The organism is Citrobacter sp. Cb080, from assembly GCF_030334745.1.
In the GTDB taxonomy this organism is placed as follows: domain Bacteria; phylum Pseudomonadota; class Gammaproteobacteria; order Enterobacterales; family Enterobacteriaceae; genus Citrobacter; species Citrobacter braakii.
The window spans coordinates 57672-115342 of the sequence record NZ_JAOWDG010000054.1; the positions used below are offsets into that span (position 1 = coordinate 57672).

General features: G+C 51.8%; 51 protein-coding genes and 5 pseudogenes. 29 read left to right on the plus strand and 27 right to left on the minus strand.

The window, feature by feature from the left end:
• Positions 1–188 precede the first annotated feature (188 nt).
• Positions 189–650, plus strand: coding sequence for a YbaK/EbsC family protein (locus OGV38_RS09540; protein WP_016151593.1), 462 nt, complete (start codon positions 189–191; stop codon positions 648–650).
• A 54-nt stretch (positions 651–704) separates the two neighbouring features.
• Here OGV38_RS09540 and bglJ read toward each other — a convergent pair whose 3' ends face one another.
• Both bglJ and OGV38_RS09550 read right to left on the minus strand, forming a co-directional pair.
• Complete coding sequence (bglJ, locus tag OGV38_RS09545; RefSeq protein ID WP_181629261.1) at positions 705–1382, minus strand: DNA-binding transcriptional activator BglJ; 678 nt, start codon at positions 1380–1382, stop codon at positions 705–707.
• A complete protein-coding gene (locus tag OGV38_RS09550) occupies positions 1343–2068 on the minus strand; it encodes a helix-turn-helix transcriptional regulator (RefSeq protein WP_016151591.1) in 726 nt (241 codons plus the stop codon). Before OGV38_RS09550 ends, bglJ begins: the two co-directional genes overlap by 40 nt.
• A 458-nt stretch (positions 2069–2526) precedes the next feature.
• Between OGV38_RS09550 and OGV38_RS09555 the strand changes: the two genes are divergently transcribed.
• The 6 genes from OGV38_RS09555 to opgB all read left to right on the plus strand — a co-directional run bounded on the left by OGV38_RS09555 (position 2527) and on the right by opgB (position 8253).
• The gene (locus tag OGV38_RS09555) at positions 2527–3303 is read left to right on the plus strand and encodes a threonine/serine exporter family protein (RefSeq protein ID WP_016155624.1); all 777 of its coding nucleotides are present in this window, start codon (positions 2527–2529) and stop codon (positions 3301–3303) included.
• Complete coding sequence (locus OGV38_RS09560; RefSeq protein WP_016151589.1) at positions 3294–3767, plus strand: threonine/serine exporter; 474 nt, start codon at positions 3294–3296, stop codon at positions 3765–3767. The genes OGV38_RS09555 and OGV38_RS09560 overlap by 10 nt, the downstream gene beginning before the upstream one ends.
• 123 nt (positions 3768–3890) lie before the next feature.
• Positions 3891–4430, plus strand: coding sequence for a primosomal protein DnaT (dnaT, locus tag OGV38_RS09565; protein ID WP_016151588.1), 540 nt, complete (start codon positions 3891–3893; stop codon positions 4428–4430).
• Between the two features lie 2 nt (positions 4431–4432).
• The gene (dnaC, locus tag OGV38_RS09570) at positions 4433–5170 is read left to right on the plus strand and encodes a replicative helicase loader DnaC (protein ID WP_286473230.1); all 738 of its coding nucleotides are present in this window, start codon (positions 4433–4435) and stop codon (positions 5168–5170) included.
• 70 nt (positions 5171–5240) lie between these two features.
• Complete coding sequence (locus OGV38_RS09575) at positions 5241–5732, plus strand: YjjA family protein (RefSeq protein WP_137352594.1); 492 nt, start codon at positions 5241–5243, stop codon at positions 5730–5732.
• 229 nt (positions 5733–5961) lie between these two features.
• A complete protein-coding gene (gene opgB / locus OGV38_RS09580) occupies positions 5962–8253 on the plus strand; it encodes a phosphatidylglycerol--membrane-oligosaccharide glycerophosphotransferase (RefSeq protein ID WP_103928885.1) in 2292 nt (763 codons plus the stop codon).
• Positions 8254–8358: 105 nt separating this feature from the next.
• On the opposite strand, the gene OGV38_RS09585 is transcribed toward opgB, so the two are convergent.
• Positions 8359–9804 carry a tagaturonate reductase gene (locus OGV38_RS09585; protein WP_269518469.1) on the minus strand — a complete coding sequence of 482 codons (1446 nt, stop codon included), beginning with the start codon at positions 9802–9804 and terminating at the stop codon, positions 8359–8361.
• Positions 9805–9817: 13 nt separating this feature from the next.
• Positions 9818–10840, minus strand: coding sequence for a zinc-binding alcohol dehydrogenase family protein (locus OGV38_RS09590; protein ID WP_269518467.1), 1023 nt, complete (start codon positions 10838–10840; stop codon positions 9818–9820).
• Positions 10841–10977: 137 nt separating this feature from the next.
• Here OGV38_RS09590 and OGV38_RS09595 point away from each other — a divergent pair, with 137 nt between their 5' ends.
• The 3 genes and pseudogenes from OGV38_RS09595 (at position 10978) to OGV38_RS09605 (ending at position 14033) form a co-directional block, all read left to right on the plus strand.
• The gene (locus OGV38_RS09595; protein WP_269518465.1) at positions 10978–11892 is read left to right on the plus strand and encodes a GntR family transcriptional regulator; all 915 of its coding nucleotides are present in this window, start codon (positions 10978–10980) and stop codon (positions 11890–11892) included.
• Positions 11893–12103: 211 nt separating this feature from the next.
• Positions 12104–13465: pseudogene (locus OGV38_RS09600) on the plus strand (MFS transporter).
• Positions 13466–13517: 52 nt separating this feature from the next.
• Positions 13518–14033 (plus strand): GNAT family N-acetyltransferase, encoded by a 516-nt coding sequence (locus OGV38_RS09605; protein WP_049040420.1) that lies wholly within the window; start codon positions 13518–13520, stop codon positions 14031–14033.
• A gap of 39 nt (positions 14034–14072) precedes the next feature.
• Here the strand turns inward: OGV38_RS09605 and tsr are convergent.
• Positions 14073–15733, minus strand: a pseudogene (gene tsr / locus OGV38_RS09610) (methyl-accepting chemotaxis protein).
• A 191-nt stretch (positions 15734–15924) separates the two neighbouring features.
• Between tsr and OGV38_RS09615 the strand changes: the two are divergent.
• From OGV38_RS09615 to OGV38_RS09635, 5 genes are all read left to right on the plus strand, one after another.
• Positions 15925–16467, plus strand: a complete 543-nt coding sequence (locus OGV38_RS09615) for a hypothetical protein (RefSeq protein ID WP_016151578.1) — start codon at positions 15925–15927, stop codon at positions 16465–16467.
• Between the two features lie 289 nt (positions 16468–16756).
• Complete coding sequence (gene btsT, locus OGV38_RS09620; RefSeq protein WP_003830033.1) at positions 16757–18907, plus strand: pyruvate/proton symporter BtsT; 2151 nt, start codon at positions 16757–16759, stop codon at positions 18905–18907.
• A 49-nt stretch (positions 18908–18956) separates the two neighbouring features.
• Entirely contained in the window at positions 18957–19151 is a 195-nt protein-coding gene (locus OGV38_RS09625; RefSeq protein WP_003830038.1) for a YbdD/YjiX family protein, read from the plus strand.
• A gap of 12 nt (positions 19152–19163) precedes the next feature.
• A complete protein-coding gene (yjiA, locus tag OGV38_RS09630) occupies positions 19164–20120 on the plus strand; it encodes a GTPase (RefSeq protein ID WP_049040419.1) in 957 nt (318 codons plus the stop codon).
• A 186-nt stretch (positions 20121–20306) separates the two neighbouring features.
• Positions 20307–22154, plus strand: a complete 1848-nt coding sequence (locus tag OGV38_RS09635; protein WP_101700343.1) for a UvrD-helicase domain-containing protein — start codon at positions 20307–20309, stop codon at positions 22152–22154.
• A 307-nt stretch (positions 22155–22461) separates the two neighbouring features.
• On the opposite strand, the gene OGV38_RS09640 is transcribed toward OGV38_RS09635, so the two are convergent.
• Together OGV38_RS09640 and OGV38_RS09645 are read right to left on the minus strand one after the other, a co-directional pair.
• Positions 22462–22764: a BrnA antitoxin family protein gene (locus tag OGV38_RS09640; protein WP_286473233.1), complete on the minus strand. Its 303-nt coding sequence runs from the start codon at positions 22762–22764 to the stop codon at positions 22462–22464.
• Positions 22751–23038 carry a BrnT family toxin gene (locus OGV38_RS09645; protein WP_016155613.1) on the minus strand — a complete coding sequence of 96 codons (288 nt, stop codon included), beginning with the start codon at positions 23036–23038 and terminating at the stop codon, positions 22751–22753. Before OGV38_RS09645 ends, OGV38_RS09640 begins: the two co-directional genes overlap by 14 nt.
• Positions 23039–23272: 234 nt before the next feature.
• On the opposite strand from OGV38_RS09645, the gene OGV38_RS09650 reads away from it, so the two are divergent.
• The 3 genes and pseudogenes from OGV38_RS09650 (at position 23273) to symE (ending at position 24928) form a co-directional block, all read left to right on the plus strand.
• Positions 23273–24439 carry a restriction endonuclease gene (locus tag OGV38_RS09650; RefSeq protein WP_019078303.1) on the plus strand — a complete coding sequence of 389 codons (1167 nt, stop codon included), beginning with the start codon at positions 23273–23275 and terminating at the stop codon, positions 24437–24439.
• Positions 24440–24534: 95 nt separating this feature from the next.
• Positions 24535–24681, plus strand: a pseudogene (locus OGV38_RS09655) (type I restriction endonuclease); the annotation flags it as partial.
• Positions 24611–24928: an endoribonuclease SymE gene (symE, locus tag OGV38_RS09660; RefSeq protein ID WP_502874071.1), complete on the plus strand. Its 318-nt coding sequence runs from the start codon at positions 24611–24613 to the stop codon at positions 24926–24928. The pseudogene OGV38_RS09655 and the gene symE, both read left to right, overlap by 71 nt.
• Positions 24929–25022: 94 nt before the next feature.
• On the opposite strand, the gene tssD is transcribed toward symE, so the two are convergent.
• The 6 genes and pseudogenes from tssD to OGV38_RS09690 form a co-directional block, all read right to left on the minus strand.
• On the minus strand, positions 25023–25514 hold the full coding sequence (gene tssD, locus OGV38_RS09665) for a type VI secretion system tube protein TssD (RefSeq protein WP_016151575.1): 492 nt from the start codon (positions 25512–25514) through the stop codon (positions 25023–25025).
• Positions 25515–26021 carry a hypothetical protein gene (locus OGV38_RS09670; RefSeq protein ID WP_286473235.1) on the minus strand — a complete coding sequence of 169 codons (507 nt, stop codon included), beginning with the start codon at positions 26019–26021 and terminating at the stop codon, positions 25515–25517.
• The gene (locus OGV38_RS09675) at positions 26021–26452 is read right to left on the minus strand and encodes a tlde1 domain-containing protein (RefSeq protein ID WP_233896696.1); all 432 of its coding nucleotides are present in this window, start codon (positions 26450–26452) and stop codon (positions 26021–26023) included. The genes OGV38_RS09670 and OGV38_RS09675 overlap by 1 nt, the downstream gene beginning before the upstream one ends.
• A 151-nt stretch (positions 26453–26603) precedes the next feature.
• Positions 26604–26780, minus strand: a pseudogene (locus OGV38_RS09680) (hypothetical protein); the annotation flags it as partial.
• Between the two features lie 5 nt (positions 26781–26785).
• A complete protein-coding gene (locus OGV38_RS09685; RefSeq protein WP_049269958.1) occupies positions 26786–27250 on the minus strand; it encodes a MarR family transcriptional regulator in 465 nt (154 codons plus the stop codon).
• A gap of 146 nt (positions 27251–27396) precedes the next feature.
• Complete coding sequence (locus tag OGV38_RS09690; protein WP_016155606.1) at positions 27397–27561, minus strand: DUF1127 domain-containing protein; 165 nt, start codon at positions 27559–27561, stop codon at positions 27397–27399.
• Between the two features lie 177 nt (positions 27562–27738).
• Here OGV38_RS09690 and OGV38_RS09695 point away from each other — a divergent pair, with 177 nt between their 5' ends.
• On the plus strand, positions 27739–29151 hold the full coding sequence (locus tag OGV38_RS09695; RefSeq protein WP_286473236.1) for an aminotransferase-like domain-containing protein: 1413 nt from the start codon (positions 27739–27741) through the stop codon (positions 29149–29151).
• Between the two features lie 51 nt (positions 29152–29202).
• Here OGV38_RS09695 and OGV38_RS09700 read toward each other — a convergent pair.
• Positions 29203–30141: pseudogene (locus tag OGV38_RS09700) on the minus strand (Rpn family recombination-promoting nuclease/putative transposase).
• 230 nt (positions 30142–30371) lie between these two features.
• Here OGV38_RS09700 and OGV38_RS09705 point away from each other — a divergent pair.
• The 3 genes from OGV38_RS09705 (at position 30372) to mdtM (ending at position 33451) form a co-directional block, all read left to right on the plus strand.
• Entirely contained in the window at positions 30372–31187 is an 816-nt protein-coding gene (locus OGV38_RS09705) for a helix-turn-helix transcriptional regulator (protein ID WP_019078299.1), read from the plus strand.
• Between the two features lie 48 nt (positions 31188–31235).
• The gene (locus OGV38_RS09710) at positions 31236–31886 is read left to right on the plus strand and encodes a LysE family translocator (protein ID WP_019078298.1); all 651 of its coding nucleotides are present in this window, start codon (positions 31236–31238) and stop codon (positions 31884–31886) included.
• A gap of 323 nt (positions 31887–32209) precedes the next feature.
• The gene (mdtM, locus tag OGV38_RS09715; RefSeq protein WP_046275093.1) at positions 32210–33451 is read left to right on the plus strand and encodes a multidrug efflux MFS transporter MdtM; all 1242 of its coding nucleotides are present in this window, start codon (positions 32210–32212) and stop codon (positions 33449–33451) included.
• A gap of 92 nt (positions 33452–33543) precedes the next feature.
• Here the strand turns inward: mdtM and metC are convergent, their stop codons facing one another.
• Together metC and OGV38_RS09725 are read right to left on the minus strand one after the other, a co-directional pair.
• Positions 33544–34734 (minus strand): cystathionine beta-lyase, encoded by a 1191-nt coding sequence (metC, locus tag OGV38_RS09720; RefSeq protein WP_016155600.1) that lies wholly within the window; start codon positions 34732–34734, stop codon positions 33544–33546.
• 30 nt (positions 34735–34764) lie between these two features.
• Positions 34765–35997 carry a dicarboxylate/amino acid:cation symporter gene (locus OGV38_RS09725; protein WP_003019196.1) on the minus strand — a complete coding sequence of 411 codons (1233 nt, stop codon included), beginning with the start codon at positions 35995–35997 and terminating at the stop codon, positions 34765–34767.
• A gap of 219 nt (positions 35998–36216) precedes the next feature.
• Between OGV38_RS09725 and OGV38_RS09730 the strand changes: the two genes are divergently transcribed.
• From OGV38_RS09730 to OGV38_RS09745, 4 genes are all read left to right on the plus strand, one after another.
• Positions 36217–37143: a LysR family transcriptional regulator gene (locus OGV38_RS09730; RefSeq protein WP_016151563.1), complete on the plus strand. Its 927-nt coding sequence runs from the start codon at positions 36217–36219 to the stop codon at positions 37141–37143.
• 75 nt (positions 37144–37218) lie between these two features.
• Positions 37219–38499, plus strand: a complete 1281-nt coding sequence (locus OGV38_RS09735) for a DUF445 domain-containing protein (RefSeq protein ID WP_286473237.1) — start codon at positions 37219–37221, stop codon at positions 38497–38499.
• 97 nt (positions 38500–38596) lie between these two features.
• A complete protein-coding gene (locus OGV38_RS09740) occupies positions 38597–39784 on the plus strand; it encodes an MFS transporter (protein ID WP_269518443.1) in 1188 nt (395 codons plus the stop codon).
• Between the two features lie 190 nt (positions 39785–39974).
• A complete protein-coding gene (locus OGV38_RS09745) occupies positions 39975–40376 on the plus strand; it encodes a hypothetical protein (RefSeq protein ID WP_269518442.1) in 402 nt (133 codons plus the stop codon).
• Positions 40377–40437: 61 nt separating this feature from the next.
• On the opposite strand, the gene OGV38_RS09750 is transcribed toward OGV38_RS09745, so the two are convergent.
• The 5 genes from OGV38_RS09750 to uxuA all read right to left on the minus strand — a co-directional run bounded on the left by OGV38_RS09750 (position 40438) and on the right by uxuA (position 46242).
• Entirely contained in the window at positions 40438–41475 is a 1038-nt protein-coding gene (locus tag OGV38_RS09750) for a porin (RefSeq protein WP_269518441.1), read from the minus strand.
• A gap of 176 nt (positions 41476–41651) precedes the next feature.
• Complete coding sequence (locus OGV38_RS09755; protein WP_016151558.1) at positions 41652–41861, minus strand: hypothetical protein; 210 nt, start codon at positions 41859–41861, stop codon at positions 41652–41654.
• Between the two features lie 647 nt (positions 41862–42508).
• A complete protein-coding gene (gene uxuR / locus OGV38_RS09760) occupies positions 42509–43282 on the minus strand; it encodes a Uxu operon transcriptional regulator (RefSeq protein ID WP_065554582.1) in 774 nt (257 codons plus the stop codon).
• Between the two features lie 221 nt (positions 43283–43503).
• The gene (locus tag OGV38_RS09765) at positions 43504–44979 is read right to left on the minus strand and encodes a fructuronate reductase (protein ID WP_016151556.1); all 1476 of its coding nucleotides are present in this window, start codon (positions 44977–44979) and stop codon (positions 43504–43506) included.
• A 78-nt stretch (positions 44980–45057) separates the two neighbouring features.
• Complete coding sequence (gene uxuA, locus OGV38_RS09770) at positions 45058–46242, minus strand: mannonate dehydratase (RefSeq protein WP_047414556.1); 1185 nt, start codon at positions 46240–46242, stop codon at positions 45058–45060.
• Positions 46243–46502: 260 nt separating this feature from the next.
• Between uxuA and gntP the strand changes: the two genes are divergently transcribed.
• The gene (gntP, locus tag OGV38_RS09775; protein WP_016155594.1) at positions 46503–47846 is read left to right on the plus strand and encodes a gluconate permease GntP; all 1344 of its coding nucleotides are present in this window, start codon (positions 46503–46505) and stop codon (positions 47844–47846) included.
• A 48-nt stretch (positions 47847–47894) separates the two neighbouring features.
• Here the strand turns inward: gntP and OGV38_RS09780 are convergent, their stop codons facing one another.
• The 3 genes from OGV38_RS09780 to OGV38_RS09790 are packed head-to-tail and all read right to left on the minus strand — an operon-like array spanning position 47895 to position 50737.
• Positions 47895–48587, minus strand: coding sequence for a LutC/YkgG family protein (locus tag OGV38_RS09780; RefSeq protein WP_269518436.1), 693 nt, complete (start codon positions 48585–48587; stop codon positions 47895–47897).
• Positions 48580–50007 (minus strand): LutB/LldF family L-lactate oxidation iron-sulfur protein, encoded by a 1428-nt coding sequence (locus OGV38_RS09785; protein ID WP_286473238.1) that lies wholly within the window; start codon positions 50005–50007, stop codon positions 48580–48582. The genes OGV38_RS09780 and OGV38_RS09785 overlap by 8 nt, the downstream gene beginning before the upstream one ends.
• A 10-nt stretch (positions 50008–50017) precedes the next feature.
• The gene (locus tag OGV38_RS09790) at positions 50018–50737 is read right to left on the minus strand and encodes a (Fe-S)-binding protein (protein ID WP_016151551.1); all 720 of its coding nucleotides are present in this window, start codon (positions 50735–50737) and stop codon (positions 50018–50020) included.
• A 580-nt stretch (positions 50738–51317) separates the two neighbouring features.
• On the opposite strand from OGV38_RS09790, the gene OGV38_RS09795 reads away from it, so the two are divergent.
• A complete protein-coding gene (locus tag OGV38_RS09795; protein ID WP_286473240.1) occupies positions 51318–52871 on the plus strand; it encodes an L-lactate permease in 1554 nt (517 codons plus the stop codon).
• A 48-nt stretch (positions 52872–52919) separates the two neighbouring features.
• Positions 52920–53126, plus strand: a complete 207-nt coding sequence (locus OGV38_RS09800) for a hypothetical protein (RefSeq protein ID WP_176443277.1) — start codon at positions 52920–52922, stop codon at positions 53124–53126.
• 216 nt (positions 53127–53342) lie between these two features.
• On the opposite strand, the gene pdxY is transcribed toward OGV38_RS09800, so the two are convergent.
• From pdxY to OGV38_RS09815, 3 genes are all read right to left on the minus strand, one after another.
• Positions 53343–54200: a pyridoxal kinase PdxY gene (gene pdxY / locus OGV38_RS09805; RefSeq protein WP_269518433.1), complete on the minus strand. Its 858-nt coding sequence runs from the start codon at positions 54198–54200 to the stop codon at positions 53343–53345.
• An 11-nt stretch (positions 54201–54211) separates the two neighbouring features.
• Complete coding sequence (locus OGV38_RS09810) at positions 54212–55477, minus strand: aromatic amino acid transporter (RefSeq protein ID WP_016151548.1); 1266 nt, start codon at positions 55475–55477, stop codon at positions 54212–54214.
• Between the two features lie 188 nt (positions 55478–55665).
• A complete protein-coding gene (locus OGV38_RS09815; RefSeq protein ID WP_016155590.1) occupies positions 55666–57036 on the minus strand; it encodes a tyrosine phenol-lyase in 1371 nt (456 codons plus the stop codon).
• Positions 57037–57671: the final 635 nt, after the last annotated feature.

The window sequence follows — 57671 nt, forward strand, 5'->3', positions numbered from 1 at the left end:
AATCGCCATTTGAGCATTCTGCAACCGGTTACTGTAACCGGTTTCTTTGATTGTGAAGACGATCGAAAAACTGCCAATGTTGCCATGTTGTTACATTAAAATATTTACAGCGAGCTTGCCCCTATGACAAATTACGCCATGCGGTTTTCTGCTGGATGGAGCTGCCTGTAGGCGATTTGGAGAGAAGAATGAGTTTGCAATCTGTACGCCAATTTTTAGCGCAATATGCACCAGATATTGAGATTATCGAATTAGATCAGAGCACAGCTACCGTCGATCTGGCAGCGAAAGCCCATAACGTCGAACCTGGCCAGATCGCGAAAACGCTTTCGCTGAAGGTCAAGAACGACATTATTCTGGTCGTCGCCAAAGGTGATGCCCGACTGGATAACAAAAAGCTAAAGAGCACTTTCGGTGCCAAAGCCCGGATGTTGAGTAGCGATGAAGTGGTTAACGCGACGGGCCATCCCGTTGGCGGTGTTTGCCCTTTCGGACTGGAAACGCCGATTTCGGTGTACTGCGACGTTTCGTTGAAGCATTACGCTGAAGTGCTTCCCGCCGCAGGCGCCATCCACAGCGCCGTTCGTATCACGCCAGAAAGGATGGCTGAGCTGACTTCCGCCACCTGGGTGGATGTGTGTCAGGGATGATTCACGTTCCGCGCCGATAACGAAACCCGGCACGAAACGATCTAACATTACTCGCTAAGAAGCCGCCTGTAGAAAAGGTGCAGGTTCACCTGCACGCAGGTACAGCAGGATATCTGCAGCATCCAGCAGTCCGGCATCTGAGCTCACGCCCAGCTTGGACATCACATTAAATTTATGTGCCCGAATGGTTTTAATATTCCGCTCTAACTGAGCAGCTATCTGCGGCATTGAATAGCCATTCGACATAAAGCGCAGTATTTCTCGTTCTGTTGGACTGAGCATACGGCTTTGATTGATATACCAATGGTTTTTAAAACCTTCGGTTCCCCGGTTGGGGCCGTTCAATACCGTAAATAACGCGTCCTGCAGTACCGTTAATGAAGAAGATTTGCTCACAACGCCATCTAACGGCAACGGTGACAAAGAGCCGATTAATCGCGCTTCAGCGTCATCATCAGCAATAACCACCCGGCGAATACGCGGAAAATTTACCGCCAGTTCCGTCAGATAAGCTAACCCGGCCCTGCGATCGGTTCTGATTGCAGAGAGGGAGAAAATAACCGCCGAAAACGACGTTTTTAACATCACCTGACTAAATGCAGGCTGGCTCGAAAAGATATGAAGTTCGTATTGATTATCCGGCATGGTATTAAACAGGCTCTTAATACCGACGCTACTCATCGCGCACTTCTCTACCAGCGCAACGTTTCTTTTGATGCTTCGGCTTTCCATTCCGTGGTTTCTCCATAAACTGAAGGTAAATTCAATTCTCGCGATCCTTGAGAACTGTTTATCCAGGCGTACATTTCTGCATTGCTATGTATCGACAAGCGACGCATAGCGCTGTTCTTTTGGGCGCTGATCGTTTTATTGCTTTTCTTCAGCAATGTCGCAATCTGATTAATTCCCCAACCTTTTCCCAGGAGTCTCAGCACTTTCCTCTCCGAGAGGGTAAGTACAATTGAGCGGGCGCTATGGTCTGCTAATTCTGGCATCACGGGCGGAGAGAGCAGCGACTTGCTAATTCTCTCGGCACGGCTATTTCCTGCGTGAATAACATTCACCAAACTTTCAATCGTCTCGGCATCAGATAACAGCGAACTGACAGGACACATCAGCAATTCAATGGCCAGCGGATAAAAAACACGAGAAACGAGAAATACCCAGTGAATATCGCGGTATTGAGATAATAAAGAATAATACTGTTCGCAGACTGAACGTGGATGATTACAGTCTCCGGATAAATCAGCAATCACCAAATCGGCACAACGCAGCTGCAGCAACGTCAATTCTTCGACGGAGCGGCAGTAGGTAAGTTCATAATCAGCGAACTGCCCCTGCATTACACCTTTAAGTCCGGTTTGTACGATCGGTAATTTACTAATAATAATTGCGTTTTTGCAGCGTCCTGGCAACATATCTCCTCCACACTCACCAGTCCGTATTCGCACTTATTAAAAATCCCCTGATAAATTAAAAGTATTAATTAACAGGAAACCCTAAACAATAGACGAGGTGAATTGTTTATCCTTGGCTTTTATTTATAAACAAAGTTATACCGCTACAATCCCAGTAGCATCAAACTATTGAACCATCATGCCAATAATTACTCATGAATACACTCTTTGTACAATTAAAAGAACTACAATAGATCGTTAGCGTTGCTTACGTATTTTCCATCCTGATAAATAACATTACATTTTCATAAGCGCTGTCTTTATTGATAAGCAAGTGAGGTGTGCAAACGCATCAGACGTACGATCTGCATCTTTTTTCGACGCAAAGATTGATCTTAGCCAGAGCCAACAGGATCATGCTTCATGATAAAAAGAAGACATCCGCCACGCAAAGAGATCCTTTTCAGTCAGAGCGAGTCATGCAAACAGAGCAGTCGTCACAGCGAACGGTTACACGGTTATGTATTCAATGCGGTCTTTTTTTACTTCAGCATGGGGCAGAAAGTGCGCTGGTTGACGAGCTATCCACCCGCCTCGGGCTGGCGCTTGGCATGGATAGCGTAGAAAGCGCTATCTCCTCTAACGCCATCGTCCTGACCACCATTAAAGACGGGCAGTGCCTGACTTCAACGCGAAAAAATCAGGATCGCGGAATTAACATGCACGTCGTGACGGAGGTGCAGCACATCGTTATTCTGGCGGAACACAAACTGCTGGATGTTAAAGGCGTTGAGAAACGCTTTAGCCAGATTAAACCGCTGCGCTATCCAAGATGGTTGGTCGCCTTTATGGTCGGCTTGTCCTGCGCCTGCTTTTGTAAACTCAATAATGGCGGATGGGATGGCGCGGTGATCACCTTTTTCGCCAGTATGGTGGCAATGTATATTCGCCAGATTCTGGCGTCCCGGCATTTGCACCCGCAAATCAACTTCTGCATTACTGCGTTTGTGGCAACCTCGATTTCTGGTCTGCTGCTGACGTTGCCGACGTTTAACCACACTCCAACCATCGCCATGGCCGCCAGCGTGCTGCTGTTGGTTCCGGGTTTTCCGTTGATCAACTCCGTCGCGGATATGTTTAAGGGACACATTAATACTGGGCTCGCTCGCTGGGCTATTGCCAGTCTGCTGACGCTGGCGACCTGCATTGGCGTAGTCATGTCGATGACCTTATGGGGGCTGCGCGGATGGGCGTGATCGATTTCATTTTGGCGCTAATGCAGGACATGATCCTGTCGGCGATTCCGGCGCTTGGTTTTGCCATGGTATTTAACGTACCACATCGGGCGCTCCCCTGGTGCGCGTTACTCGGCGCACTCGGCCACGGTTCACGAATGGTGATGATGAGCGCTGGATTTAATATCGAATGGTCAACTTTTATGGCGTCGCTACTGGTGGGCTGCATTGGGATCCAGTGGTCACGCTGGTATCTGGCGCACCCGAAAGTCTTCACCGTTGCGGCAGTAATCCCCATGTTCCCTGGGATCTCGGCCTATACCGCCATGATCTCGGCGGTAAAAATCGGCCATTTTGGCTACAGCGAAGCGCTGATGATCACGCTGTTGACCAATTTCCTGAAAGCCTCATCGATTGTCGGAGCGCTCTCTATCGGGCTATCCGTACCGGGATTATGGCTGTATCGCAAACGCCCGCGTGTTTAGCGGCACGCTTTGTTAGCTCCTCGCAGAGAGGGGAATCGCCCCCTCATCTGCTGCTCTCCTTCTTCTCTGTGTTACTATAAAAGCAGTCCCCTTCTCGGTTGTTGTTCAGTATTGAGAAACATTATGCCCAGCAAAATTTTGACGCCGGACGTCACTAGCATTGACGCCTTACTACACGATCACCATACGGTGCTGGCCAGGTCTGCGGGCGGTGCCGTAGCCGTATTCGCCAACAACGCGCCAGCATTTTACGCGGTGACGCCTGCACGACTGGCCGAGTTGTTGGCGCTTGAAGAGAAGCTGTCACGCCCGGGAAGCGATGTGACGCTGGATGCACAATTTTATGAAGAGCCGCAAACCGCTCCTGTTGTCGTGCCAATGGGGAAATTTGCGATGTACGCTGACTGGCAGCCCGATGCCGACTTTCAGCGCCAGGCCGCCCTGTGGGGCGTGGCGTTAAGAGAACCGGTCACCGCCGAGGAACTGGCCTCATTTGTCGCCTACTGGCAGGCCGAAGGCAAAGTCTTTCACCATATTCAGTGGCAGCAAAAACTGGCACGCAGCATCCAGATTGGCCGGGCCAGCAATGGCGGAATGCCGAAGCGCGATGTGAACAGTGTCAGCGAGCCTGACAACCATATTCCACCGGGTTTTAGAGGATAACGATGAAAAACGTTGGCGACCTGATGAAACGTCTGCAAAAAATGATGCCGGCTAATGTCGAGCCAGCCTTTAAAACGGGCGAGGAGCTGCTGGCATGGCAAAAAGAGCAAGGTGAAATTCGCGCCGCAGCGCTGGCCCGTGAAAACCGGGCTATGAAAATGCAGCGCACATTCAACCGTTCCGGTATTCGTCCACTGCATCAGAACTGTTCGTTCGATAACTATCGGGTGGAATGCGAAGGTCAGATGAACGCCCTGAGCAAAGCTCGCCAGTACGTTGAAGAGTTTGACGGCAACATCGCCAGCTTTATTTTCTCTGGCAAGCCCGGCACCGGCAAAAACCATCTGGCCGCCGCTATCTGCAACGAACTGCTGCTGCGCGGCAAATCGGTGCTGATTATCACCGTTGCGGACATTATGTCAGCCATGAAAGATACCTTCAGCAACCGTGAAACCAGCGAAGAACAGCTACTCAACGATCTCAGTAATGTCGATTTGCTGGTGATCGACGAAATCGGCGTGCAGACCGAATCCCGCTATGAAAAGGTGATCATCAACCAGATCGTCGATCGCCGCTCGTCTTCAAAACGCCCGACCGGTATGTTGACCAACAGCAATATGGATGAAATGAACAAACTGCTGGGCGAGCGGGTAATGGACCGTATGCGCCTTGGCAACAGCCTGTGGGTGATTTTTAACTGGGAAAGCTACCGTAATCGGGTAACCGGTAAAGAGTATTAACGTATTAGGACCACTCCTAAGACTGCCGGCGCTATACTGCGCTGAAAAGGCATAACACGAGTTGCATATAATGATGAAAACAACCAAACGTCTGCTGTGCGGTGCGCTTGCCGCCAGCACGCTCATCTCGACCAGCGTTTTCGCCGCCTCCTGGCAGGATTCGCTCTCCAGCGCGGCCAGCGAACTGAGCAAACAAAGCTCCGGCTCGCAGGGCGGCTCGTCACTCTCTTCCCTGACCAGTCTACTGAATGGCAGCAATCAGTCGCTGACCTCCAGCAGCATGAATAACGCCGCCGGGATCCTGGAATATTGCGCGAAACAGAAACTGGCCTCGGTCACCGACACGCAAAACGTCAAAAACCAGGTGCTGGATAAACTGGGCCTCAGTGCTCCGGAGCAGAAACAAGACACCAACTATATGGACGGCATTCAGGGGCTGCTCAACGCCAAAGATGGTCAACAACTGGACCTGAACACAATTGGCAACAGCTCGCTGGCGAAGCAGGTAAAAACCAAGGCCTGCGATCTGGTGTTAAAACAGGGTATGAACTTCATTTCCTGACGCACGACATGCCGCGTATATCCTGCGCGGCATCAACCTGCTCCCCATAAAATTCACACGTCAAATAATCAGTAAATCCCCGCAAAAAACACGCATATCTAAACCAATTCTGAATAACAACGTAATTTAATGTCACTACAATTGCAGCAATGCAACATCGCTATTACATTGTGCTTTCCCCAAATCATTAGCCTGCCAGGCGTTTGCCCGGTTTACTGAGGATCGATCGTTGTCAGAACTCATCTCCATCACTCTGTTTCTCGCTTCAGTGCTGATTTACGCCTGGAAAGCGGGTCGCAATACCTGGTGGTTTGCTGCCACGTTAACGGTGCTGGGGATTTTTATTGTCTTGAATATCACGCTGTATGCCAGTGACTATTTCACCGGCGACGGTATCAATGACGCGGTTCTGTACACGCTGACCAACAGCCTGACCGGCGCGGGAATTGGAAAATATATCTTACCTGGTGTCGGGATTGCGCTGGTCCTGACGACCGTTTTTGTCGCTCTCGGCTGGATTCTGCGCCGCCGTCGCCATCATCCGCATCATGTGGGTTACAGTCTGCTGGCCCTGCTGCTGGCGCTGGCCTCCGTAGATGCCAGCCCGGCGTTTCACCAGATAACCGAACTGGTAAAGTCGCAGTCGCGCGATGGCGATCCGGATTTCCCAACCTATTATAAAGAGCCGTCAAAAACGATTCCCAACCCGAAGCTGAACCTGGTTTATATCTATGGCGAAAGCCTCGAGCGCACCTATTTTAACAACGACGCGTTCCCGGATCTGACCCCGGAACTCGGTGCGTTGAAAAACGAAGGTCTGGATTTCAGCAATACCATGCAACTGCCGGGTACCGATTACACCATCGCTGGCATGGTCGCCTCCCAGTGCGGTATTCCGCTGTTTGCGCCGTTTGAAGGCAACGCCTCGGCGTCGGTCTCCAGCTTCTTCCCCAACAATATCTGTCTGGGCGATATCCTGAAAAACTCCGGCTATCAAAACTACTTTGTGCAGGGAGCCAACCTGCGCTTTGCCGGCAAAGACGTGTTCCTGAAATCTCACGGTTTTGATCATCTCTACGGTGCGGAAGAGTTAAAAAGCGTGGTTGCGGACCCGGCCTATCGCAACGACTGGGGCTTCTACGACGATACCGTGCTGGATGAAGCGTGGAAAAAATTCGAAGAGCTTTCGCGTTCAGGCCAGCGCTTTTCACTGTTTACGCTGACCGTGGATACCCATCATCCAGATGGATTTATCTCACGTAGCTGCAACCGTAAACGTTATGACATTGACGGGAAGGCCAACCAATCCTTCAGCGCGGTCAGCTGCAGCCAGGAAAACATTGCCGAATTTATCAATAAGATTAAAGCCTCACCGTGGTTCAAAGATACCGTTATCGTGGTTTCTTCCGATCATCTGGCGATGAACAACACCGCATGGAAGTATCTGAACAAGCAGGATCGCAACAACCTGTTCTTCGTGCTGCGCGGCGACCAGCCACAGCAGGACACGCTGGCGGTGAAGCGTAACACGATGGATAACGGGGCAACGGTACTGGATATTCTCGGTGGCGATAACTTTATCGGTCTTGGCCGCAGCAGTTTGTCGAGCGAATCCGTGTCTGAAGTGTTCCTGAACATCAAAGAAAAAATGCTGGCGTGGAAGCCCGATATCATCCGCCTGTGGAATTTCCCGAAAGAGATGAAAGAGTTCACCGTCGACCAGGACAAAAACATGATCTCTTTCTCCGGCAGCCATTTCCGCCTGCCGTTGTTGCTGCGCGTATCGGACAAACGCGTCGAGCCGCTGCCGGAAAGCGAATACTCGGCCCCGCTGCGCTTCCAACTGGCAGATTTCGCGCCGCGAGATAACTTTGTCTGGGTTGATCGCTGCTACAAAATGGCGCAGCTATGGGCCCCGGAGTTGGCGCTCTCCACCGACTGGTGCGTATCGCAAGGCCAGTTAGGCGGACAGCAAATCGTGCAGCACGTCGACAAAGCCAAATGGAAAAGTAAAACCGTGTTTAAAGACACGGTGATCGACATGGAGCGCTACAAAGGTAACGTTGATACGCTGAAAATTGTCGATAACGACATTCGCTACAAAGCCGACAGCTTCGTCTTCAACGTGGCGGGCGCGCCGGAAGAGGTTAAACAGTTTAGCGGCATATCACGCCCCGAATCCTGGGGACGCTGGTCCAATGCGCAGCTCAGCAAAGAGGTGACCATCGAGTACAAGGCCCCGCTGCCGAAGAAATTCGATCTGGTCATCACCGCGAAAGCCTTTGGCGACAACGCCAATCGTCCTATTCCCGTGCGCGTTGGCCACGAGGAACAGACGCTGGTGTTAGGCCATGATGTCACTACCACTACCTTGCATTTTGATAACCCGGCGGATGCCGATACGCTGGTGATTGTCCCGCCCGATCCGGTCGCCACCAACGAGGGCAATATTCTCGGCCACTCGCCGCGTAAGCTGGGGATCGGGATGGTTGAAATCAAAGTGGTCGCTCAGGGCTCATAACATGAAATGGCTGATGGCGCTTCGCTTATCAGCCTTACAGCTAGCCGCATTTATTGTCTGAAAAAAAACAGCGCCCAACACCACACCGGGCGCTGCATGGCAACCTTATTCCAGACTTTTCACTGCCTGGCGCATACCCTGCACCAGAATCATTTCCAGGTTTGCCGTCACCTGCCCGGCAAGCCCGGGCAGCAACGTCAAATCTTCACCCCAGTGCGCCGCATCGCCGAGCACAGTATCCACCAGTTCACGCAGCGTTAAATCTTTGCCAACTCGCGGCCACAGACTGGCATACAGGCTAACCCACTGCTCATCATCCTGTATCGGATAGCGTTCTCCCTCCCGCTCTGCGCGATAAAACGCCAGCAGCGCCGCGAGGGCGAACGTTAACCGCACGGGCCAGCGCCCATTTTGCTGGCCCGCCAGCAGTTGCGGCAAAATTCGGGTACGGAATTTGGTCATCCCGTTAAGCGCAATGGAAAGCAACTGGTGACGAATGTAGGGGTTTTGAAAACGCCCGCTCACCGCGTCGGCAAATTCACGCAGTTCATCCGCCGGGAGATCCAATACCGGTATAATTTCCTCGCTAATCGCCCGCTCGATAAAGTGACGGACATCGGCATCCTGCATCGCTTCGCCGACGGTCTCCAGGCCACACAGCCAGGCCACCGGCACCAACGCCGTATGCGCGCCATTGAGAATGGCGACCTTACGCTCTTTGTACGGTTTAATATCGCTCACTACCCGAATGTTCAGCGGGCACTGCGCCAGCTTCAGCTCCTCGGCCAGCCATTGCGGCCCCTGAATCACAAACAGGTAAAAATGCTCCGCGGTATCGAGAAACGCATCGTGATAGCCAAGCGTAGCTTCCAGCGCGGCGGCTTCTTCTCGCGGGTAGCCGGTGACAATGCGGTCGACCAGCGTGGAACAGAAGGTGTTTGCCGTCGCCACCCAGTCGGCAAACGCCGGGGGAAGCTGCCAGTCCTGCGCATACTGCAGTACCAGCGTTTTGAGCGCCTCACCGTTATAGTCGATAAGCTCGCACGGGATAATGACCCACCCCTTATCCACCGCGCCCTCAAAATGATTAAAACGTTCCAGCAGCAGACGCGTCAGTTTAGCCGGAAAGCTTACCGGCGGTGCATCATCGACCCGGTCTGCCGCGTGATAGCTAATTCCGGCTTCGGTGGTATTCGAAAACACAAAGCGAATATCCGCATTGTGGGCAAGCACCAGATACGCCGCGAAGTCCTGATACGGATTGATTTCGTTATTCACCGAACGGATAAGCCGCGCCTCGCTCACCGCTTCGCCCTGCGCGTTTAGACCGCGAATAAGCGTGGTATACAGCCCGTCCTGGGTATTCAGCGACGGTGGAAAATCGGTATTGATCGGGCGAACGATAGTCACGCCAGCGTTCAGAAAGGTTTGCTCGTTGAGGATATCCAGTTGCCAGTCGATAAACGCTCGCAGGAAATTCCCTTCACCAAACTGGAGCACGCGCGTTGGGTAGCTTGCCCCCGGAAAATCACGTCGATTCAATGTCTTCATCGCATTTCCCCTCTCAGAACGTGATCACGCCTTTAATCAGCCCACGGTTGTTAATCACATCCCGTTCGTAGATTTCTGCCAGTGTGGCAAACGCGTAACGGTGCGTGAGCATCATGTCGGCGGTCAGTTTGCCTTCCGACATCAGGCGGCCCACTTTGGCGAAATCTTCCGGTGTGGCGTTGCGACTGCCCATCATGGTGGTCTCTTTCTTGTGGAACTCAGGATCGGAGAACTGCAAATCGCCTTTGAATAGCCCAACGAAAACAATGCTGCCGCCATGGCGAATCAAATTCACCGTGTTGTTCATCGCATGCTGATTGCCCGTGGCATCAATGACCTTTTGCGCCAGCGAACCGCCAAACTGGTCACGCAGTTGCGCATCAAAATCTTCAGCAGACGGATCGATAACCGGGAGCCCCAACCGGGAAACCACATGCTCCCGGCGAGCCGGACTGGTATCGGCGACCACCACCTGTGCGCCATCGGCTTTGGCAATCGCCGCCGCGCCCAGACCAATCGGACCGGCACCAACCACCAGCACCTGCTCACCCGGAGCCACCGCCGCCCGGCGTACCGCATGCGCGCTAATGGCATAAGGCTCAATCAGCGCCGCCGCCTGCGGATCAATTCCCTGCGCATCCAACAGGTTGGTGACCGGTACGGACAGGTATTCGCTGAAGCCGCCATCCTGATGCACGCCAATCACCGAAATCTTCTCGCAGCAGTTAGTGCGCCCGCTCAGACAGGCCGGACACTGCTGGCAGGCCACGTAAGGAATAACCGCCACCTGCTGACCATTTTTCAGATTCTGTATATTTTTGCCCAGCCCGACAATTTCCCCACATATTTCATGCCCCAGTACACGTGGATAGCTGAAAAATGGCTGATTGCCACCCCAGGCATGAATATCGGTACCGCAAATCCCGACTGATTTAATTTTTATTAATGCTTCACCCTCACCCGGAATAGGTATTTCACGCTCTTTCCAGACTAATTTTTTAGGTTCCTGGCAAATCAACGTATTCATCGTAGACATGATTCTGCTCTCCTGTTTTTTTGTTGCCTCAGATATCAACGAAAATAAAAAAGCCGGAGAAAGCAGAAACACAATCTGTGAATCCCAGCGCATAAAAATGTTTTAAATCGGGTTTTAATACGCAAAAAGGAGAAGCCATGAGCCGTTCGCAGAACTTACGTCACAATGTGATTAACCAGATGATTGACGATATGGCGCGTGGCCATATCCCTTCCCCCCTCCCGTCGCAGAGCGCGCTGGCGGAGATGTACAACATCAGCCGCACCACCGTGCGCCATATGCTGAGCCACTTAGGCGAGTGCGGCGTGCTGACCCAGGTCGGCAGCCACTATGTCATCGTACGTAAACCCGACCATGACGACGGTTTTGCCTGTACAACCGCCTCCATGACTGAGCAAAACCGGATTTTTGAGCAGGCTTTTTTCACCATGATCAACCAGCGTCAGCTACGCGCAGGGGAGAGTTTCTCCGAACTACAGCTTGCCAGAGCTGCGGGGGTCAGCCCGGTGGTGGTGAGAGAATATCTTTTAAAATTCGAACGTTACAATCTGATCAAAAACGAAAAACGCGGCCATTGGAGCATGAAGCAGTTCGATCAGGCCTATGCGGAACAGCTGTTTGAACTCAGAGAGATGCTGGAAACCCATTCCCTGCAGCATTTTCTCAATCTGCCCGACGATGACCCGCGCTGGTTGCTGGCTAAAACACTGCTTGAGCGCCACCGGGTCCTGCGCGACAGCATCGGCAGCAGCTTTCGTATGTTCTCGCAGTTAGACCGTGAGTTTCATGCTTTACTGCTCTCCGCAGCAGATAATATATTTTTTAATCAATCACTTGAAATCATCTCCGTGATTTTCCATTTTCATTATCAGTGGGATGAAAGCGACCTCAAGCAGCGCAATATCATTGCCATTGATGAGCATATGACCATCCTCAGCGCACTGATTTGCCGCAGCGACCTGGATGCCACCCTGGCGCTCTGTAACCATTTGAATTCAGCCAAACAATCGATGATTCGCTCCATCAACCAAAGCCATAGCGCCGCTCATTAAGTACCGATAAAAAACAGCAAACCATTACCGGGAGCACGATTTTATAAAAATAAAAACGCCGGAAAAATACCGCTTGCCTATGCTCACACTAAGTCGACTGCATTAAAAACTTTTGTGAGCGGTGATGAGCAAATTGATTTATCACTGGTATTTTTCAATACTGCACAGCCCGGCTGTGTGAAAATAAATTATTGAGGTTCAGGAGTCCGGCGTGGAAAAAAATAATATTACCCTCGACCCGAGTTCTTCGTTTGGCACGTCGTCATCTGCGGATATTAACGTTCCGCCTGAGGGCATGGTGCAACGCAGTAGCCGAATAAAACGTATTCAGACCACAGCAATGATTTTATAATTTTTTGCTGCGGTGATTAATTATCTCGACCGCAGTTCACTGTCGGTCGCCAACTTAACGATTCGTGAAGAACTGGGGCTGAGCGCCACGCAAATCGGCGTACTGCTGTCAGTGTTTTCTCTCGCTTACGGTATTGCACAGCTGCCCTGCGGCCCGCTGCTGGATCGCAAAGGTCCGCGCATTATGCTGGGGCTGGGGATGTTCTTCTGGTCGCTGTTTCAGGCGATGTCAGGCATGGTTCACAGCTTCACTCAGTTTGTGCTTGTGCGTATCGGGATGGGGATCGGCGAAGCGCCTATGAACCCGTGCGGCGTAAAGGTCATCAACGACTGGTTTAACATCAAAGAGCGCGGTCGCCCGATGGGATTATTCAACGCCGCTTCCACCATCGGTGTTGCCATTAGCCCGCCGATTCTGGCTGCCATGATGCTGGTGATGGGCTGGCGTTGGATGTTTATTACCATCGGCGTGCTGGGTATTTTCCTCGCCATCGGCTGGTACATGCTGTATCGCAACCGCGAGCAGATTGCGCTGAGCGCTACTGAACAAGCGTATCTGAACGCCGGTAGCGTCAATGCCCGCCGCGATCCGCTGAGCTTTGCCGAATGGCGCAGCCTGTTCCGCAACCGCACTATGTGGGGCATGATGCTGGGCTTTAGCGGCATCAACTACACCGCGTGGTTATATCTGGCGTGGCTGCCAGGCTACCTGCAAACCTCCTACAACCTGGATTTAAAAAGCACCGGATTAATGGCGGCGATCCCATTCCTGTTTGGCGCAGCCGGCATGTTAATTAACGGTTTTGTCACCGACTGGCTGGTGAAAGGCGGTATGGCACCGATTAAGAGCCGTAAGATTTGTATTATCGCCGGGATGTTCTGTTCTGCGGCCTTCACTTTCATCGTGCCGCAGGCCACAACGTCGATGGCCGCCGTCTTACTGATCGGTATGGCGCTGTTCTGTATCCACTTCGCCGGCACCTCGTGCTGGGGCCTGATCCACGTAGCCGTCGCCTCACGCATGACCGCCTCCGTGGGCAGTATCCAGAACTTTGCCAGCTTTATCTGCGCGTCGTTTGCACCAATCGTCACCGGATTTATTGTTGATACCACCAACTCTTTCCGTCTGGCGCTGATCATTTGTGGCTGCGTCACCATGGTGGGAGCCCTCGCCTACATCTTCCTGGTGCGCCAACCCATCAGCGATCCGCGTAAAGATTAATCCTCATGATGCCCGATAACACCGCGCTTATCGGGCATGTTATGCTCGACAAATGAACATCACCTTACGCTCCACCACTCTGGCAGAAACTGCCGCTCTTCCCGCCATCGAACGATCTGCGGGGCAACGTTTTTTACTCATCCCCGAACTGGCGTGGATTGCTGACGACCAGACTATATCGGCTGACCAGCATCGGGCATTTGCCGCTGCTGGCATGAGCTGGCTGGCGCAGGTCGACGAGCATCCGGTCGGTTTTTTAGTTGCCGAAACGCTGGGGTCATCGCTGTTTATTGCTGAACTTTCACTGCATCTGGAGTGGCAGGGAAAAGGTATTGGTCGCAGATTGATTGGCTATGTTGCCGAACAGGCGCGCGAGAAAGGTTATACATCGCTCACGCTGACCACCTTTCGCGATGTGCCGTGGAATGCGCCATTATACGCACGACTGGGGTTTGAAATGCTGGCTGACGAGACGCTTCCTGCACTGCTGCGCCAGAAAAGAGAAGACGAAGCGGCGCACGGGCAGACGTACGAACTACGCTGCGCCATGCGCCTGATGCTGCGTTAATTGCCCACGGCCGGCTACGCCTTATCGGGCATTACCAACTTAGAACGTTTCCCAGTTATCCCCGGCATCCGTTACCGCAGCTTTACGCGGCTGGACCGTTGAAACTGGTTTAGCAGCAGCAACGTCACGCGCGCGCTGTTGGTCATGCTGAATACGGAACACGGCAACGGCCTGGGTCAGACGGCTGGCCTGCTCTTCCAGCGCCGCAGCGGCGGCGGCGGATTCTTCCACCAGCGAGGCGTTCTGCTGTGTCACACGATCCATCTCAGCAACGGCCAGACCGACCTGGTCGATACCGCGGCTCTGTTCATCAGAAGCAGAGGCGATTTCACCCATGATATCGGTCGCGCGGGTTACCGCATTGACGATCTCATCCATGGTTTCACCAGCGCTTTCTACCAGCGTTGAACCCACATCCACACGGCTGACCGAGTCTTCAATCAGGCTCTTGATCTCGCGCGCGGCCTGCGCACTACGCTGGGCCAGGTTACGAACTTCACCCGCAACCACTGCAAAACCACGGCCCTGCTCGCCCGCACGCGCAGCTTCTACCGCGGCGTTGAGCGCCAGAATGTTGGTCTGGAAGGCAATGCCGTCGATGACGCTGATAATGTCGGCGATTTTCTGCGAACTGGAAGCGATGTCGCGCATGGTTTGCACCACGTTATCCACCACTTTGCCGCCTTTTTGCGCGGTTTCAGAAGCGCTTAGGGCCAGATGGCTGGCCTGACGCGCGTTTTCGGCGTTCTGCTTCACGGTCGCCGTCAGCTGTTCCATGCTGGCTGCGGTTTCTTCCAGAGATGCAGCCTGCTGCTCGGTACGCGAGGAGAGATCGTTGTTGCCCATCGCAATCTCGCTGGCCCCGCTGTAAATCGCGTTGGCACCGTTACGCACATCACCCACGGTGTTCATCAGCTCACCCTGCATGTGACGCAGACTTTCCGCCAGTTGGCCAATCTCGTTGGAACCTTCCACCTCAATACGCTTCACCAGGTCGCCGCTGGCGATATGACGAATGCTGTCGATCAGACGGTTCATTGGGGAGATAAGAGTCAGTTTGATGCCGAACCAGACCGCAATAATTGCCGCCAGTACGGTAATCAGTACACAGACCAATACCCACATCGCCTGGCTGTAAGAGCTGTTGTTATCTGCCACTGCTATGTCATACAGGCGATCATTCTGCTGCATGTAGTTGATGTATGTCTTCTCAAAACCATCCTGATAGCTTTGCGTGGGTTGATCAAAGAACGCATTGATCTTCCCGTCACCCAGTAACTGGATCAGCTCCGCCAGCGCGCCGTGATAGATGTCATAGGTTCGGTTGATCTCCTGGAACGCGGCTTCACTTTGACGCGGATCGCGCGGGAGCGACTCGTAAATCGCCCAGTTTTTTCCGTCAGTTTCAGCGCCGTGCTGGCTACCTGCATCAGCTCAGCAACGGTCGCACCGCTGCCGATATTGCTCTGATCCATCATGTAGCGAATACCCGCCCGGTTCAGGGTATTACGCGTTTGCAGCAGCTCAACCCAGGTGGCGTTCAGCGCAGACTGCTGCTGGCGAATGGTTTGCAGAACGGTAAAGTTCTCTTTGTCATTCTTAAGTGAGTTAAAAAACAAGCCGCCGGAGGCGAGCTGTAAAAGGCCAAATAGCGCCAATACCAGCAGTAAGCTGGTAACAATCTTCATTCGTTTTAACATGTTTTCTCTTTCCGCTAGACAGATACTCTGGTTTTCGGCCTGGAAAGAGAAAACTTTATGGTGTCAGCAATTGCCACAGAATTATCGTTTTCACATTAAATCCCGCTCCCTATGACAAATTACGCAAAAAATTTGTCGTTCTGTTGCGCCTTAGGTGTAGGATTCCCGTTTTTTAAGAAAAGGATGCTTCTATGTTGAATCGCGATTTTGATCACCTATCCACTCTCGCACACCACTTTTTTGAACGTGAAGATGTTCGTCAAAAGCTCAATATCATCGATCAGTACAACATCTCCGGTTGGGAAGTGTGGATGCAAATAGAATTTGCCAATCTGTTGGCTTCGACGGGTCATGAATGGTGGCGTGAACAGACCCTCGCTTGCGATCTGCGGAAAAATCCACAGCGTTTGTCTGTGCGTGCAGATTTCTTATTGCGGAAAAAAGGATGGACGCAGGACAGCTACATTGCGCTTGAGCTCAAGCAGAACCAGGATCCGACAAGCTGCGTCAGAAATATGATTGCGGATTTGGTTAAAAGCGCAAAAATCAAACGTTCGGAATTAGAGCTGCGTAGCTTCTGGACGCTAGGGGTAACACCCCGCATAGACAAAGAGCGCCTCGATGAACTGATTGACTATTATCTGGATGAAAAATATTACCTGACTAAATCACGTAAGAAACATGTGTTGCTTAAAGACATCGAACAAACGCCTTACTGTTATATCGTGATCTAAGTATCTCAGTGAGATGCTTCGTCAGTTGGAAAACACGGCATGTAGATGGGCGAACGCTATAATGCCGTGATCTCAATCACATAAATTCCCCCACTCTCCCCCATTGCTTACCGCTCACTGACACTTGGGACCGCTTAAGCTGACATACAACCGCTCACTTATTTACCTTACTTTACGCGCGTATTTCTCTGGCAAGATCCCCCCAACATAGCAGTCAATTTACCTCCTCAAACACAAGATCAAACCCACGCGGCTTCGGCCAATTATTAATTAGATACCAGGTTTTACTATGGATACGAAAAAGATATTCAAGCACATACCCTGGGTGATTCTCGGAATCATCGGTGCATTCTGCCTCTCGGTAGTGGCATTACGTCGGGGTGAGCACATCAGTGCCCTGTGGATCGTGGTCGCCTCAGTTTCTGTTTATCTGGTGGCCTATCGTTACTACAGTCTGTACATCGCCCAAAAGGTGATGAAACTTGACCCGACGCGTGCCACGCCGGCGGTCATCAACAATGACGGTCTGAACTACGTTCCAACCAACCGTAACGTATTGTTTGGCCACCACTTTGCCGCTATCGCAGGTGCAGGTCCGCTGGTTGGGCCGGTACTGGCCGCGCAGATGGGCTATCTGCCCGGTACGCTGTGGCTGCTGGCGGGTGTCGTGCTGGCCGGTGCGGTGCAGGACTTCATGGTGCTGTTTATCTCTTCACGCCGTAACGGCGCATCTCTGGGTGAGATGATCAAAGAAGAGATGGGCCCAATCCCGGGAACCATTGCGCTGTTCGGCTGCTTCTTAATTATGATCATCATCCTTGCGGTACTGGCGCTGATCGTGGTGAAAGCGCTGGCTGAAAGCCCGTGGGGTGTGTTCACCGTCTGCTCAACCGTACCTATCGCGCTATTCATGGGGATCTACATGCGATTCCTGCGACCGGGTCGTGTGGGCGAAGTGTCGGTGATTGGTATTGTGCTGCTGGTTGCGTCTATCTACTTCGGCGGCGTGATTGCTCACGACCCGTACTGGGGCCCGGCGCTGACCTTTAAAGACACCACCATTACCTTTACCCTGATCGGCTACGCGTTTATCTCTGCGCTGCTGCCGGTATGGCTGATCCTCGCGCCGCGCGACTATCTGGCTACCTTCCTGAAAATCGGCGTTATCGTCGGTCTGGCGGTGGGGATTGTTATCCTCAACCCGGAACTGAAAATGCCGGCGATGACTCAGTACGTTGATGGTACTGGCCCGCTGTGGAAAGGCGCTCTGTTCCCGTTCCTGTTCATCACCATCGCGTGTGGTGCGGTCTCTGGCTTCCACGCGCTGATCGCTTCTGGTACCACACCGAAGCTGCTGGCCTGTGAAACCGACGCGCGCTTTATCGGTTACGGCGCCATGCTGATGGAATCCTTCGTGGCGATTATGGCGCTGGTTGCCGCGTCCATCATCGAACCGGGTCTGTACTTCGCAATGAACACCCCGCCAGCAGGCCTTGGCATCACCATGCCGAACCTGCATGAAATGAGCGGCGAGAACGCCCCGCTGATTATGGCGCAGTTGAAAGACGTAACCGCACATGCGGCGGCGACCGTCAGCTCCTGGGGCTTCGTCATTTCGCCTGAGCAGATCCTGCAGACCGCGAAAGACATCGGTGAACCGTCCGTTCTGAACCGCGCAGGTGGCGCGCCGACGCTGGCCGTTGGTATCGCTCACGTGTTCCACAAAGTGCTGCCAATGGCTGATATGGGCTTCTGGTACCACTTCGGTATTCTGTTTGAAGCACTGTTCATCCTGACCGCACTGGATGCCGGTACCCGTTCTGGCCGCTTTATGCTGCAGGATTTACTGGGGAACTTCGTTCCGTTCCTGAAGAAAACCGACTCTCTGGTTGCGGGTATCATCGGTACTGCGGGCTGCGTAGGCCTGTGGGGTTACCTGCTGTATCAAGGCGTTGTTGACCCGCTGGGCGGCGTTAAGAGCCTGTGGCCGCTGTTCGGTATCTCTAACCAGATGCTGGCTGCCGTGGCACTGGTTCTGGGCACCGTGGTACTGGTTAAAATGCAGCGCACCAAATACATCTGGGTTACCGTTGTTCCGGCAGTATGGCTGCTTATCTGCACCACCTGGGCGCTGGGTCTGAAACTGTTCAGCACCAACCCGCAGATGGAAGGCTTCTTCTTCATGGCGAATCAGTACAAAGAGAAGATTGCTAACGGCGGCGAACTGACCGCTCAGCAGATTGCCAACATGAACCACATCGTCGTCAACAACTACACCAATGCAGGCCTGAGTATTCTGTTCCTGGTGGTGGTGTACAGCATCATTTTCTACGGGTTCCGTACCTGGCAGAAAGCCCGCGCCATCAACGGTCGCTCTGATAAAGAGACGCCGTATGTACCGGTGCCGGAAGGCGGCGTGAAGACCTCTTCACATCACTAACCGTATTCAGCCCCGCTTCGGCGGGGCTTTTCGCTTATCAGGATTGTTTATGTTTGGTACTTTAGGTCAGGCAAAAAAATACCTCGGTCAGGCGGCAAAGATGCTGATTGGCATTCCGGACTACGACAACTACGTCGAGCACATGAAGACCAACCATCCCGATAAGCCGTACATGACCTACGAAGAATTCTTCCGCGAGCGCCAGGAAGCCCGCTACGGTAGCGGCGGAAGCAGTTGCTGTTAGAAGGAGAAATGAATGACCCCGATTGCAGTTACCCTACTCACCGGTTTTCTTGGCGCGGGTAAAACCACCCTGTTGCGCCATATTCTCAACGAGCAGCACGGCTATAAGATTGCCGTTATCGAAAACGAATTCGGCGAAGTCTCGGTGGACGATCAGCTGATTGGCGACCGCGCCACGCAGATCAAAACCCTGACCAACGGCTGCATTTGCTGTACCCGCTCCAGTGAGCTGGAAGACGCACTGTTAGATCTGCTCGACAACCTCGACAAAGGCGCCATCCATTTCGACCGTTTGGTGATCGAGTGCACCGGCATGGCCGACCCCGGCCCGATTATCCAGACCTTTTTCTCCCATGAAGTGATTTGCGAACGCTACCTGTTGGACGGTGTGATTGCGCTGGTTGACGCGGTACATGCCGACGATCAGATGAACCAGTTCACCATCGCCCAGTCGCAGGTGGGCTACGCTGACCGCATTCTACTGACCAAAACCGACGTGGCGGGTGAAAGCGAGAAACTGCGTGAGCGCCTGGCGCGCATCAACGCCCGCGCCCCGGTGTATACCGTCACGCATGGTGATATCGACCTCTCCCTGCTGTTCGATACCAACGGTTTCATGCTCGAGGAGAACGTGGTCAGCGCCAAACCACGCTTCCACTTTATCGCCGACAAGCAAAATGATATCTCCTCGATCGTCGTCGAGCTGGATTACCCGGTAAACATCAGTGACGTGTCGCGGGTAATGGAAAATCTGCTGCTGGAATCCGCCGAGAAGCTGCTGCGCTACAAAGGCATGCTGTGGATTGAAGGCGAGCCAAACCGCCTGCTGTTCCAGGGCGTTCAGCGTCTGTACAGTGCCGACTGGGATCGCCCGTGGGGCGACGAACAACCGCACAGCCTGCTGGTGTTTATCGGCATTAACCTGCCGGAAGACGAGATCCGAGCCGCGTTTGCGGGGTTGAAGAAGTAAACAGCCGCTCCCTTTTATTTGTGAAAGGGAGCAAATATCTCTGAAACAAATATCTCGCATCACGCTTTCTGTTTGTAATATTGTCTGTTAATGTCATTACCCATGATGAATTTATGTTTTTATTAATATCTCTCGGAATATTAATTTAACATATTTATATAATTTTCATGAATTGGTAGGCGTAACATGGCAATCATTATTCCCACAATAAGCAGTTGTAGCGAGAAAATTACTGCCGGCGAAAAAAGACTGGCAAGACTTCTTGAGGGGGGACTCAGCGAACAGTGTACCTGCTGGTATGACACCCGAATGGGAGACAAGCAAGAGCATCCGGATTTTGTAATTCTAACCCCCGAAAAAGGTTTGTTATTTATAGAAGTAAAAGACTGGTTTATTACAAAAATTAAATCTGCCAACAAATCACATATTCATTATGAAACTAAAGACGGCATTCAACCGTTCAAGAATCCACTCGAACAGGTTCGTCAATATACCTTTCACACTATCAATAGCCTAAAAAAAGATCCGCTGCTTCGCCAGCAACAAGGTGATTATGAAGGCAGCTTTATTATGCCGTATGGATTTGGTGTTTATTTGAGCAATATCACCCGAGCACAGCTAGAAAAGAGTTTTCCACCCGAAGCGATAAATGAACTATTCCCAGCCAGCCAGGTTATTTGCAAAGACGAACTCAGCGAGTTTATGACCAAGGAACAAATCTCTGCCCGGCTCGAATCCCTTCTCAGACATAACTACGCTCATCACACTACACCACAGCAACTCGACCGTATCCGATGGCATCTATATCCCGATGTACGCATTAACGCATCCGTTACGCAGGTTGATCTGAACAATTTTACGTTCCACACCCCCGATGTGGTTTGCATGATGGACAGGAACCAGGAACAACTCGCCAGAAGCATGGGTGCAGGACACCGTGTTATTCATGGCGTGGCAGGATCCGGTAAAACGCTCATTTTGCACCACCGTTGTATTGAGCTTGCCAACAATATTGAAAACACCAAGCCGATCCTGGTGATTTGCTACAACATCACGCTGGCCAAAAAACTCAAATCACAGCTTGAGCAGCACACTTTAAGACTTCCCGTCGAAGTCATCCATTTTCATGCCTGGTGTTATCAACAGTTAAATACACATCATAGTCTTCCGCCGAAAAGTAAAAACTTTATTGAGCTGATGGAAAATGCACTGACGGTGGCATTTGAAGAGGGGATTATAAAACCGGAGCAATACAGCGCAGTCCTAATAGACGAGGGACACGATTTTAAACCGGAGTGGCTGAGAATACTCGCACGTATGCCAGACAACAAAGATAACTCCCTTCTTTTCCTCTACGATGACGCCCAGTCTATCTACCAGAAAAAGAAAGCCCTCGACTTCACACTCTCTAGTGTCAATATTAAGGCCCTCGGCCGCACTACGATCCTGAATACCAACTATCGTAATACCCGGCAAATACTCCATTTTGCCAGCAACATTGCCTTTAATTATCTCAATAATCACATTGAAGAGGCGCTCAAATACCAGCAACCCGATGCTGGAGGCTTGTCCGGCACTTACCCGGCACTGGCCAGCTTTGATAATCAGGACGAGGAGATTACTCACGTGCTCGATTGGGTGACAAAGCAGCGACAACAAGGTATTGCATGGTCAGAGATCGCCATACTGTGCCCTTCAACATACAGCATTTCGGGGATGCTGGGGCCACGTCTCGCGGCGCGTAGCATCCCCTACCAAATGATTGTGACCAGCGATGACAAAAAGCACTGGTCGCCGCAAAATGATCTCCTTTGTGTAATGCCTTTACCAAGCAGTAAGGGGCTTGAATTTCACTCAGTGGCTATTATGGATGCCGCAAAGGAAAGGGATGAGGAAGATCTGAGTGACGACATCAAGCGTCTGTATGTCGGATTTACCCGCGCGCGCCAGAATCTTTTGGTGACAATGCACGGAACAGGGAGCTTGCGCGACCATCTTATCAACACCTACGAAAATAGCGCAAAGGTGATCTAACGGAGCCACGCCAGGAATCCGTAAACATTCCCCTCTCCCTACAGCGGAGAGGGGCGAATCCTATTTCAACACGCCCTGCTGCGTTACAACCCACTGTTCACTGGTGGTAATCGGTTTGTCATCTCGGCATGATGCCGCAGGTGTTCCACTAATTTGACAGCTGCGGTTATTTTAGCGGAGAACCGCAGCAGAAATAACCTCGCAGATGCCCGGTGGCGCTACACTTATCGGGCCAGGAAATTCCGCTTCCCGTAGACCGGATCAGGCACAGCCGCCATCCGGCACTCACAGTCCCTGCATATTCTGACTATTTCTTATTTTGCTCGCGCAGCATCGCTTCGCGCAAAATGGCATTGAGACGCGTCTGGTAACCCTTCCCGGGGCGCTTCAGCCATTCCATCACATCGGCATCAATGCGCACCGACGCCTGCGTTTTTAACGGACGAAAAAACTTACCGCGAATGGCCTCTGACCACTGCTTATCTTCGGTCACGGGAATGTCGCTGTAATCGATATCATCGTCCGGTTTATTCGCCAGCGCCTTCAGTTCAGCCTCATACTGAGCACTCAGCGCGGATACGCTGCCGCGTTTATGTTTAACTATGCTCATAACGATTCCTCTCTTTACGATCTGCCTTTCTGGCGCTGATGATACGAATGACTTCAAAGCCACTTTCAAACCTAACGCTATGGGCAACCAGAATAACCACAATGCCATGAACGAGACCAATGGTCTGCCAGCGATACTCACCGTTCTCATACCGCTCCTGCCGCGACAGATGTTGGGGATCGTCGAAAACCAATATTGCGTCCTCAAAGCGAACACCATGTTTCCTCAGGTTACTTTGTGCCTTGTTTGCATCCCACTCAAACTCCATTGGCATGTATTTCATCCCTTATTGTATATACAAAAATGTATCTACAATTATCTTATGATTATAGCGAAATTGTTGGAAATAGCATCACACTTTACTGTTGATAGGGTGAACTTTAGTAGGCCGGATAAGGCGCAGCCGCCATCCGGCACTGGCAGTTTTCATTCCGATAAGTGATTCATCCCATGGAATTTTTCATCTGGTATGGCAAGCTATTGCCATTGCACTCGTTAAGGGACCAACGTGAAAAAGTACAAAGTGATTACCCCGCTTTTTCCAACTTATGATCAGACCCGAGCCATGATGAATGCCGTGGCTGGATGTTCAGTCAAAGCGGTGCGTAATATGATCACCGCCATTCAGGAGCAAACGGGTACGCCACAAAACCCGGTTGACTGGTCAGAGCCGGATAACTGGATTAAAGAACGGCTCAGCGGCGAAGATGCCAAAATAGCCTGGCAGATCTGGAAGATGGATAACCATATTCTCAACCCCCGCCACAGCTATGGCTGCTACATGTTTATCAATAACCCTTTGTTCGATCTTATGCAGACCCACGAAGACGGCGGCTGGTACCCCAGCGAACAGGGGCGATTATTTCTGGATAACGATGAAGCCACACTGCGTAAACTCGACGATACAGAAGGCATGTTGCAACTACTGGAACTGCTCGCCGGCCGGGAGCAGGCCAGACGCGCTGATCTGCTACCCGAGTGGCAGGCATTCTTACATCAGCACTCAAAATTTGCCTCCCCCAGTTCAGTCAAAACTACGCTCTACGCCCGGCTGTACAACCTGGTCGAGCGCGATCTGGTAGCCCGTGAAGGGATGAGCTACAAAATTACCGAGGCTGGCCGAAAATGGCTCGGTAAGGCACTGCCTGAACGTCGAACCGATCCACGTAAGGAGTTGCTGGATGCGGTAAAACGCTATAACCAGCAGCAAAAAGAGCTATTGCGCGACCAGCTCTCCACTATGAATCCGTACAAATTTGAACATCTGGTGGCTCAGCTACTTGAAACAATGGGCTACGAGCAGGTTGAAGTGACCAAAGCCTCCGGCGATAAAGGCGTGGATGTGATTGGTAAGGTTCAGGTGGGCATCACCACCATTACCGAAGTGGTGCAGGTAAAACGGATGCAGAACACCATCACGCGCCCGTATATCGATCAGCTACGCGGCGCACTTCCCTACCACAAAGCCATTCGCGGCACGCTGATCACTACCGGCAAGTTTGCCGCCAAATGCGCGGAAGCAGCGCTGTTTCCAGGGGCAGCCCCTATCACGTTAATCGACGGCGACCGCCTGCTGGAACTGTTGATTGAAAACAACGTCGGCATTCGACGCAGCAACGCGGTAGAACTGCTGGATGTCGATTTACAGCTGTTTGATGAGCTGGAGATTGAATAACGTTCCAGACGCTCTAGCACAGCCATTTCTGTTCATGGCTTGCATAACAATATTGTGTAAAATCAGAGCAATCCCATTATCGGTAGAGAACGGACATGGCTGACCTGAACCTGAGTACCCTGACGGAAGCAGACATCATCACCAAACGCGTAATGCCCGCCATCCTTGACGCTGGCTGGAACGACACAACGCAAATCAGACAAGAGGTCAAACTCCGGGACGGCAAAGTCGCGTTATCCGGATTACACGCATGTTCCGGCAATTATTATGAAAGGCCAGTGGCTGGAGGCAGCCGGTTTCGCCACCGGCTGCAAATTCGATGTCAGAGTGATGCCCGGCTGCATTGTGCTGACGGCCAAGCTGCCGGAACCGGAAGAACCGGCGTTACTGCAGTCGCTGCGTCGGGTGTGCAAGCTGTCCGCGCGTAAGCAACAGCAGGTGCAGGAGTTTATCGAGGTGATTTCGGCGAAGCCTGTCAGGCAGAAATAACCGCCCGGATGCCAGACGACGCTCATGAGTATAAGCGCCGTGTATTGATTACTTTACAGCTCTGGGTAACATCATTTTATCCGGAGCCGTTTACTCAAGACCCTAAGCGATAATCCCAATCATCATAGTGGACTATATTCCCATCATGATAGTGCCAGGTAATCTTCTTGTAACGGAGCTGAGCAAGTTCAAGATGGGTCTGTTTTTCGTAATAAGGATCTTTAACATCGTGCATCAGTGAAAAAAGCGTAACGACTTTCACATTTTCCAGGGTTATCGTAAAATAGACCTCTTCCTGACCAGCATAATTTATTCGATAGAGGTCAATAACCGCTTTCCTTAATGTTTCTCCGGTACTTAATGATTTGTACAAAAGCACACTAGAAGCATCAATTTCCTTTTCAATTAAAAATGGACGATGTTGGCGTTTATTCAACACCCTCCCATTATGCAAATCAGAGTTGTAGCTCACATTATGATACAGACCTAAAATCTCGATCTGATTTTCACGGTCTTTTACCATTACACTACCTTTGATAATATTACCAGCATCATCGATTAATGACATATAACCGGGGATAGCCATTTATAAATCCTTGTTAAATGGAATAGAATTCTCAACATTATTGATCATAACCGTAATACACCGCTTCCCTTCTGTCGTTTTGACCTTATACATTTCCCTGATGGAATTAACAAATAGCTTATTCATTTCTTCTTCTGACTCAGGGTAAGAGGTAAATGCGCATACCTTCTCAATATTCAGCAATGGTCTGTTATCGTTGAGGATAGCCAGAACACCGACTGGGTTATGTGGAATGGCTTCAGAGACCGCCCCCTGTAAATCTTCCGCCGTACTGGCATCAACTCCGGATTCAAGAGCACTTGCTACCGTTAACCAGTCATTATTACCTTTGCTAATTTCAGGAATAATATGGTTCCACCATTCTGACTCACTGCCATCATAAAGTTCGTGTACAACAGTATCTGCTCCTTTTTCATTTATCATCTGCAGAAGCTGTGCTGCAGTATGCACTGCAGCACAGGGAGCACCCGAAAGAATAAATAGAAAGGAGATAAAAATAAATTTCATTATCTTACCACCAAAATTGTGTCACCCGAATCGTAAATGGTTTGGCGCTTATCTTGTCCATTCATAATGATACATCCTGCAGATGCCGTTCCCGGTGGCTGCCCTTTTTTATCACCATGAATTTCGAAATGATCTCTGCCAAAAGTATTTGTCCCTGCAATAGGTTCGAGGATAATAGCGGAGGGACTTTTATGATTATTCCATCCAGCAATAAAATAAACGCCTCGTGGAATGGGGCCCTTGTTACGTATGTGTTCACAGTTCGGTTTATCCTTTGATTCACCAGCACCACTGTAGCAATAAGCAATTAATTTACCGTTATGGCTCAGTATACCTGTCGATACTTTATATTCCCATGTCATATGATTTACACCCTTTAAAATATAATAATTATGCTTATCATATTTAATTGTAAAATTAAATATGTTCATAAAGTCACAATTATTAAAATTCAAAATATTTATAATTCATACATCTTTATTTCTCGAACCAATAAATCGTATTCTGAATAATTAGATAACGGGGAAGCAGCAGGCAATCTGAAAACACCCGGTGTACCAGAAATACCATCGTTAGCGTTGCCACCAGCGCGACGTAACCGGATACGCGTGAGGAAACGGGCGTTACCACGCGCATCACCGTGGAGTCCGGCGTCAGCGGGATCCAGATATCGGCAACGATAAACCAGGCGAATATTACCAGGAAAGCGGCAATACTCACCCTTACCCAACGGGCAAATTTTTGTTCTGGGGTCATCATAGTTTTTAGTGTTGATTGTCTTCTTCGCGGATTGTCCGCAAATTGCAGGCGAGTTGAATTAAGGTCGCGCTGAATAAGGCAAGCTCCGCTTCAGGAATGGTGCAGGTGACGCGATGTTGATATGTCTCAATCACCCGGTTAAGTTCTTCAAGCCTTGAGCGGCCTTGCGCGGTCAGCGTTAGCAGACGGATGCGTTTGTCATAAGGCGATGTGGAACGCAGCAGATAGCCCTGCTTTTCCAGCTGCGAAAGGGTGCGCATTAGCGGCGGCAGTTCAATGCCCTGTATTTGTGCCAGTTCACTGACCGAGACGTTGTCTCCCAGTTGATACAGTTGCATCAGTACCGTCCAGCTTGACTGCGTCAGGCCAGTATCAGTGATGGCAGCATCAATAATGGCTCGCCACTGGCGCACCACCATTGCCATGCGCATCCCCATCGGACGGCGGGCAAACAGTTCATCTTCCGTCATCTTACTTTCCCCTCATCGCTGAGAAGAAAATAATACTTATCAGGGTAGTATCAAGAAACAGGCTATCCAGAAGCATGGATTGATAAATAATGTGAATATAAAAGAGGCCGGGGCGATAACCCCCAGCCTCTGTCGATGGAAGAAAATCACTCAACCTGATCGCGTCGCAGCCCGACGTCCCGCAGCCGCTCATTACTCATCTGTTGCAGTACGCGCCGCGTTTGCGCCCGTAACCGCCACGCCTTATATGCCCGCCAGATCAGAACAAACCCAATAAATGGCTGCTTTGCTTTATTCTCATGAAATTCCATACCTTGCCTCCCCGCCTTGTCTGAGGCTTTATCTTCACGGATTTGGCCCTAAGCAATACAGACTCACAAAGTACTTTTATTTAACATACAGATTGGTTAAAAAGAGTTCTGCATCGCTTTTTTCACGCCAATCTGTACTGGTTTTTTAATCTGTATGGTACCCATAAGGGATACAGTATGACGCGTTACCAACATCTGGCCAATCTGCTGGCCAAACGCATTGAGCAGGGGTTGTATCGCCATGGCGAAAAACTGCCTTCGGTACGTAACCTGAGTCAGGAGCACGGGGTCAGTATCAGCACCGTCCAGCAGGCGTATCAGATGCTGGAACAGCGACAGCTGATCACCCCGCAGCCGCGTTCCGGTTATTTTGTCGCGCCGCAAAAAGCGCTGCCGCCCGTACCGCCGATGTCACGCCCGGTGCAGCGTCCGGTCGAGATAACGCAGTGGGATCTGGTGCTGGATATGCTAAAAGGGCATAGCGATAAATCTGTGATCCCCTTCAGCAGCGGCGCGCCAGATGTCAGTCAACCGAGCCTGAAACCGCTCTGGCGCGAGCTCAGCCGCGTAGTGCAGCATAATCTGAAGGCGGTGCTGGGGTACGACAAGCTTCCCGGCAGCCAGGATCTGCGCCAGCAGATCGCCCGTCTGATGCTGGACAGCGGTTCAGTCCTCAACGCCGATGATATTGTGATAACCAACGGGAGCCAGAGCGGAATGTCGCTGGCGCTGCTGGCGGTTTGTCAGCCAGGGGACATTGTCGCCGTTGAATCCCCCACCTACTACGGCACAATGCAGCTACTGCGCGGCCTGGGGATCAAGGTGATTGAGATCCCAACCGATCCGGATACCGGGATCAGCATTGAAGCGCTGGAGCTGGCGCTGGATCAGTGGCCGATCAAAGGCGTGCTGCTGGTTCCCAACTGCAACAACCCTCTCGGGTTCATTATGCCGGATGCGCGTAAGCGGGCGGTACTCGCCCTCGCCCAGCGTCACGACATCGTCATTTTTGAAGATGATGTGTATGGCGAACTGGCCACAGAGTATCCGCGCCCGCGTACGATCCACTCCTGGGACAGTGACGGCCGGGTAATACTCTGCAGTTCGTTTACCAAATCCGTAGCCCCCGGACTGCGCGTGGGTTGGGTGGTTCCCGGTCGCTATTACAACAAACTGCTACATATGAAGTACGCCGTCATTGGTACTAACGTTCCCGCTACGCAGCTGGCAGCAGCCTCCTTTGTGCGCGAAGGTCATTACCATCGGCATATCCGGCGTATGCGCCAGATTTATCAGCGTAATATGGAGATCTACACCAGCTGGGTACGGGAATATTTTCCCTGTGGGATCTGCGTCACCCGACCGAAAGGCGGCTTTATGCTGTGGGTCGAGCTGCCGCTCCAGGTCGATATGGTCTGCGTCGCTAAGCAGCTCTGTCGCCTGAAAATCCAGGTCGCACCGGGATCGCTGTTCTCCGCATCCGGAAAGTATCGCAACTGCGTACGCATCAACTGCGCGTTGCCGCCAAACGAGAAGCATCAGGAAGTGATGCAAAAGCTCGGCGAGGCGGTAAAGATGGCGATAGAGTAAACCGGACCGCCCGGTGATTTCGGCCAGACGATTATGCGATTTAACTCATATCTAATGACTTAAACCCTGAATATCTTCTGCGGAAAGCCGGGTAATTTTTTGTACCGTGCAGATATCAATACCGTCTGCCAGCATGGTGTGGGCAATACGGAGCGCCTCATCAAGTCGCCCTTCTATAAGCCCTTCTTGTCGTCCTTCCTGTAACCCTTCCAGCCTGCCTTTTTGTAGCCCTGCCTCATGCAATCTGTCGGCGATCGTCATCAAGTGCTCCTTATGCTGCGGTGAACGTTCGGCAACCTCACGAATAAACTCACTGAATCGAGGTGCATCGCCAGTTCGTAAAATATAATTAAACAGCGTCTTTATCTAGCTGTCATTAGTCAGTCCGGTAAGTAGCAGGGAAACAATTTGCTCGACCAGCCCCATAAGGTCGCGCTGACGAATATGTTTTTGGATTAACTCCAGCAGCGCCATACGTCGATGCTGCACAATTTCGTCATCCGGGATAACCGTAATATCCACCAGCGGAAACGCCACAGCATACAGCTGACGAGCCAGCTTCGGGTTGGCAAACTCGTCCAGCCAGCATAGGGAATAAGGATACGGGCTTTTCGCACCGTGATAGAACAACATCGGCACCACCAGCGGTAATTGCTGATGCCCGGCATCTAAATGCTTCTGCATGGCCGCTACCGCGTAACGCATCAACCTGAATGCCATATGCGCATCTGGTGTGCTTTGGTGTTCAATCACCACATAAACATAGCCATCACCTTCCGTCGTTTTCACGGACCACAGCACATCGGAATAGTGCGCACGTAAATCCTCTTCAATGAAACTATCCGGCTTGAGTTTCAGCGTCTGAAAATCGCAAAGTTCGCGCAGCGAAGCGGGAAGATGTATTTGTAGAAAATCCCGAGCTGTCTCAGGGTGGCGCAAAAACGTTTTAAAGACCGCATCATGCGGGGTGGAAGTCGGTGCTTTGTTCATGGCGATCCATCACCTTGAAATAAGATGCCGTTACTGTAGCGCTGGTAAACCACACCCTCACCTGTAACTTTCTCTCTTTGCGAGACGATTTCCGGGATAAAAACGCCCCTTTGTAACGTCTGCATTTGTCTGGAACGCATCGCGCAGAATCACGACCTCAATGCACATTCCCGCTTTTTCACCGCAGGGCCTGTGCTATAACAAATCATCACTTTCATGGAGGACACGATGTGACGCATACCCGGGATATTCCACAATCGTTCTGGCGTGATGAGCAACTGCCGTGGCTGGAGCTTCGCAGCACCTGGCAAAGTCAGCAGGCCTATAAGCGCCATCACCACTCTCAGCTCTCTATTGGGGCAATTCTCGAAGGAGGAACCTGCTGCCTGTGCGATGACAAGGAATACCATCTGAAGGTGGGCGATCTCATTGTGATCCCACCACTGGCACCCCACAGCTGTAATCCCGTCAACGGGCAATTTCGCAGCTATCACATGCTTTATCTTGATGCCCGGTGGTGTCTTGCCCATCTGCCTGCGCTGAACAGCAATCAACGGCTTTGCACGCGCACTCCTGTTATCCGCGATCCGCAATTATTCCAGTGCTACATGCACCTTGTGGCGCTCATGCCGCAACGGCAAACGACGCAGATAACTGATGCTGCACAAGCATTGCTGCGCTCGCTGCCATTGCAGTCGGTAACACCTGAAAACCTAAGCGTCACCAGCCAGTATCTGCGCAAGCGGTTGCAGTCCAGTCTGCTCTCCCCACCCTCGCTGGATGAGCTGGCAGATGAGTGTCACATGCGTAAAGAGACGCTGATTCGGACCTTTAAGCAGGATACCGGGCTGACGCCGGGAAATTATCTGAACATGATGCGGATTGACTATGCCCGTCAGCGGCTACGGGCCGGGGACGAGATTGTCGATGTCGGCTACCAGAGCGGGTTTGCCGACCAGAGCCATTTCCATCGCACCTTTGTTCGCTACACAGCAGCCACACCGCGCCAGTACGCATTGGGACGATCAATATCAGACAATAATTAGCGTTGCGTCAGGCGTACGCTGATCTCTGATTCATTTTCTGAGGTCGCTATGTCGCCGCTTGCTGAACTTTTTCCGTCTGCTTTTCCCGCGCTGGCGCTGGCGCATTTTGTTGCACTACTCAGCCCAGGGCCGGACTTCTTTTTACTGGTCGGTTACGCCGTACGTTACCGGATGCGCGGCAGCGCCGGACTGTGCGTGGGGATCGCCATCGGCAACGGGCTGTATATTCTGCTGGCGATTATTGGTTGGGGGATTCTGCGCCAGCTTCCCCTGCTGTTTACGGTTATTGAGCTGCTGGGCGCGCTCTATTTATTATGGATTGGCAGCCTGCTTATACGCAGCCGCCCGCAAACCCTGACCGGAGCAGACGCCCAGTCTACCTGTCCAGGATTTGGTAAACAGCTGCTGCTGGGATTAGGCTCGTCGCTGCTCAACCCAAAAAATGCGCTGTTCTATCTGGCGCTGATGACCGCCCTGCTCGGCCCGTCGGTGACGCTGCTGCAACAAACCATGAGCGGGATCTGGATGACCAGCGTGGTGTTGTTCTGGGATCTGCTGATCGTGATGTTCATCGGCTTACCGCAGATCCAGCGACGGTTAACCAGAGGGATATTGTGGATCGAGCGTATCGCCGGCGGCGTATTGATCGTCTTCGGTTGTGCAATCGCGCTGCGTTTTCTGCAGAGCGTCACTTTCTGATAAGCGTGACGATTTTCTGCAAATAAAGCGGATAAACTCGTTTAATTAATATCCAATCCGCATTACACTTTGGGTGGCTATTATCCATTCAACAAATTCTTCCCGAGGTGCGATGTGCTGATTGTTACCTGTAATCGTTACGTTTTCTGACCCGAGTCTGAAAACGTTTCTCCTGTTTGCGCCTCGCGCAGGCAGCGTTTTTGATTACATGAAATTCAGTACATTTGCAGTCTGCTTTTTTCTGTCATCGGTCTGACGTCTCAAAGACGGTATTGAATTTCGCTATTCCCGTTGAGGGTTTTCTCCCGAAAAGGAGCTGTTTTATGCAACGGATTCTCGCGTTTTTCTCCCAACGCACCACGACGCTATTTTTTCCTGTCGCGTTGATTTTATATGACTTCGCCGCCTATCTGTCGACGGACCTGATCCAGCCAGGCATCATCAATGTGGTGCGTGATTTCAACGCCGACGTCAGCCTGGCCCCCGCTGCGGTGAGCCTCTATCTGGCTGGCGGCATGGCGCTGCAATGGCTGCTGGGACCGCTCTCCGACCGGATTGGCCGTCGACCGGTGCTGATTGCGGGGGCGTTAATTTTTACGCTCGCCTGCGCTGCCACGCTATTGACCACCTCAATGACGCAATTTCTGGTCGCCCGATTTGTACAGGGCACCAGCATTTGCTTTATCGCTACCGTTGGCTATGTCACGGTTCAGGAGGCGTTTGGGCAAACGAAGGCCATAAAGTTAATGGCGATAATCACCTCCATTGTGCTGGTTGCGCCGGTTATCGGCCCGCTCTCCGGCGCAGCGCTGATGCACTTTGTACACTGGAAAGTCCTGTTTGCCATTATCGCCACCATGGGGCTTATCGCCCTGATTGGGCTAGCGTTAGCAATGCCGGAAACCGTTAAGCGCGGCGCGGTGCCGTTCAGTGCACGCGGCGTACTGTGTGATTTCCGCGACGTTTTCCGCAACCGGGTATTCCTGTTTGGCGCAGCCACGCTGTCGCTAAGCTATATCCCGATGATGAGCTGGGTGGCGGTCTCGCCGGTGATCCTGATCGACGCTGGCGGTATGAGCACATCAGAGTTCGCCTGGGCGCAGGCACCGGTGTTTGGCGCGGTGATCGTCGCCAATATGGTGGTTGTTCGTTTTGTGAAGGATCCAACCCAGCCACGTTTTATCTGGCGGGCGGCACCCATTCAACTGAGCGGACTGGCGGTGCTGATTGCCGGCAATTTGCTGTGGCCACACGTCTGGCTGTGGTCGGTGCTGGGAACCAGCCTGTATGCGTTTGGCATTGGTATGATCTTTCCGACGCTGTTCCGCTTTACGCTGTTTTCCAACAACTTACCGAAGGGTACGGTCTCGGCGTCGCTGAATATGGTCATCCTGACGGTGATGGCGGTTTCTGTCGAAATCGGACGTTGGCTGTGGTTTAACGGCGGCAGGATTTCGTTTCATCTGCTGGCGGTTGCGGCGGGTATTGCTGTCGTCTTTACCCTGGCAGGCTTACTGAAGCGGGTTCGCCAGCATGAAACAACAACGTTAGCCACTGAAAACTAACCTGCCGGATGGCACTGACGCTTATCCGGCCTATGTCGTAGTGATAGGCCGGATAAGGCGCTTGCGCCGCATCCGGCAACCATCACATTATCTTAAGCAATGCGCGCAAACCCTGCTTCCAGATCGGCAATCAGGTCGCCAATATCCTCAAGGCCAATATGCACCCTGACCAGGGTGCCGCTGAAATCTACCTCTCCGGCTGGGCGAATGCTGTTCAGCTCTTCCGGCTGATTCGCCAGAATAAGCGACTCAAATCCGCCCCACGAATAGGCCATATGGAACAGTGAGAAGTTATCGAGGAAATTCGCCATCTGCTCGTCGGTCAGTCTCTTTTTCAGCACAAACGAGAACAGGCCTGAGCTTCCGGCAAAGTCACGCTGAAAATACTCGTGCCCCGGGCATTCCGGTAATGCCGGATGATTCACCCGCGCCACTTCCGGCCTTGCCGACAGCCAGCGGGCAATATGGATACTGCTCTCCTGATGCTGCTTAAGACGTACCGCCAGGGTGCGCAATCCACGGCTGCCGTTGTAGGCCGTATCAGCATCCAGAGTTTGTCCCATCAAATAGGAGTTCTCGCGCAGACGATCCCAACAACGCGCGTTGGACACCGCCGTGCCCAGCATGCCGTCCGAATGACCGATGGTGTACTTCGTTCCCGCCTGAATGGAAATATCCACGCCATATTCCAGCGCTTTGAACAGCACACCCGCCGCCCAGGTGTTGTCGATCATAATGACAATCTCCGGATTAACCGCGCGGATAGCTTTCACCATCCCCGGTACATCCTGGACTTCCATGGTGATCGAACTTGGCGATTCGAGGAATACAACTTTCGTTTCCGGACGCAGAAGATCAACGATACCAGCACCAATCAACGGATCGTAATACGTTGTTTCCACATTGAATTTACTCAGGATCTTATTGCAAAAATCCTGGGTTGGCTCGTAGGCCGCGCCCGTCATCAAAATATGATCGCCACCCTGAACAAACGCAAGAATCGCATTGGTCACCGCCGCAGCGCCGCACGGGTAAAGCGCGCAGCCAACGCCGCCTTCCAGTTCGCTCATTGCCTTCTGGAAGGCAAAGTGGGTGTAGGTTCCGCGACGACCGTAAAACAGCTCGCCATTTGCGCGATTGGCGGTGGCGAATTTTTTGTCTTTCACGGTATCAAACACCAGCGAAGAGGCGCGCTGGATAACCGGATTCACCGCTCCCTGGGTGTAGCGTTTGTCGCGACCCGCAACAACCAATTGCGTCTCAAGCTTCATTGCGTCTTTCATAACATCTCCTGTTCTTAATCCGTGTGAAACCTATACCACCGCAGCAGTAGAGTTTATTTCAGTGTTGGTCTGCTTTTTTCCAGCGAACCGTTCAACAATCTGCGCCGCATTCAAATCATGGATAACGTTAATCAGTGTGGCAGGCGCATCGGTAATCGTGCCCAGCACTACCAACATCGGGATCGCTTCCATTGGCAGGCCCAGCGTAGTGACGATAAAGATTTCACCGAGGAATGCCCCGCCCGGTACGCCGCCGACGATAATGGCGGAGAGCACCGCAATCAGCATGGTCAGGAAGAAGGTCTCGGTGGTGAACTCCATGCCCAGCACGGAATAGATAAAGACAATTTTCAGCGCGGCAATCATCGCCACGCCACCTTTGTTCAGGTTAACCAGTAGCGGAATGGAGACATCAACGATTTCCGGGTTAATCCCCATCGCCTTACCGGCACGCAGCGTCACCGGGAGAGTCCCCAGCGAAGAGCAGGTTCCCAGCGCAGTCGCAGACGGTTCAATCGCATTACGCCAGAAAGCTTTGACCGCCGGAATCCCGCCGCCAATATACGAATAGAGAATCGAGCCAAAAACAAAGTAGACCAGCGTGGCCACCATGAACAGGCCGATGGCGCGAGCAAAGGTCAGCAGCAGTGCAGAGTCCTGACTGGCCATAGTGGCAGCGAAATAGCAGCCCAGGCCAATCGGTGCAACCTTCATAATGATTGAGACGATCTTCATGATCACGGTATTGGCATCTTCCAGCAGCGACGCAATGCGCTTACCGGCCTGATCCGATTGACCAATCGCCACACCAGCAATAATCGCCATCACAATCAGCGCCAGAATATTGGACTTAGAAAACAGTCCGATAAAGTCGCTGGTCGTGATCATGCTGACAAAATCCATCTTACCGCTGCCCGCCTGCACCGACTGCGAAAGATCGATAGTGACGCCCTGCGCCGGGTTATACCATAGCGCCAGCGCAACGATCCCGGCAGCCGGAATAAAGGCCATTGCGATCGAAACAATAAAGATAATCGCCATAATGCGCCCCAGCCTTTTCAGGTCGGTCATACTGGCGATCGAAGACATGACGCTGATCCCCACCAGCGGCACAATAATCATAAATAGCAGATTTAAGAATATCTGGCCGATTGGCTGGAGTTTACTTGCAAATGAGGGGGCATAAATACCTAATAAGCCGCCAATCACCAGAGCAACTAATAAAATAATCGACGATCTGTAGGGTTCGAGTCGTGACCACATAATCGGTACCTTTAGAATAATATTTAATGAGATTAAATTCACAATGTGATGAGTTTCCGTTTCGCCTCCTTTTATTTTGTGACGTAACTCACCTAAGTTGTTATTTTTTCATTTTGCCAGCAAGTTGTTTCCTGTGATTCAATAGTTGCATGTTTAAAACGCGAATGTAACGGCCTATTCGTACCGTTTTTGCAAATCACTTGTGAATAAAAGGAAACTATGAGTACGCCGATTTCACTCAAGCATCTGGAGTTTTTCATTAAAATCGTCGACTGCGGAGGATTGTCAGAAGCCGCGGCGCAGCTCAACGTCTCGCCATCTGCGGTCAGCAAAAGCCTGGCGGCAATGGAAGATACGTTAGGCACGACATTAATTAAACGTACCACCCGCAGTATTACCCTGACCGATGCCGGGCAATATCTCTTTAACCGCGCCAATAAGCTTTTGAAAGAATTCGATGAAACGCTGAATACCACCTCCGGTTATTACCACAGCCCGCAGGGTGAATTACGCATAACCTGCTCAATTGCGTTTGGTTATTCCCGGCTGGTGAACCTGGTGGATAAATATCGTTCCCAGTTCCCAGATGTGAATCTGTATATCGATCTCAACGATAACTTCGTGAATCTGAACGAAACGGATTTCGACATCGCCCTGCGAATCTCCACCGCACCACCGCAGAACTACGCAATGCGCAAGCTGGTGCCTGTCCGCTGGGCGTACTGCGCCTCACCCGGCTACCTTGCCAAAAAAGGCATGCCCCAGCGTCGTAGCGATCTGGTCAATCATGATTGCCTGGTTTACCCAGGTCTCACGCCAGTGCTGAAGGTGGCGGATGAACAGGATCGTCTGCATCAGTTAAAACTGCATATGCCTATCCAGGCCAACAGCAGTCTGGTATTGCTGAAATCGGTGTTAGAAGATCAGGGAGTGGCGTATTTGCCCACCTATCTGATTGGCGATCATATTCAAAAAGAAGAGATAACGCCGCTGATGCTCGACGGCACCATCACCTGCGAAACCCACGCCCTTTATGCGCTCTATTTTCCCAGTAAGTACAGCAATCCGAAGGTGCGATCGTTTATCGATTTTCTGGTGGCGGAACTCGGCCCCTTACCCGCCTGGGACAACTGGATCCCGGAGTAAGCTTTGCTCGCCTGAAAATGGGAGGCGCTCCACATTTTTTGCGCGATCCCCCCGTCTGGCTCTATCCTTAAGCCTATGAATAAAATTGCTGAACTCAAACGCGCCAAGCGACTGGCGCTCTCATTGCTGCTGATTGCCGCCGCTACCTTCGTCATCACGCTGTTTCTGCCGCCTAACTTCTGGGTGCTCGGGATCAAAGCGATCGCCGAAGCGGCGATGGTCGGTGCGCTGGCGGACTGGTTCGCCGTGGTGGCGCTTTTTCGACGGGTACCAATCCCGTTCATCTCGCAACATACGGCGATTATCCCGCGCAATAAGGATCGGATCGGGAAGAACCTTGGTCAGTTTGTGCAGGAAAAATTTCTCGACACCCAGTCCCTGATCGCCCTGATCCGCCGCCATGAACCGGCGTTGTTGATCGGTAACTGGTTCAGCCAGCCGGAAAACGCCCAGCGAATTGGCCAGCATCTGCTGCAGATCATGAGCGGTTTTCTCGAACTCACCGACGACGCCCGCATTCAGCGGCTGATCAAGCGGGCAGTGCACAAAGCCATCGACAAGGTCGATCTCTCCGGTACCAGCGCGCTGATGCTGGAAAGCATGACCAAAAACAACCGCCATCAGGTGTTGCTCGACACATTGATCGCCCAACTTATCGCCCTGCTCCAGCGCGACAGCTCGCGGGCGTTTATCGCCCGACAGATCGTGCACTGGCTGGAGACCGAGCATCCGCTGAAAGCGAAGATCCTGCCGACTGAATGGCTGGGCGAGCACAGCGCCGAACTGGTGTCTGATGCCGTTAATTCCTTACTGGATGACATCAGCCACGATCGGGCTCATCAGATCCGCCACGCCTTCGATCGCGCCACGTTTAAGCTAATCGATAAGCTCAAACACGATCCGGAGATGGCCGTGCGGGCCGAAAGCATGAAAAACTATCTGAAGGAAGACGAGGCCTTCAACCGTTATCTTGGCGAACTGTGGGCAGACCTGCGCCAGTGGGTGAAAACCGACATTAACGCTGACGATTCGCGCGTGAAGCAGCGCATCGCCAGCGCCGGACAGTGGTTCGGCGAAACACTGGTTGCCGACAGCGCCCTGCGCGCCTCACTGAATGGGCATCTGGAGCAGGCCGCGTATAAAGTTGCGCCGGAGTTCGCCACCTTCCTGACGCGCCACATCAGCGACACGGTGAAAAGCTGGGATGCGCGCGATATGTCGCAGCAAATTGAGCTAAACATCGGCAAAGATTTACAGTTTATCCGCATCAACGGCACGCTGGTCGGCGGTTCTATTGGGCTGGTGTTATATCTGTTGTCGCAAATTCCTTCCCTGCTGACGCTGGCGAATTTTTAAGGAGAAAGTAAAATCCCTGTTTTTATTTTACTTTTCATTATCATTTGCACATGTAATATAACAATTATCAAACTAACAGCGTGAAATGAGAGTCCGTATGTCCGAGGGAAGCCCCGATTCAAATCGTCATGCCATCAGCGTCGCGCTCTTTGGCATGCTGGTCTTAACGCTGGGCATGGGAATTGGACGCTTTCTGTATACGCCGATGCTCCCGGTACTGCTGTCGGAAGGTCAGTTTACGTTTGACCAGCTCTCCTGGATTGCCAGCGCCAACTACGCTGGATATCTGGCGGGAAGCCTGCTCTTCTCCTTCGGGCTCTTCCATCTTCCCTCACGTTTACGCCCGATGTTGTTAACTTCTGCGCTCGCTACCGCAGGGTTGATTCTGGCAATGGCAAGCGTTAAGCAACCCGCGCTGGTGATGCTGATCCGTTTTCTGGCAGGCGTCGCCAGTGCCGGTATGATGATCTTTGGTTCGATGATCGTCCTGCATCATACCCGGCATCCCTTCGTGATCGCCGCATTGTTCTCCGGCGTTGGCGCAGGCATTTTGCTGGGCAATGAATATGTCATCAGCGGTCTGCATTTTGCGCTGTCATCGCACACGCTCTGGCTGGGGGCAGCGGCAGCTTCCGCTGTATTCTTTGTGCTACTCGTTATGCTCCTGCCATCTCGCAACCATGCGCTCCCCGCCGCAGCACCGGTAAAAACAGAGCATCAGCCTATGTCCTGGTGGCTGCTGGCGCTACTGTATGGGTTAGCCGGATTTGGCTACATCATTGTCGCTACATACCTGCCACTGATGGCGAAAAGTGCCGGGTCGCCGCTGCTGACGGCCCATCTCTGGTCGTTGGTCGGCATATCGATTATTCCGGGTTGTTTCGCCTGGCTGTGGGCTGCCCGACGCTGGGGGGTATTGCAATGCCTGACGGCGAATTTACTGATCCAAAGTGCCTGCGTGGTCATGACGCTCGCCAGCGACTCCTTGCCGCTGCTGGTGATAAGCAGCGTGGGTTTTGGCGCAACGTTTATGGGGACCACTTCGCTGGTCATGCCGCTCGCCCGTCAACTTAGCGTACCGCGCAATATTAATCTGCTAGGCCTGGTCACCCTGACTTACGGCATTGGGCAAATACTCGGGCCGCTCTTAACCAGCCTGCTGGGAAGCGGCGCTCAAGCGATCGTTAATGCCACGCTATGCGGTGCCGTCGCCTTGTTTATTGCGGCACTGATCAGCCTCACACAATTATACAAACAGCGTTTCGCCTCCCCCAAAAGGGTATAATCGACAACCTTATAAACAGGTATCTTAGGATTAGTCCGCAATCAAATGTCAACATTTAATAAACCACAAATAATCGGCAATTACCCGCCAGACAATTTATAATCCCCGGCTGTTCATTTATAAACTCAATTTAAAATGCGTAAAAATGGACATATTAAGTCAGCATCAACACTATCTTCGGGAAAAGTACATGTCATGGTTTAAAAAAATACTACTGGGGTTAATTATTTTGGTGGGTTTAATTGGCACGCTAAAGGATTATAAAGACTTTGGCCTGTTTGGCGCGTTAGGATTGTTTCTTATATTCCTGTTAACAACAACATTTTTATGGCAATGGGCCTCTGGCAGGTTACCAAAGATAACCCAGCTTCAGGCCGTATTTATTTTACTGGCCAGCGCGGTAGCCTCAATTTTTGTTATCAATATGGCAATTGCCGGAAATTTGCATGTGGATTTAATGGAGGTCATGTACGTTACCATTACGCATAATCCACTTTTTTACCTGATTCTCTGCGTGGTCGCATGGGTAAAAGTGGGCATCTGGCAATGGCTGTTTAGCGGTGTACAGGTGAAAGAGAGTCAGCCAGTTTAAACACGGCAGAGGTAAAAAAGGCGTCTTAACTAAGACGCCTTTTGCATATCAGTACAAAAACCTAGAACTGATAGGTCAGACCCGCAACAACCTTGTTGTCGTCGTCTTTGCCGTCGAGCAGGTTAATTTTGTAACCCACATCAGCCACGATGTTTTTGTTGAAGTAGTAATCCGTGCCAAACGCTACGTATTCAGTCAGGTCATTATTGTTGTTGTCACGCGCGTGAACGTAACCCACGTTCGGACGCAGACCAAAATCAAACACATACGCAGCCATTGCTTCAAAGTGCTCAGCTTTATCCGCATCCTGAATCAGGTTGTGGGACTTGCCGTACATGGTCGCGACGTAGATGGCATTAGCATCATATTTCAGACCCGCGCCCCAGAACTCTGCGTTTTCGCCATCCCATTTACCGTCTTTATTGCCTTTCTTTTGGGCTGCTGTGATTGAACTATTTGTGTAGGTCGCAATAGCAGACACGCCGGAATCCGCAATGTTGTCATAGCCCAGGGAGAAGCCGTAGCCGTTACCGTGCTGCTTAGTCAAATTAGGTTTTGTCGGGTCTTCCGAGTTGGCATCACCTTTACCCTGGTATTGCGCACCAATGTTCAGACCATCAACGGCTCCAAAGAGATTTTTGGTGCGGAGTGTTGCAACGCCAGAAGTACGTGAAGTAAGGAAGCGGTCAGCATCTTCAAAGGAGTCGCCGCCGAACTCTGAAAGAGTGTCAGTGTAAGCTCCCACGTCGTAAGCGATACCGTAGTTACGACCGTAGTCAAAGCTAACGTCATGGCCATAATCCAGGCCAGCAAACGCCAGACGTGTATTGACGCCATTCTGAGAACCTTCTGCTTTAGAGGCATCAAACTGACTTTCAAATTGGCCATAACCGGTCAGTTGATCGTTGATTTGTGTCTCACCGCGAAAACCCAGACGCGCGTATGTACCGTCGGCATCGGTGCCGCCAGTCCAGGAATGGACCGCTTTTACTTTGCCGTACAGATCCAGTTTGTTGCCATCTTTATTATAAATTTCCGCTGCATGAACGGAGGTTACCCCTAATACCATTACAGCTAATGCCACTGCTGACTTTTTCATGTTATTACTCACTTTTAATTGTGAATTTTGCTATCAACTTTGTTATGAAGGCAGAATACCCGCATAAAAAAGCCCCCTATGGAAAAGGGGAAAACCTCTAACACACCAATGAAGGTAATAATAAAGTGGCAAGACACATATCATTTTGGGTTAAATAAAACCCGAACAGAGAGTAATTACTTGGATTCTTCGTTTACGCTCTCATTAACAGAGCGATATAACATTATTGCTTCGGCAATAATATCTTGTTTACTTTTACGGGTTTCAAATGCCAGCGTACGAACATATTCCCACAGAGAGGTATCGACACGGGCACTTAAAAGAACCATATCTTTTGAACGGGTACCCCTGGCCTTTCTAATATCGGGGTAATCTCGAGAGGGCATTATCATCTCCTGAACGCAAACACGCTTATGGCGATGAAATATGCAGTCAGTGTAAAAACATGTCAACGGCAAAATACAGTGACAATAGTAATGAAACTGTTAATAACGGACAAAAAACTGGAACAGCATTTCAAATGAAAGATAACTTGATTATAGAATAATGTGTAATTTTAACTTTACATATATTCACTTTTATTCATTTGATTAAAAAAGCCAGAACTATTGACAATAAACATGACCTCAAATCAAAACATCATTACAGCCAATAAGTTACGTGCCGTTATTAATGTCTACATTTCCGTGAAGCGCCTGTTTTTATGCACTGTTATTCCGGGCTGCCTCGCTCTGACCACCGCGGAAATCAGTTTGATTCTCACTTAACACAGGCCCATTTTGTCTAAAAATAAGCACGGAAAGGTAAAAATAAGGTAAACAATGCATTTTTTCGCATGCAAAAATAAGTTGTTTTTAATTGATATAAATCAATTTTCACCGCGTAATGACGGAGGAAAAATCATCATCTGAGGTGATGGAAACCTTTTTTTACGTGACGTTCATGACGAGAAAAAAGCGTTGTTATGCAATAAACTTTTGTGCTGAAAAGTGTCGCGCGGGCTGCAACAGCCCGCATGGGAGAGGAAGGAAAATCAGGCGTTAACTTTATCCAGCGGCCAGGAATCAAACAGATAACCATCAAAGTCGATGTCATCAACATTTGAAAACTCCAGCAGGCGCTGTTTGACGTTTTCCAGATGCTGCCACATTGCCAGCTTGGCTGCACGGGCATCCTTTTTGATTAATGCCGCCAGGATCTGTTTGTGGTCACCCATCCACTCTTTACGGTAATGGGTATCGTCAAGGTGGCTATGGAGCTGGATCCACATCGGGTTGTTTTCACGCCACTGCCATGACTGGCGAAACAGCTCCACCAGCATGCTGTTATGCGTGGCTTCGGCTATGGCGAGATGGAACTGCATGTCGCCGCTTTCAGAACCGTTCGCTTCGCTGGAGGCCAGCTCCCGCTCTTCCAGCTGTAACGCCTGGCGCATTTTAACGATATCTTCACGGGTAGCCTGCAGCGCGGCGAATTCGGCGATATTGCTTTCCAACAGCTGTCGCGCCTGCAGCAGCTCAAACGGGCCCGCGTCATTGCAATGATTGACATCCGTACTGTCGATGGTCTGCGCATCTGCATTGTCGAGTACGTAGATCCCGGCGCCGCGGCGCACGTCCACCAGACCTTTAATTTCCAGCATAATTAACGCTTCGCGAACCACCGTGCGAGTGACATTGAGCATCTCAGCAATTTCACGTTCCGGCGGCAAACGCTCCCCGGGCAGGTACGGCGTCTGGACAATCAGATCGCGGATCATTGCACCCACTTCCTGGTAGGGTCTTTGTTGAGAAGTGTTCGATTTCATCGTGTTATGTCCGTCAGATGCGTCAATTCAGATCCGTAGGCCGGATAAGGCACATGCGCTGCCATCCGGCACCTGTGCCGTTGGCTGATGGCGACGCTGACGCATCTTATCAAGCCTACAAAAAACGTTTTTTCGCCTGAACTATAGCATTTGCGGGAAGCCAAAAACAGAAAACGGGTCAACCAAATCAGCATTTTGATTGACCCGTCATACTTCGGGGATTATGCGTCAGCGCCTAACGCCGCAACGCACTCGCGTGCGCCGTGTTCACACAGCTGTTGATACGTCGCGATAATTGTCTCCACAAAATCAGCGTTTTCCGCCAGATCATGGCCAAAAATGCCGCTCAGCCCCAGCAGCGCCGTCACGCGTTCGGCCCCCTGGAACTGTTGGTTAATGCGCTGGAACTCAGCCAGCAAGGGGTCGACAACATCAATGGCCTGCCCCTGTTCATCCACGCCACGGGTGTAGCGCATCCAGCCCGCCACGCCCAGCGCCAGGTGACGCCAGTCGCTGGCGTTTTGCAGATGCAGACGCACCGGATCCAGCAGGCGCTGCGGCAATTTCTGGCTGCCGTCCATCGCAATCTGCCAGGTGCGGTGACGCAGTGATGGGTTGCTGAAACGCTCAATGAGCAGCGTCGCATAGGCGTTAAGATCGGTGCCTTCCGGCATCGACAGCGTCGGCGCTTGCTCCTGCATCATCAGCGCGAACGCCGCTTTGCGGTACGCCGGATTTGTCATGGTATCAGCGATAGTTTCATAGCCGCCGAGATAGCCCAAATACGCGAGGAAAGAGTGGCTGCCGTTGAGCATACGCAGTTTCATCATTTCAAACGGCACCACATCGGCAACGAACTGCGCACCAACGTTGTCCCAGTCAGGGCGACCGTTGACAAAGTTATCTTCGATAACCCACTGACGGAATGGCTCACAGGCGATAGCACACGGATCGTACACGCCCAACTGGTCGGCAATCTCTTGCAACGTTTCTGGCGTCGCCGCCGGAACAATGCGGTCAACCATGGTGCACGGGAAAGTGGCGTTAGCCTCAATCCACTGCGCCAGCTGCGGGTCGCGCGCCTGCGCCAGACCCAGCACTGCGACTTTCGCCACATGACCATTTTCACGCACGTTATCGCAGGACATCACGGTAAAGGCCGCAAGCCCTTGCTCACGACGCAGATGCAGCGCCTGTACGATGTAACCAATCGCCGATTTCGGCGCGCCTGGATTCGCCAAATCGTGTTTAATCAGCGGGTTATTGAGATCTAACTGACCGCTGGCAGCATCAGTGCAGTAGCCTTTTTCCGTGACCGTCAGCGAGACAATTGCCGTCTGCGGGCGCGCCATAGCCTGTAAAATACCATCACAACCGTCAAGCTCCGGGTGCAACGCTTCTTTCATCGAGCCAATCACTTTCAGCACGGTGTTGTCCGCGCCTTTTTCCGCCACGGTATACAGCAGTTGCTGTTTGCGCAGGTTTTCAATCAGGACGCGATCGTTACCCGGCATCAGGTTAACTTCACAGATCCCCCAGTCGCTGTCGGTGGTTTCCAGCAGATGATGGGTGTACAGCGCCTGATGCGCGCGGTGAAATGCGCCGCATCCCAGGTGAACAATGCGGGATTGCAGGCGCGAGCTGTCCCATGCAGGTCGAGCTACCGGCAGGTTGCTATTGGCAATTGTCGTTGTCATCGTGAACTCCAGAACCCGTTGAATGACCAACGGAAGAGAAAAGAAAAAGCCGGCCAGACAGGTGACCGGCAACTCGCTTTAGCGGCTAAAGAAAGCGCGCTGGATAGCCATCTCAACGCCACGCACTTCCGCCAGCCCTTTCAGGCGACCAATCGCGGAGTAGCCTGGGTTGGTTTTCTTTTTCAGATCGTCAAGCATCTGATGGCCGTGGTCCGGACGCATTGGGATCAGGTCCTCTTTACCCTCGGCTTTACGGCGCTGCTCTTCCTCAACGATCGCTTTCACGACTTCGTACATATCGACGTCGCCGTTAAGATGCGCCGCTTCATGGAAGGTTTTCGGGTTATCTTCACGCAGCGTGGAGCGCAGGTGGGTAAAGTAAATGCGTGGGCCAAACTGTTTGATCATGTTGACCAGATCGTTGTCCGCCCGGACGCCGTAGGAGCCGGTGCACATGGTAAAACCGTTCGCCATGCTGTTGACCGTATCGACCATCCATTGCATATCTTCCACGGTGGAAACAATGCGCGGCAGGCCGAGGATTGGGCGCGGCGGATCGTCCGGGTGTACCGCCATCCGCACGCCTGCTTCTTCCGCCACAGGAATAATTGCTTTCAGGAAGACGGCAAAGTTCTCGCGCAGTGCGGCTTTATCGATATCTTTATAACGCGCAAGATGCTGGCGGAACTGGTCAAGCGTATAGCCCTCTTCCGCGCCCGGCAGACCGGCGATGATATTGCGGGTCAGACGCGCTTTGTCTTCATCGCTCATGGTGGCGAAGCGTTCATTCGCCTGAGCAATCTCTTCGGCGGTGTAATCCGCTTCCGCGCCCGAACGTTTGAGGATGTGCAGCTCAAAGGCGGCGAATTCAATCTGGTCAAAACGCAGCGCTTTGGAGCCGTCCGGCAGGACGTATTCCAGGTCGGTACGGGTCCAGTCGAGAACCGGCATGAAGTTGTAGCACACGGTACGAATGCCGCACTGGGCCAGGTTACGCAGGCTTTGCTGGTAGTTGGCGATCCACTGCTGATAGTTACCAGAACGGGTTTTAATGTCTTCGTGGATCGGTACGCTTTCGACGACCGACCAGACCAAGCCCGCCTGCTCAATAATGGCTTTGCGTTTTAGGATCTCATCAACCGTCCACACTTCCCCGTTCGGGATATGGTGCAAGGCGGTGACCACGCCCGTGGCACCCGCCTGACGTACATCCGCTAAGGTGACCGGATCGTTAGGACCATACCAGCGCCATGTCTGTTCCATCTTTTATTCCTCATTTACGTTATGGACTCGACGATATGGCACATAAATTCCTCCTTTTGGTATGACATGTCAACCTGAAGGAATTAATTGGTTAACCAAATCACGATTTTTGCTGATTAGATCGCCATTTTGCGGCCAGGAAGCGCAGTGAAGATGTAAACATGTAACGCAATGTAACATTCATCGCATCAATGGTTAACCAATACGGATAACATCTCAACCAAAATCATAATAGTTCAACCAATAAAGGTAGACGTTATATGCATGTTCTCAATATTCTGTGGGTCGTATTCGGCATCGGTCTGATGCTGGTGCTCAATCTAAGATTCAAAATAAACTCGATGGTCGCCCTGCTGCTGGCGGCGCTCTCGGTCGGCATGCTGGCGGGTATGGACTTAATGGCGCTGCTGCACACCATGAAATCCGGCTTTGGCAGCACGCTGGGTGAGTTGGCGATTATCGTGGTATTCGGGGCAGTCATCGGTAAGCTGATGGTCGATTCCGGAGCGGCGCATCAGATTGCTCATACGCTGCTGGCGCGACTCGGGCTGCGCTATGTGCAACTGTCGGTGATCATTATTGGTCTGATTTTCGGCCTGGCGATGTTCTATGAAGTGGCGTTTATTATGCTGGCGCCGCTGGTGATCGTCATTGCCGCAGAAGCGAAGATCCCGTTCCTCAAGCTGGCGATTCCTGCCGTTGCCGCCGCCACCACCGCCCACTCTCTGTTCCCGCCGCAGCCTGGTCCGGTCGCGCTGGTTAACGCCTACGGCGCTGACATGGGCATGGTCTACATCTACGGTATTCTGGTGACTATTCCGAGCGTGATCTGCGCCGGGCTTATCCTGCCGAAGTTCCTCGGCAACCTCGATCGCCCGACGCCGTCATTCATGAAGGCCGACGTACCGGTTGACCAGAACAATCTACCGTCTTTCGGCATCTCTATTCTGGTTCCGCTGATCCCGGCGATCATCATGATCTCCACCACCATCGCCAACATCTGGCTGGTGAAAGGAACGCAGGCGTGGGAAGTGGTCAACTTCTTAGGCTCCTCGCCAATTGCGATGTTTATCGCCATGATTGTCGCCTTCGTGCTGTTTGGTACCGCGCGTGGTCACGACATGCAGTGGGTGATGAACGCCTTTGAAAACGCGGTGAAAAGCATCGCCATGGTGATCCTGATCATCGGCGCGGGCGGCGTACTGAAGCAGACCATTATCGATACCGGCATCGGCGATACCATCGGCATGCTGATGTCGCACGGCAATATTTCTCCATACATCATGGCGTGGTTGATAACCGTGCTTATTCGTCTGGCAACCGGTCAGGGCGTGGTCTCAGCCATGACGGCGGCGGGGATTATCAGCGCAGCCATTCTCGACCCGGCAACCGGTCAACTGGTGGGCGTCGATCCGGCGTTGCTGGTACTGGCGACGGCGGCAGGCTCCAACACCCTGACCCATATCAACGACGCCTCGTTCTGGCTGTTCAAAGGCTACTTTGACCTGTCGGTGAAGGATACGCTGAAAACCTGGGGTCTGCTGGAGCTGGTGAACTCCGTGGTTGGCCTGGTAATCGTGTTGATCATCAGCCTGATTGCATAACGTCGATACCGCTCTGGCCCAAAGCCCAGAGCGGTTCTTTCTCCTGCCTTAACAATCCTCGATAATCAGATACACCGCCTTCACCGGGCCATGCACCCCAACCACCTTGATAAGCTCAATATCCGCCGTCGAGCTGGGTCCGCTGATAATGTTAATGCACGACGGCATACGCTCACCGGCCTGCGCTTTCTGATGCAGTTTTTCTGCCAGTTGCGCCACGCGCGGCAGGATGGTGCTTTTACGCAGCACGAAAATCGAGGACTCCGGCAACAGGCTCAAAGAACGCCCGCGCTCCGGCGCGGAAAACAGCACCACGCCGCCGGACTCAGTCAGGCCATACTCGGCATACACTACGCCGACTTTCGCCTGCTCGGCCTCGGTAATATTTTCGCTGCCTCGCGCCGGATCCCAGACCACGGCGTTGCATTCCTGCTGCAAGCGTTCGGTAATGCCCAGCGCCACCAGTCGGCTGTCGCCGCTCAGCACTACCGGCTGACCCAATTCTTCACACAGGCGTAGCGCTGCTTCTGCGGCCTGGTCCTCGCGAGTCAGTTCACAGCGGGCCAGCATCACTTCGCTGGCGAACTGGATAAACGCATCGCAGCGCTGCTGCGGGTTAAGTTCGGTCAGGCGCTCGTTGGCATAATTGTTAACCGGCGCGGCATCCGCTTGCGGTTCGAAACGCGGCGGGCGACCCAGCGCCTGGGCGATGGTGTTTAAAAACGCGGTACGGTTATCCATTCTTTTTCTCCTGCGCCTGATGTTTCTTAAACCAGCTGCGGAAGCTCTCGCCGTCAGCATCAGGCAGATCGCGCGCCTCCATCCAGTCACCAATCGCGCCAACCTTGAGCGGGGTTTTCCCGCCATTGATAAACCAGCTTGCCGCATGCGCGCCCGCCATCATCCCCACTTTCCACAGCCCCGGATGGCTATTGGCATAAGCGAACATTTTGATCGCCCGTCGCTCGGCTTTCGGGGTAATGCCCTCCTCGGCCATCACCCGACGATGACGCAGGATCAGTTTTGACAGCGGAATACGCACCGGGCAGACGCTGTCGCAGGCCGTGCATAAGGAACAGGCGTACGGCAGATCTTTAAAATCTTTATAGCCGCCGAGCAGTGGAGAAATCACCGCGCCAATAGGGCCGGGATAGATAGAGCCATAGCCGTGTCCGCCAATGTGGCGATACGCCGGGCAGGTGTTCATACAGGCCCCGCAGCGGATGCAGCGCAGCACATCGCGAAACTCAGAGCCCAGCACCTGCGAGCGACCGTTATCGACAATCACCAGATGGAACTCTTCCGGTCCGTCCACGTTATCCGCCTCACGCGGGCCAGTCAGCCAGGTGTTATAGCCCGTCAGACGAGCGCCCACGGCGCTGCGCGCCAGCATGGTGATCAGCGCATCCACATCGGCAAAGGTCGGCGCGATACGCTCCATGCCCATCACCGCAATGTGCGTTTTCGGCAGCGTGGTGCACATGCGCGCGTTGCCTTCGTTGGTCACCAGGCATACTGAACCGGTTTCCGCCACGGCAAAGTTACAGCCGGTAATACCGATTTCGGCACTCAGGAAATCCTCGCGGATCTTCTGGCGAATGAACAAGGTCATGGCTTCCGGGGTTTCCGGGCCGTCATACCCCAGACGCTCGTTCAGCACGCGGCGGATCTGATAGCGATCTTTATGAATAGCCGGGACCACGACGTGCGAAGGCGGATCCTGATCCAATTGCAGGATGTATTCCCCGAGATCGGTTTCGATCACCTGGATTCCCGCATCCTGCAGGACATGGTTGACGCCGATCTCCTCGGTCACCATCGACTTGGACTTCACCACCTTCTTCGCGTTTTTGCTTCGCGCGACCTGCAGAATGTAAGCGGTGGCCTCTTCTTTGGTTTTGGCGAAATAGACGTGGCCGCCGTTTTGCGTCACTTTCTCGGAGAGTTGATACAGATAAGCGTCGAGGTTGCTCAGCACGTGATCGCGGATCTGGCTGGCACGATCGCGCCAGTCTTCCCAGTGGCCTAACTCATCGACCATTTTTTGTCGATTTGCGCCAATACGTTCCTGCGCATTGGCCACGGCTTTGCGCATGATCGGATCTTCTATCTGCTGACGAATACGCAGTTTAAATTCTACATCGCTGGTTTTTATCGACATCTCTTTCCCCTCAGCGGCTCATCAGCACTTCAGCAATATGCATCACTTTGACCGGCTGGCCTTCCCGTTGCAGTCGACCGCCAATGTTCAGCAGGCAACTGACGTCTGCGCCAATCAAATATTCCGGCTGCGCATCCATCAAATGTAAGACTTTCTCTTTCACCATCTCGCCGGATATCTCGGCCATTTTGACCGAGAACGTCCCGCCAAAGCCGCAGCAAGTGTCCTGATCGGCAAACGTCAGCAGCTCCAGCCCGCGCACGTTTTTCAGCAGCGCGAGCGGCTCTTCCTTCACCCCCAGCTTCCGAGTCAGGCTACAAGAGGGATGATAGACAGCGCGGCCCTGCAGGCTCGCGCCGACGTCCACCACGCCCAGCTTGTTGACGATAAAGGAGGTGAGATCCTGCATACGCGCGGCAACCTTTTCGGCACGCAGCGCCCATTCCGGCTCATCGGCCAGATACGTCGGATAACTTTTTACCGCGTAGGTACAGGAGCCTGCTGGCGAGATAATCGGATCGTCGTTGTCTTCCAGGGCGGCGATCAGGTTTTTCATCCCAGGGATCGCCTCTTTGATGTAACCGCTGTTAATGGCTGGCTGACCGCAACACCCTTGCTTCTCGGGGAAATTAACGCGACAACCCAGTTTTTCCAGCAGCAATACGGAGTCTCGTGCCATCCGTGATTTCAGTGCGTCACCAATGCAGGTAACAAAGAAATTTACATTCACAATAACTACTCCATTGCTTCATTTCTGTTTATTGCGCTTGATATCGCGATATCAAGCAAAGGTTCAGCCGTATTTCACGCCCAGTTTTTCTGTTTGCTGTTTTTACTAATGCCTGGGTTCATGGTGATGCTCGGGTCGTTTTCCTTTGATGCCGACTCTCCGCTTCTTAAGTCAGGACAGTCGCATATGTCTGTATTTTCATTTGTATGACAAAATCAAATAATCCCCTAATCAACCCCCATATGCAACAACCAGGTTTATTTCTTTCGGTCTCGCTCACATTTTTATATTTAAAACCACAGCGTTATGAACACCTTAAAAACAGTTTCAGGTGCTTACTATTCTCATCACCAGCATTATTAAAAAGGTTATCATATAACTATTTATAGGTATTCAGCTTACTCTTAAGTATATTTACCTGGCATTGGATTTTAATTAAAAGATTACAATAGTTACAAAACTACAAATCATAATTACTTTATTCACTGAAGCGATTCAGTTTACATACTTTATTAACCCAGCAATGTAGCCTCCCCACCATAAATATAAATCAGGTTTAATGAACCAATCAGGAATAGCAATGAACGAATATTTTATGTTTGCCCTGGCACTCTCTCCTTTACTACTGATGGTATTTTTAATATTGAAATTGAAAATGCCCATCCATTATTCCGTGTTGACCTCTTTGGTATTCACTGCCGCGCTGTCGGCCATATTCTGGGAAATGCCCGTACAGAATCTGAAAGCCGCGATAGGCTATGGCGCCCTGAAGGGGTTATGGCCGATTGTGATTGTGATCCTCGGCGCCATCTTCAGTTATAACGTCATGCAGGCAACCAAAGCGCTGGATATTCTGCGCGATATTCTCGCCAGCATTAGCGAAGATAAGCGTATTCAGGTGCTACTGATTTCATGGTGCTTCGGCGGATTCCTTGAAGCCGCGGCAGGTTATGGCACGGCGGTTGCCATTCCGATCGGCATTCTTATTGCGCTGGGATTCAACCCGCTGAAGGCGGCGATCGCTTCTCTCGTGGCGAATACCGTTCCCACCGCGTTCGGCGCGGTCGGGATCCCGGTTTCTATTCTGGCGGAACAGGTTAATCTGCCGGTGTATACCTTAGGCGGAACCATTATTCTGCAGCTCGCGCTGTTTAATATCCTGCTGCCGTTTGTCATTGTCTGCATTATTGGCGGCGGCCTGAAAGCCATTCGTGGCGTATTTCTGATCACGCTGATTTGCGGCATCACCACGCTGGTTCCGCAATATTTTGTCGCCATCCATCTTGGCGCGGAATTGCCCGCCTTTGCCGGTAGCCTGGTCAGCTTGTTTGCCGTGGCGATGGTCAGTCGCCTGCGCAAAGGGAAAACCGATCCCGAGTGGCGCATTGAGGTCAGCCATACCCGCGAAACCACGCCGCGCTCGGCAAAAGTGTTGTTCCGCGTAGGCTCTATCTATCTGTTTATTTTTGTTTTTATCCTACTGTGCTCACCGCTGTTCCCGACGATCAAAGGCGCGGCGTCCCAACTGGCCTCGGTGCTGCATTTCACGCTCGCCAACGGCAACACGCTGGCGCTGAAAGTTGAATGGGTGACCACGCCGGGGATGCTGATCATCTTTGCGACCCTTATCGGCGGTTTTATTCAGGGAGCGTCCGCACGCGGGATGCTGGAAGTGTTTATCAAAACCATTTTCCAGCTTAAAAATTCCATTGTGGCGATTATGGCGATTGTCGCGCTGGCCACGGTAATGGATCTCAGCGGGATTATCTCCACGCTGGCCCAGTCGATTGTCGATCTGACCGGCAGTTCCTACGTCTTCCTCGCCCCGGTGATTGGCGCGCTGGGCACGTTTGTTACCGGCAGCGATACCAACTCGAATATTTTGTTCGGCAAACTGCAAACCATTGCCGCCAGTAAACTGCATATCGATCCCAACTGGCTCGCGGCGGCGAATACTTCTGGTGCAACGGGGGGGAAAATGATTTCGCCGCAGAGTATCGCCATTGCGGTTTCAGCCACCAAAATGGACGGACAGGCCAACCAGATAATGTCTGGCACCATGAAATACTGCTGCGCCTATATTGTGATCCTCGGCCTGAAAGTCGGTCTCTTTTATTACTGGTTTATGGCGTAATCCATTGTCAACCCCGTCAAATTCACGGCAACCGTATTTGACGACGTGGTGACCAAAAAGGTTTACACCGCTTCAGGATCGAAACGAAGCGACTGGCTTTACGATTTGTCGGCGCTGACTAAAATAGCGCCGATGTTTCAAATCGAGGATTGTTGTTATGTTGTTCTGGAAAAAGATGGTGAAGAAGTTCGACGCCTTTTCCGCGTTGATCCCACCACGCTACTTCCGCGTGTAATGCCTGGCGCTAATGCCTGATGGCGCTTCGCTTATCGGGCCTACGTTTCACGCTCATTTGTAGGCCGGATAAGGCGCAAGCGCCGCATCCGGCAGCAGAGAAAAATGTTCTCCCCTTTCACTTACGCAGCCCGCACGCTCTTAACACCCTGACCCACAGACGAAGCCATGCAAAACGGTAGATCAGCGGATGCTGAAATCGTAGCAGTGTCAGAAACATAGAGCCTCCTTGCGGCGCTACAGCACCGTTGCCTGATAGCGAATTTGCGGCTCCATTATCTGGTGACGCGCGTCTATCAGCCGCAGTTCATACGAGTCGTGCTCTTTCGTCAGCCGCATCACCGCGTCGACGACACTGGTGGTCCGCTCCAGCGCCTGCTTGTCCTCATAACCGTTGAGCAGTGAAGCCAGCATCACGCTGCAAATCAGATCCCCAACGCCCACCGGCATTTTGGCAAAGGTATACAGCGGCCGGGCGATGTGTAATGTCTGTTCCGCCGTCACCAGCAGCATTTCAAACGCCTGTTCGTCGCGCGAGCAGTCGCCGAGATGTTTCACCAGCACCTTCTTCACGCCCCACGCCACCAACTGCTGCGCCGCTTCCACCACCTCGTCAAAACTACGTAGTTGTCTGCCCGTCAGCACGCCCAGCTCATAGAGATTCGGCCCCATCACATCAGCCAGTTGAATGGCGTCATCGACAAAAAAGGACTCCACGCCCTGCGCGACGATGCAGCCTTTTTGCGGGTCGCCCATTACCGGATCGCAAAAATAGAGCGCCTGCGGATTACGCTGGCGAATGGTGGTGACCGCGAGCTTCACCTCTTCGCAATGGCGTTTGTCCCCGAGATACCCGGACAGCACGGCATCGCATTGCGCCAGTTTTTGCAGATCATCCAGCCCGCTGATGATGGCGCTCAGCTCGCCGTGCGGCATCGCTATGCCCTGCCACATCCCGTACTGGGTATGGTTGGAAAACTGTACGGTGTAAAACGGCCAGACATCGATCCCCGAGAGCTGCATCGGCAACACGGCGGCTTTATTTCCGGCATAGCCATAAACGACTGACGACTGAACAGACAACACGTTTTTCATTTTGACTCCGTCTAGCGAAACGTTGGCAGCAGACCAAATACGTCCAGAACAACCGTCAGATAGACAACCGCCCCACAGACAATGACCAGATTGAGCACGGTGTTATTACACGGCGCGGTATAGCTGGCGGTCGGAAAACGTTTCCGCGCCGCTTTCACCAGGAACGGCGGCAGGATCACGCTCCAGATGGTAAAGGCCAGACCGGCGTAACCAATGGCGTGGACAAACCCGTTCGGGAAGAAGAAGCACACGGCGGCTGGCGGGAAGTAGGTCACCAGCGCGGTTTTCAGGCGACCCATGCCGTCATCCGGGAAGTGAAACAGGTCGGCGATGTAATCGAACAGGCCAAGCGTCGCCGCCAGCAGGGAACTGGCTACCGCAAAGTTGCCGAAGAAGGTCAGGATCAGATCCATATAACGGCTGGTGAACAGCCCGCTGATAGCCTCGACAAACACGTCGATATTGCCGCCTTTGGCGATAATCGGTGGGAACGAGGAACGACTGATGTTGCCCATCGTGACGCCCAGCCAGAAGATATACAGCAGCAGGGCAAACAGCGTGCCGATGATAATCGAACGCGTAATATTTGAGATCCCGCTCGTGCCATACAGCTTAACCAGGCTCGGCACGTTACCGTGAAAACCAAACGAGATAATGCAGAACGGCAACGTCATCAGGATATACGGCAGGTACTGCGAATTGGGCAGCGCCACCGCCACGCTGTCGACAAGTTTCGCCACTTCGATATGCCCCACCAGGCCAGAGAAGGTGGCAAAGAACGCAATAAACTTACCGATAATCAACACGGTAGTAATACGTCCAACCAACAAGGAGCTGTACCAGGCAATCGCCCCGACCAGCATACTGACGATCACCACCGAGATATTCGCCGGAAAGCGCACGCCGCTGTATTTGAACACGGTTTGCGCCATCACCGCCGACGAACCAGAGATATAGGCATAGGTCAGAATATACAGCACAAAACCGAAAGCGATACCGACCACAATATTCCACTTTCGACCTAATAAATCCTGAGTAAAGGTATTAAAACTGGCACCGGCGCCATAATGCAGATTAACTTCGACCAGCATCAGACCGGTTAATAACATCATGATGGCGATAAACAGAAGAATAACTGACGCACCGGGGAACCATACGCCAGCCATCGCAATCGGCAGGGAAAACATCCCTCCACCCACTACGGTCGCGATAACCAACATGGTTCCGCTAATCAGTCCGGGGGTACTACTCTGTCGCTCAATGGCATTAATATCCATGATAAATGTTCCTGTAGACTATTCGTTATAATTACAGCTGTCATTTGTACATCATGCGGATAATAAAAATGTCGGAGTCAGGGTTTACTTTTGTAGTTATGTCACGGTAACGGGCACCGCAAAGGCTTCCTGTTCATGGAAAAGAAATACAAAAAAGCCCCATCCTGAGATGGGGCCATAATTATTATTTAGATATAGTCAAAGCGTGCAGTAAAGAAACGGAGCTGCTTCGGCTCGTAAATAAACTTCAGCCCGCGAATATCTTCTTTGTGCTGGTAAAGTTTAATAATACCGTCAGCCACTACATCCATATGCGCGTAAGTATAAACGCGGCGCGGAATAGTCAGACGCACAGTTTCCAGTTTCGGCCTGTGGTGTTCACCGGTCACGTTATTACGGCCCGCAGAGATAATTCCGCGCTCCATACTACGTACGCCGGTTTCCACATAGATACTGGCAGCCAGGCTTTGCGCCGGGAACTCGTCCTGCGTCAGATGCTCGCAGAAGCGACGCGCATCAAGGAATACCGCGTGACCGCCCACCGGTTCAACAATCGGTACACCAGCGGCTTTCAGCTTGTCGCCCAGATAGCGAACCTGCTTCACGCGGTGCTCGATGTACTCATACTGCATGGCTTCGCGCAGACCAATCGCCATAGCTTCCATGTCGCGTCCGGCCAGGCCGCCGTAGGATGGCATACCTTCGTAAACAACGACTAACTCTTTGGCAGAAGAGAACATTTCGTCATCGTTCATGCACAGGAAGCCGCCGATGTTCACCAGACAATCTTTTTTACCACTCATGGTACAACCGTCGGCGTAGCTGAACATCTCATGCACGATCTCTGCGATGCTCTTGTTCTCAAAGCCCTGCTCTTGCTCTTTGATAAAGTAGGCGTTTTCTACGCAGCGGGTAGCGTCGTAGAACACTTTAATGCCATGTGCTGCAGTCAGTTCACGCACCGCGCGCATGTTAGCCATGGAAACCGGCTGCCCGCCTGCGAGGTTAACCGTGACTGCCAGGCAAATATAGGCAATATTCTCGGCACCTTTTTCATCAATCAGTTTTTGTAATTTTTTAAGATCGATATCACCTTTAAAAGCAATATTCAGACCGGCATCGTGCGCTTCGTCACGAACGATATCGACAAACACCGCACCATTTTTTTCCTGGTGATAACGGGTGGTAGTGAAATACATATTCCCGGCAACATATTGCCCCGGTTTAATTGCCAGCTGCGATAACAGGTTTTCTGCGCCGCGCCCCTGGTGAGTAGGAACAATATGTTTAAAGCCAAACAGTTCCTGCACGGTTCTTTCCAGATGATAGAAGTTTTCGCTGCCCGCGTAGGCTTCATCACCCATCATCATTCCGGCCCACTGCTTGTCGCTCATTGCGTTGGTGCCACTGTCTGTCAGCAGGTCAATATAAATATCTTTCGAATTTAACAGGAAAGTATTGTATCCCGCTTCCTGCATTTTCTTAAGGCGTTCATCACGCGGGATCATAGATACAGTTTCAACGCTTTTAATACGGAAGGGTTCTGCCGGATAATTCATTTTGTTTCTCCAGTAACAGTGGTCATGTACGTATTAATGTGAAGTAAAGCATACCTGGTTCATCAATAAAGTCTGATGAAATATAACTATTCGCCTCCTGAGTCAGGGGGAGAAATAATGTGGAGGCACTATGCAAGATTTAATTGATTATGGAAATAGCCTGGTCAACATTAATCACTGGCAATAATTTAAAAAGCTGTAAATGTAGGTGATGCAAATCACACGTCATTTTTTTACCCGTTCATATTCAACAAGTTTTTTTTTGCGTGTTGATTTGCCATTTGCGATGGTGCCCCCGTGGAGAGGGGAAATACTGAAAACTTAACTTTCCAGTCTGTGCTCATACTGTATTGCTGAATGAGTACACCCCATTTTGTGAGAGTCGGATCACTTCACGGGTTTATATTTGTGATTCACATCACTAAAAGTGTAAAGCAAAGTGTACAAAACGGCGTTGTTTCAGAGTTTGCTATTTGCTTCAGTGAGTTAGATCGCATTTTTGGCCTGATACAGATGGGCGTTATTTTCTGGAAATGGCAGGTATCAGGAGGATGGGACAAGAATGAATTTATACGATGAATAATACTATGTTTATTGGGATAGAGAGGATTTCTATTTATTCCGAAAGCGTGCTA

Coding starts and splice junctions, on each gene's coding strand:
- OGV38_RS09540 (WP_016151593.1), top strand. CDS start 189: ATGAGTTTGCAATCTGTACGCCAATTTTTAGCGCAATATGCACCAGAT.
- bglJ (WP_181629261.1), bottom strand. CDS start 1,382: ATGGAAAGCCGAAGCATCAAAAGAAACGTTGCGCTGGTAGAGAAGTGC.
- OGV38_RS09550 (WP_016151591.1), bottom strand. CDS start 2,068: ATGTTGCCAGGACGCTGCAAAAACGCAATTATTATTAGTAAATTACCG.
- OGV38_RS09555 (WP_016155624.1), top strand. CDS start 2,527: ATGCAAACAGAGCAGTCGTCACAGCGAACGGTTACACGGTTATGTATT.
- OGV38_RS09560 (WP_016151589.1), top strand. CDS start 3,294: ATGGGCGTGATCGATTTCATTTTGGCGCTAATGCAGGACATGATCCTG.
- dnaT (WP_016151588.1), top strand. CDS start 3,891: ATGCCCAGCAAAATTTTGACGCCGGACGTCACTAGCATTGACGCCTTA.
- dnaC (WP_286473230.1), top strand. CDS start 4,433: ATGAAAAACGTTGGCGACCTGATGAAACGTCTGCAAAAAATGATGCCG.
- OGV38_RS09575 (WP_137352594.1), top strand. CDS start 5,241: ATGATGAAAACAACCAAACGTCTGCTGTGCGGTGCGCTTGCCGCCAGC.
- OGV38_RS09585 (WP_269518469.1), bottom strand. CDS start 9,804: ATGAAGACATTGAATCGACGTGATTTTCCGGGGGCAAGCTACCCAACG.
- OGV38_RS09590 (WP_269518467.1), bottom strand. CDS start 10,840: ATGTCTACGATGAATACGTTGATTTGCCAGGAACCTAAAAAATTAGTC.
- OGV38_RS09595 (WP_269518465.1), top strand. CDS start 10,978: ATGAGCCGTTCGCAGAACTTACGTCACAATGTGATTAACCAGATGATT.
- OGV38_RS09605 (WP_049040420.1), top strand. CDS start 13,518: ATGAACATCACCTTACGCTCCACCACTCTGGCAGAAACTGCCGCTCTT.
- OGV38_RS09615 (WP_016151578.1), top strand. CDS start 15,925: ATGTTGAATCGCGATTTTGATCACCTATCCACTCTCGCACACCACTTT.
- btsT (WP_003830033.1), top strand. CDS start 16,757: ATGGATACGAAAAAGATATTCAAGCACATACCCTGGGTGATTCTCGGA.
- OGV38_RS09625 (WP_003830038.1), top strand. CDS start 18,957: ATGTTTGGTACTTTAGGTCAGGCAAAAAAATACCTCGGTCAGGCGGCA.
- yjiA (WP_049040419.1), top strand. CDS start 19,164: ATGACCCCGATTGCAGTTACCCTACTCACCGGTTTTCTTGGCGCGGGT.
- OGV38_RS09635 (WP_101700343.1), top strand. CDS start 20,307: ATGGCAATCATTATTCCCACAATAAGCAGTTGTAGCGAGAAAATTACT.
- OGV38_RS09640 (WP_286473233.1), bottom strand. CDS start 22,764: ATGAGCATAGTTAAACATAAACGCGGCAGCGTATCCGCGCTGAGTGCT.
- OGV38_RS09645 (WP_016155613.1), bottom strand. CDS start 23,038: ATGCCAATGGAGTTTGAGTGGGATGCAAACAAGGCACAAAGTAACCTG.
- tssD (WP_016151575.1), bottom strand. CDS start 25,514: ATGGCTATCCCCGGTTATATGTCATTAATCGATGATGCTGGTAATATT.
- OGV38_RS09670 (WP_286473235.1), bottom strand. CDS start 26,021: ATGAAATTTATTTTTATCTCCTTTCTATTTATTCTTTCGGGTGCTCCC.
- OGV38_RS09675 (WP_233896696.1), bottom strand. CDS start 26,452: ATGAACATATTTAATTTTACAATTAAATATGATAAGCATAATTATTAT.
- OGV38_RS09685 (WP_049269958.1), bottom strand. CDS start 27,250: ATGACGGAAGATGAACTGTTTGCCCGCCGTCCGATGGGGATGCGCATG.
- OGV38_RS09690 (WP_016155606.1), bottom strand. CDS start 27,561: ATGGAATTTCATGAGAATAAAGCAAAGCAGCCATTTATTGGGTTTGTT.
- OGV38_RS09695 (WP_286473236.1), top strand. CDS start 27,739: ATGACGCGTTACCAACATCTGGCCAATCTGCTGGCCAAACGCATTGAG.
- OGV38_RS09710 (WP_019078298.1), top strand. CDS start 31,236: ATGTCGCCGCTTGCTGAACTTTTTCCGTCTGCTTTTCCCGCGCTGGCG.
- mdtM (WP_046275093.1), top strand. CDS start 32,210: ATGCAACGGATTCTCGCGTTTTTCTCCCAACGCACCACGACGCTATTT.
- metC (WP_016155600.1), bottom strand. CDS start 34,734: ATGAAAGACGCAATGAAGCTTGAGACGCAATTGGTTGTTGCGGGTCGC.
- OGV38_RS09725 (WP_003019196.1), bottom strand. CDS start 35,997: ATGTGGTCACGACTCGAACCCTACAGATCGTCGATTATTTTATTAGTT.
- OGV38_RS09730 (WP_016151563.1), top strand. CDS start 36,217: ATGAGTACGCCGATTTCACTCAAGCATCTGGAGTTTTTCATTAAAATC.
- OGV38_RS09735 (WP_286473237.1), top strand. CDS start 37,219: ATGAATAAAATTGCTGAACTCAAACGCGCCAAGCGACTGGCGCTCTCA.
- OGV38_RS09740 (WP_269518443.1), top strand. CDS start 38,597: ATGTCCGAGGGAAGCCCCGATTCAAATCGTCATGCCATCAGCGTCGCG.
- OGV38_RS09745 (WP_269518442.1), top strand. CDS start 39,975: ATGTCATGGTTTAAAAAAATACTACTGGGGTTAATTATTTTGGTGGGT.
- OGV38_RS09750 (WP_269518441.1), bottom strand. CDS start 41,475: ATGAAAAAGTCAGCAGTGGCATTAGCTGTAATGGTATTAGGGGTAACC.
- OGV38_RS09755 (WP_016151558.1), bottom strand. CDS start 41,861: ATGCCCTCTCGAGATTACCCCGATATTAGAAAGGCCAGGGGTACCCGT.
- uxuR (WP_065554582.1), bottom strand. CDS start 43,282: ATGAAATCGAACACTTCTCAACAAAGACCCTACCAGGAAGTGGGTGCA.
- OGV38_RS09765 (WP_016151556.1), bottom strand. CDS start 44,979: ATGACAACGACAATTGCCAATAGCAACCTGCCGGTAGCTCGACCTGCA.
- uxuA (WP_047414556.1), bottom strand. CDS start 46,242: ATGGAACAGACATGGCGCTGGTATGGTCCTAACGATCCGGTCACCTTA.
- gntP (WP_016155594.1), top strand. CDS start 46,503: ATGCATGTTCTCAATATTCTGTGGGTCGTATTCGGCATCGGTCTGATG.
- OGV38_RS09780 (WP_269518436.1), bottom strand. CDS start 48,587: ATGGATAACCGTACCGCGTTTTTAAACACCATCGCCCAGGCGCTGGGT.
- OGV38_RS09785 (WP_286473238.1), bottom strand. CDS start 50,007: ATGTCGATAAAAACCAGCGATGTAGAATTTAAACTGCGTATTCGTCAG.
- OGV38_RS09795 (WP_286473240.1), top strand. CDS start 51,318: ATGAACGAATATTTTATGTTTGCCCTGGCACTCTCTCCTTTACTACTG.
- pdxY (WP_269518433.1), bottom strand. CDS start 54,200: ATGAAAAACGTGTTGTCTGTTCAGTCGTCAGTCGTTTATGGCTATGCC.
- OGV38_RS09810 (WP_016151548.1), bottom strand. CDS start 55,477: ATGGATATTAATGCCATTGAGCGACAGAGTAGTACCCCCGGACTGATT.
- OGV38_RS09815 (WP_016155590.1), bottom strand. CDS start 57,036: ATGAATTATCCGGCAGAACCCTTCCGTATTAAAAGCGTTGAAACTGTA.